Origin of the sequence: Halobellus sp., from assembly GCF_042218505.1 — an archaeon.
Lineage (GTDB): Archaea > Halobacteriota > Halobacteria > Halobacteriales > Haloferacaceae > Haloquadratum.
In genome coordinates this window covers 37,209-94,879 of sequence record NZ_JBDGQZ010000050.1, presented here as the reverse complement: position 1 = coordinate 94,879, position 57,671 = coordinate 37,209, and the positions used below count along the sequence as shown (strand labels likewise).

General features: G+C 65.1%; 44 protein-coding genes, 2 tRNA genes and 1 pseudogene (1 of these 47 only partly in view). 24 read left to right on the top strand and 23 right to left on the bottom strand.

The window, feature by feature from the left end; genetic code table 11:
* Positions 1-424, bottom strand: the 5' portion of a protein-coding gene (locus ABEI27_RS13435) for a dihydrofolate reductase (RefSeq protein ID WP_375799911.1). 77 nt of this gene lie to the left of the window's left edge; the window shows 424 of its 501 coding nt (coding positions 1-424); its start codon is at positions 422-424; its stop codon lies beyond the left edge, outside the window.
* Positions 425-578: 154 nt separating this feature from the next.
* On the opposite strand from ABEI27_RS13435, the gene ABEI27_RS13430 reads away from it, so the two are divergent.
* The gene (locus tag ABEI27_RS13430; protein ID WP_375799910.1) at positions 579-1,595 is read left to right on the top strand and encodes a Gfo/Idh/MocA family oxidoreductase; all 1,017 of its coding nucleotides are present in this window, start codon (positions 579-581) and stop codon (positions 1,593-1,595) included.
* 81 nt (positions 1,596-1,676) lie between these two features.
* Here the strand turns inward: ABEI27_RS13430 and ABEI27_RS13425 are convergent, their stop codons facing one another.
* From ABEI27_RS13425 to ABEI27_RS13405, 5 genes are all read right to left on the bottom strand, one after another.
* The gene (locus ABEI27_RS13425; protein WP_375799909.1) at positions 1,677-4,010 is read right to left on the bottom strand and encodes an alpha-xylosidase; all 2,334 of its coding nucleotides are present in this window, start codon (positions 4,008-4,010) and stop codon (positions 1,677-1,679) included.
* A 65-nt stretch (positions 4,011-4,075) separates the two neighbouring features.
* Positions 4,076-6,133 carry a pentapeptide repeat-containing protein gene (locus ABEI27_RS13420; RefSeq protein WP_375799908.1) on the bottom strand — a complete coding sequence of 686 codons (2,058 nt, stop codon included), beginning with the start codon at positions 6,131-6,133 and terminating at the stop codon, positions 4,076-4,078.
* A 404-nt stretch (positions 6,134-6,537) separates the two neighbouring features.
* A tRNA-Met gene (locus tag ABEI27_RS13415) sits at positions 6,538-6,612 on the bottom strand.
* Between the two features lie 80 nt (positions 6,613-6,692).
* Positions 6,693-7,142 (bottom strand): GtrA family protein, encoded by a 450-nt coding sequence (locus ABEI27_RS13410; RefSeq protein WP_375799907.1) that lies wholly within the window; start codon positions 7,140-7,142, stop codon positions 6,693-6,695.
* Positions 7,143-7,949 (bottom strand): glycosyltransferase, encoded by an 807-nt coding sequence (locus tag ABEI27_RS13405; protein ID WP_375799906.1) that lies wholly within the window; start codon positions 7,947-7,949, stop codon positions 7,143-7,145.
* A gap of 119 nt (positions 7,950-8,068) precedes the next feature.
* Here ABEI27_RS13405 and ABEI27_RS13400 point away from each other — a divergent pair, with 119 nt between their 5' ends.
* Positions 8,069-10,492 carry a DUF2298 domain-containing protein gene (locus tag ABEI27_RS13400; protein ID WP_375799905.1) on the top strand — a complete coding sequence of 808 codons (2,424 nt, stop codon included), beginning with the start codon at positions 8,069-8,071 and terminating at the stop codon, positions 10,490-10,492.
* A gap of 36 nt (positions 10,493-10,528) precedes the next feature.
* On the opposite strand, the gene ABEI27_RS13395 is transcribed toward ABEI27_RS13400, so the two are convergent.
* Both ABEI27_RS13395 and ABEI27_RS13390 read right to left on the bottom strand, forming a co-directional pair.
* Positions 10,529-10,786, bottom strand: coding sequence for an HAH_0734 family protein (locus ABEI27_RS13395; RefSeq protein WP_375799904.1), 258 nt, complete (start codon positions 10,784-10,786; stop codon positions 10,529-10,531).
* Between the two features lie 111 nt (positions 10,787-10,897).
* Positions 10,898-11,605, bottom strand: coding sequence for a hypothetical protein (locus ABEI27_RS13390; protein WP_375799903.1), 708 nt, complete (start codon positions 11,603-11,605; stop codon positions 10,898-10,900).
* Positions 11,606-11,764: 159 nt separating this feature from the next.
* Between ABEI27_RS13390 and ABEI27_RS13385 the strand changes: the two genes are divergently transcribed.
* The 5 genes from ABEI27_RS13385 to ABEI27_RS13365 are packed head-to-tail and all read left to right on the top strand — an operon-like array spanning position 11,765 to position 14,024.
* Positions 11,765-12,046, top strand: coding sequence for a 50S ribosomal protein L44e (locus ABEI27_RS13385; RefSeq protein ID WP_089764417.1), 282 nt, complete (start codon positions 11,765-11,767; stop codon positions 12,044-12,046).
* A 2-nt stretch (positions 12,047-12,048) separates the two neighbouring features.
* A complete protein-coding gene (locus ABEI27_RS13380) occupies positions 12,049-12,234 on the top strand; it encodes a 30S ribosomal protein S27e (RefSeq protein WP_375799902.1) in 186 nt (61 codons plus the stop codon).
* A gap of 24 nt (positions 12,235-12,258) precedes the next feature.
* Positions 12,259-13,056 (top strand): translation initiation factor IF-2 subunit alpha, encoded by a 798-nt coding sequence (locus ABEI27_RS13375; protein ID WP_375799901.1) that lies wholly within the window; start codon positions 12,259-12,261, stop codon positions 13,054-13,056.
* Between the two features lie 22 nt (positions 13,057-13,078).
* On the top strand, positions 13,079-13,261 hold the full coding sequence (locus tag ABEI27_RS13370) for an RNA-protein complex protein Nop10 (protein ID WP_375799900.1): 183 nt from the start codon (positions 13,079-13,081) through the stop codon (positions 13,259-13,261).
* A gap of 4 nt (positions 13,262-13,265) precedes the next feature.
* On the top strand, positions 13,266-14,024 hold the full coding sequence (locus ABEI27_RS13365) for a proteasome assembly chaperone family protein (RefSeq protein ID WP_375799899.1): 759 nt from the start codon (positions 13,266-13,268) through the stop codon (positions 14,022-14,024).
* Between the two features lie 640 nt (positions 14,025-14,664).
* Here ABEI27_RS13365 and ABEI27_RS13360 read toward each other — a convergent pair.
* A complete protein-coding gene (locus tag ABEI27_RS13360; RefSeq protein ID WP_375799898.1) occupies positions 14,665-15,564 on the bottom strand; it encodes a PhzF family phenazine biosynthesis protein in 900 nt (299 codons plus the stop codon).
* 114 nt (positions 15,565-15,678) lie between these two features.
* On the opposite strand from ABEI27_RS13360, the gene ABEI27_RS13355 reads away from it, so the two are divergent.
* From ABEI27_RS13355 to mtnP, 3 genes are all read left to right on the top strand, one after another.
* Positions 15,679-16,386: a phosphoribosyltransferase gene (locus ABEI27_RS13355; protein ID WP_375799897.1), complete on the top strand. Its 708-nt coding sequence runs from the start codon at positions 15,679-15,681 to the stop codon at positions 16,384-16,386.
* Between the two features lie 83 nt (positions 16,387-16,469).
* Complete coding sequence (locus tag ABEI27_RS13350) at positions 16,470-17,426, top strand: AEC family transporter (RefSeq protein WP_375799896.1); 957 nt, start codon at positions 16,470-16,472, stop codon at positions 17,424-17,426.
* 250 nt (positions 17,427-17,676) lie between these two features.
* Positions 17,677-18,537: an S-methyl-5'-thioadenosine phosphorylase gene (mtnP, locus tag ABEI27_RS13345; RefSeq protein WP_375799895.1), complete on the top strand. Its 861-nt coding sequence runs from the start codon at positions 17,677-17,679 to the stop codon at positions 18,535-18,537.
* A 132-nt stretch (positions 18,538-18,669) separates the two neighbouring features.
* Here mtnP and ABEI27_RS13340 read toward each other — a convergent pair whose 3' ends face one another.
* The 5 genes and pseudogenes from ABEI27_RS13340 to ABEI27_RS13320 form a co-directional block, all read right to left on the bottom strand.
* Positions 18,670-19,650 (bottom strand): segregation/condensation protein A, encoded by a 981-nt coding sequence (locus ABEI27_RS13340; protein WP_375799894.1) that lies wholly within the window; start codon positions 19,648-19,650, stop codon positions 18,670-18,672.
* A 28-nt stretch (positions 19,651-19,678) separates the two neighbouring features.
* Positions 19,679-23,242, bottom strand: a pseudogene (gene smc, locus ABEI27_RS13335) (chromosome segregation protein SMC); the annotation flags it as partial.
* A gap of 29 nt (positions 23,243-23,271) precedes the next feature.
* A complete protein-coding gene (locus ABEI27_RS13330; protein ID WP_375799892.1) occupies positions 23,272-23,751 on the bottom strand; it encodes a hypothetical protein in 480 nt (159 codons plus the stop codon).
* 246 nt (positions 23,752-23,997) lie between these two features.
* Positions 23,998-24,510, bottom strand: a complete 513-nt coding sequence (locus tag ABEI27_RS13325; protein ID WP_375799930.1) for a hypothetical protein — start codon at positions 24,508-24,510, stop codon at positions 23,998-24,000.
* A gap of 9 nt (positions 24,511-24,519) precedes the next feature.
* Entirely contained in the window at positions 24,520-24,789 is a 270-nt protein-coding gene (locus ABEI27_RS13320) for a hypothetical protein (RefSeq protein ID WP_375799891.1), read from the bottom strand.
* 134 nt (positions 24,790-24,923) lie between these two features.
* On the opposite strand from ABEI27_RS13320, the gene ABEI27_RS13315 reads away from it, so the two are divergent.
* The 7 genes from ABEI27_RS13315 (at position 24,924) to ABEI27_RS13285 (ending at position 33,756) form a co-directional block, all read left to right on the top strand.
* A complete protein-coding gene (locus ABEI27_RS13315; protein WP_375799890.1) occupies positions 24,924-25,694 on the top strand; it encodes a hypothetical protein in 771 nt (256 codons plus the stop codon).
* A gap of 170 nt (positions 25,695-25,864) precedes the next feature.
* Positions 25,865-27,355: an Asp-tRNA(Asn)/Glu-tRNA(Gln) amidotransferase subunit GatB gene (gatB, locus tag ABEI27_RS13310; RefSeq protein WP_375799889.1), complete on the top strand. Its 1,491-nt coding sequence runs from the start codon at positions 25,865-25,867 to the stop codon at positions 27,353-27,355.
* A 122-nt stretch (positions 27,356-27,477) separates the two neighbouring features.
* Positions 27,478-27,720 carry a sulfurtransferase TusA family protein gene (locus ABEI27_RS13305; protein ID WP_375799888.1) on the top strand — a complete coding sequence of 81 codons (243 nt, stop codon included), beginning with the start codon at positions 27,478-27,480 and terminating at the stop codon, positions 27,718-27,720.
* A 6-nt stretch (positions 27,721-27,726) separates the two neighbouring features.
* Positions 27,727-28,869 carry an NAD(P)/FAD-dependent oxidoreductase gene (locus ABEI27_RS13300; RefSeq protein WP_375799887.1) on the top strand — a complete coding sequence of 381 codons (1,143 nt, stop codon included), beginning with the start codon at positions 27,727-27,729 and terminating at the stop codon, positions 28,867-28,869.
* Positions 28,870-29,529: a DUF1641 domain-containing protein gene (locus ABEI27_RS13295; RefSeq protein WP_375799886.1), complete on the top strand. Its 660-nt coding sequence runs from the start codon at positions 28,870-28,872 to the stop codon at positions 29,527-29,529.
* A 109-nt stretch (positions 29,530-29,638) separates the two neighbouring features.
* On the top strand, positions 29,639-32,161 hold the full coding sequence (locus ABEI27_RS13290; RefSeq protein ID WP_375799885.1) for a DNA topoisomerase I: 2,523 nt from the start codon (positions 29,639-29,641) through the stop codon (positions 32,159-32,161).
* 299 nt (positions 32,162-32,460) lie between these two features.
* The gene (locus ABEI27_RS13285; protein ID WP_375799884.1) at positions 32,461-33,756 is read left to right on the top strand and encodes an MFS transporter; all 1,296 of its coding nucleotides are present in this window, start codon (positions 32,461-32,463) and stop codon (positions 33,754-33,756) included.
* 6 nt (positions 33,757-33,762) lie between these two features.
* Here the strand turns inward: ABEI27_RS13285 and ABEI27_RS13280 are convergent, their stop codons facing one another.
* Both ABEI27_RS13280 and ABEI27_RS13275 read right to left on the bottom strand, forming a co-directional pair.
* Positions 33,763-34,671 carry a hypothetical protein gene (locus ABEI27_RS13280; protein ID WP_375799883.1) on the bottom strand — a complete coding sequence of 303 codons (909 nt, stop codon included), beginning with the start codon at positions 34,669-34,671 and terminating at the stop codon, positions 33,763-33,765.
* A gap of 79 nt (positions 34,672-34,750) precedes the next feature.
* Entirely contained in the window at positions 34,751-36,769 is a 2,019-nt protein-coding gene (locus tag ABEI27_RS13275; protein WP_375799882.1) for a hypothetical protein, read from the bottom strand.
* 102 nt (positions 36,770-36,871) lie between these two features.
* On the opposite strand from ABEI27_RS13275, the gene ABEI27_RS13270 reads away from it, so the two are divergent.
* The 7 genes from ABEI27_RS13270 to ABEI27_RS13240 are packed head-to-tail and all read left to right on the top strand — an operon-like array spanning position 36,872 to position 46,903.
* Positions 36,872-40,765, top strand: a complete 3,894-nt coding sequence (locus ABEI27_RS13270) for an ATPase, T2SS/T4P/T4SS family (protein ID WP_375799881.1) — start codon at positions 36,872-36,874, stop codon at positions 40,763-40,765.
* Positions 40,762-42,807 (top strand): type II secretion system F family protein, encoded by a 2,046-nt coding sequence (locus ABEI27_RS13265; protein ID WP_375799880.1) that lies wholly within the window; start codon positions 40,762-40,764, stop codon positions 42,805-42,807. The genes ABEI27_RS13270 and ABEI27_RS13265 overlap by 4 nt, the downstream gene beginning before the upstream one ends.
* Positions 42,808-42,812: 5 nt before the next feature.
* Complete coding sequence (locus ABEI27_RS13260; RefSeq protein WP_375799879.1) at positions 42,813-43,331, top strand: hypothetical protein; 519 nt, start codon at positions 42,813-42,815, stop codon at positions 43,329-43,331.
* Complete coding sequence (locus tag ABEI27_RS13255; protein ID WP_375799878.1) at positions 43,331-43,915, top strand: hypothetical protein; 585 nt, start codon at positions 43,331-43,333, stop codon at positions 43,913-43,915. Before ABEI27_RS13260 ends, ABEI27_RS13255 begins: the two co-directional genes overlap by 1 nt.
* On the top strand, positions 43,903-44,853 hold the full coding sequence (locus ABEI27_RS13250) for a hypothetical protein (protein WP_375799877.1): 951 nt from the start codon (positions 43,903-43,905) through the stop codon (positions 44,851-44,853). The genes ABEI27_RS13255 and ABEI27_RS13250 overlap by 13 nt, the downstream gene beginning before the upstream one ends.
* Positions 44,853-45,383 carry a hypothetical protein gene (locus tag ABEI27_RS13245; RefSeq protein ID WP_375799876.1) on the top strand — a complete coding sequence of 177 codons (531 nt, stop codon included), beginning with the start codon at positions 44,853-44,855 and terminating at the stop codon, positions 45,381-45,383. Before ABEI27_RS13250 ends, ABEI27_RS13245 begins: the two co-directional genes overlap by 1 nt.
* Complete coding sequence (locus ABEI27_RS13240) at positions 45,380-46,903, top strand: hypothetical protein (RefSeq protein WP_375799875.1); 1,524 nt, start codon at positions 45,380-45,382, stop codon at positions 46,901-46,903. Before ABEI27_RS13245 ends, ABEI27_RS13240 begins: the two co-directional genes overlap by 4 nt.
* A 25-nt stretch (positions 46,904-46,928) precedes the next feature.
* On the opposite strand, the gene ABEI27_RS13235 is transcribed toward ABEI27_RS13240, so the two are convergent.
* The 7 genes from ABEI27_RS13235 to ABEI27_RS13205 form a co-directional block, all read right to left on the bottom strand.
* A complete protein-coding gene (locus ABEI27_RS13235) occupies positions 46,929-47,315 on the bottom strand; it encodes a hypothetical protein (protein ID WP_375799874.1) in 387 nt (128 codons plus the stop codon).
* A gap of 82 nt (positions 47,316-47,397) precedes the next feature.
* Positions 47,398-48,165 carry a hypothetical protein gene (locus tag ABEI27_RS13230; protein ID WP_375799873.1) on the bottom strand — a complete coding sequence of 256 codons (768 nt, stop codon included), beginning with the start codon at positions 48,163-48,165 and terminating at the stop codon, positions 47,398-47,400.
* Between the two features lie 346 nt (positions 48,166-48,511).
* Complete coding sequence (gltB, locus tag ABEI27_RS13225; RefSeq protein WP_375799872.1) at positions 48,512-53,053, bottom strand: glutamate synthase large subunit; 4,542 nt, start codon at positions 53,051-53,053, stop codon at positions 48,512-48,514.
* 170 nt (positions 53,054-53,223) lie between these two features.
* Positions 53,224-54,990, bottom strand: coding sequence for a PAS domain S-box protein (locus ABEI27_RS13220; RefSeq protein WP_375799871.1), 1,767 nt, complete (start codon positions 54,988-54,990; stop codon positions 53,224-53,226).
* Between the two features lie 410 nt (positions 54,991-55,400).
* Positions 55,401-55,471, bottom strand: a tRNA-Gly gene (locus ABEI27_RS13215).
* 94 nt (positions 55,472-55,565) lie between these two features.
* Positions 55,566-56,648, bottom strand: coding sequence for an NAD(P)/FAD-dependent oxidoreductase (locus tag ABEI27_RS13210; protein WP_375799870.1), 1,083 nt, complete (start codon positions 56,646-56,648; stop codon positions 55,566-55,568).
* A gap of 87 nt (positions 56,649-56,735) precedes the next feature.
* Entirely contained in the window at positions 56,736-57,512 is a 777-nt protein-coding gene (locus ABEI27_RS13205; RefSeq protein ID WP_375799869.1) for a class I SAM-dependent methyltransferase, read from the bottom strand.
* Positions 57,513-57,671 lie beyond the last annotated feature (159 nt).

Below are 57,671 nucleotides of genomic sequence, written 5' to 3'. Positions count from 1 at the left end.
CAGTGTCGTCCCACTCCGGGAAGCGCACGATCCGACGACACGATTCGTGGTCGATCAGATAGTCGACGACGCTGATCACCATCCGGTCGTACTCGGGCAGGAAGGCATCGTAGATCTCGCCGCCGCCGAGCACGTACACCGTCTCTGCATCCATCTCCGCAGCCATCGTTAGCGCCTCCGCAGGTGACCTGGCGATGGTTGCAGTCGCCGGCCCAGCCGTTTCGAGCGATCGGCTCAGAACGATGTGCCTGCGACCCGGCGGGTCGGGCAGCATCGATTCGTAGGTTTGCCGTCCGAGAATGACCGGACTCTCAGAGACTCGATCCTTATATTGTTTCACGTCTGCCGGATAGTTCCAGGGGACATCATTTTCGGTCGCGATGACTCGATCCTCTGTCATAGCGACAACCGCTACCAGTTCCATCGAACCACGTTACGTGCCAGAGACGGATAGACTCATCTGTGTGTCACTGCGGCACAAACAGGGTGACGGATCGGCGATGAGCGGATCGTTTCTGCGAGTGATTGAGCCTCGACCGCGGCAGACCTAAATCCGCAGGGACACCGAGTACGGACGAATGAACGAGCCGATCGAACCGCGGCCGTGGGAGCGAACGGTGACTGCGGGCCCTCTCAGCGTCGCGATTGTCGGCGTGGGAGCGTTCGCCAGAGAGTACGTGCTTCCGGGGATCGAGGCGTCGAGGCACTGTGAGACGACGGTACTGGTCTCTCCGGACGTCGAAACGGTCGAGACTGCGAAATCCGTCGAACGGCTCGCTCCCGAGTCGTTCCACGATGGCGCCGCCGCGGAGGCGTACGACGCCGTCTACATCGCCACCCCGAACCACCTCCACAGACGGGTCGTCCAGACCGCGGCGTCGATGGGAAAACCGATTCTCTGTGAGAAGCCGGTCGCACCGACGGCAGACGGGGCGCGAGCGATCCGTGCCCTGATCGACGACGCAGGGGTGCCGTGTCTGATCGGCTACCGAGTGCAGTTCAAACCCGTGATGCGGTCGCTCCGGGACGCGATTCGGGAGGGGCTGATCGGGACGCCCGTGTCCGCACACTCTGACGTGGCATTCCGCGTCGACACTCAGGAGACCGAGGGCTGGCGACTCGATCCCGACAGCGGCGGAGGCGCACTTCGAGACATCGGGATCTACCCGATAAACACGCTGCAGTTCCTGCTCGATCGACCGCTCGAAGCGTCGTGGGGCGACCTCCGTCAGGACCCCGAGCTGGGAGGCGTCGACGCGCACGCCGCGTTCGCACTCGCTGATGGCGATGACTTCCGCGCGCTGTGTTCGGCGAGTTTCGCCGCGGAGCCGACGAGCCATCTGCGGATCAACGGGACCGAGGGACTGGTGGCGATCGAGGAGCCCTATCATCCGTCGGCACAACCGGTGGTGACCATCGTCGAGCACGGAACGCGGCGGACGGTCGGTCCCGACCCGTTCGACGAGTACGCCGCCCAGGTCGATTATTTCGCGCAGTGCATCTTTCGGGACGAGTCGCCGACGCCCGACGCAGGTGAGGGGGTGAGAGATCTCGAGCGCATCGAGGCGATCGAGGAGGCCAGCGCGAAGTCATAACGGGCCGACACGGACAGGAGAGATGGCCGGGTGACACGAGAGAGAGCCCCTCAGAGGACTGGACAGACACCGGTGAGCGACTCAGCGATCGATATCGAACCGGAGGGTCTGTTCGGTGGCGTCGTGTTCCACGGCGGAGTCTGCGAGGTCCGTCCCATCGACGGTGACACGGTCCGGTGGCGAGAGCGCGTTCTCGACCACCACCGTACCGGACGGTAACGCGCCCGACGTCGTGACCGCCACCGCGTCCCACGAGTCGTCGATCGTCACGTCAATCGAACCAGCGTCCGGGGCCTCGGGGTGTCGGACGGTGAACTTGGCGGTCGTCTCCCGCTCTCGGTGGGGATACACTCGGTACCGGAGTCCTGACGGTGGCCTCTCCGAACGGGACGACGACGGACGCTCCGGGACGACGCTCCCTGCCCGGACGAACAGGGGGAGTTCGTCGATGTCGGCAGTGACCGTTCGGCGCTCCGGTCCGGTGCGATACTCGCCGCTCCAGTAGTCGATCCACTCTCCAGGCGGGAGAGTGACGCTCACCGACCCGTCGTCGGACAGAACCGGGGCGATGAGGAACTCCTCGCCCACCATATGCTGCGTCGCAGACGACGACGTCGGGTGATCTTCGAATTCGAGCGCCATCGGACGCATCACTGGAACGCCGGTGGCGGCCGCTTCGCAACCGTAACTGAGGTAGTACGGGAGGAGGCGGTAGCGGAGTCGTGCGAACTCGCCGACGACCTCGGCCGCCCGGTCGCCGACCGCCCACGGTTCACGGGGCGTCTTGCCGTGAAACCGCGGGTGCGACAGCGCGAGCAGTCCCCACTGGGCCCACCGGATGTAGAGCGTCTCCGAGGGAGCGGGCTTGTACCCGCCGATGTCGCAACTCCAGAATTGGAAACCGGAGGCGAGCAGACTCAGGCCGCCGCGGACGCTCGCCCGGAATCCGTCGAAAGTCGACTTCGTGTCGCCGCCCCAGTGAACCGGGTACTGCTGGGCGCTTGCCCACGCGGAGCGCGACCAGAGGACGGCCGGCTTGTCGGTCCCCTCGAACGCGCCTGCGACGGCGCGCTGGTACTCGACCGGATACGCGTTCTTCGCAGCCGTGCCGGTCCGCCGATCGGCCGTCGTGGTCTGCGGGGGAAGGTACTCGCCGAAGTCGGTCTTGAACACGTCGGCACCGACGTCGATCAACTCCCGGTGGATCTCCCGCCACCACTCGACTGCCTCGGGGTTGGAAAAGTCGACGATGCCGGCGCGGGCGGTCGGGTAACTCGGTCGCCTGAAAATGTACGTCCGACCTTCGTGATCGTGGACCAGATACCCGTTCTGTACGGCCGTTCGAAACAGATCTGTCCCCGTTTTGACGTACGGGTACTCCCACAGCGAGAGTTTGAATCCGCCCTCGGCGAGACGCGAAGCCATCCCTTCGGGATCCGGAAACGAGTCGGGGTCGAAAGCCATCTCCGGGGCCTCCATATCCATCCACTGCGGGTCGACGTGGATGACGTCACACGGCATCGAGCGATCCCGTATCTCACCGGCGACGTCGAGCACCTCCTCCTGGGATTCATACGAGTTCCGGGACATCCAGACGCCGTACGTCCACGCGGGGAGTTCGGGCGCTCGACCCGTCAGTCCGGTGTACGAGGAGATGACCTCCTTCAGCGAGTCGCCGGCGAAGACGACGACCGAGAGGACCGGCGCGGCTACGTCGATCGCGGTCACGTCCGGCGTCTCGTGGCCGAAGTCGAACGTGACGTCCGCCGTTGTCTCGACGAGGACGCCGTACCCCCGGTCGGACAGAAAGAACGGAACTGGAGCGTAGGTCTCGTCGGAGTTCGTACCGTGTGCCTGGGCGACCGAGGTTTCCACGCGCTGGCCGCTCTTTTCGAACGCGGTGAACTGCTCACCCAGGCCGAGGAAGGACTCGGCGGGGTCCGACCTGGTCGAGAACCCCGTCCGGGTCACCTCCAGCGGGTAGTTGTCGACGACGGTCTCCTCGTATCCCATCGGAGGGACGCGGAACTCGCCACGGTTGTTCGCGACCTCGATGCCAGTGTCGAGCAGCCGATCGCCGTCGCGAGAGACAGTGAACGCGGCCGTGCCGCGGTCGATCTCGAAGGAGAGGCCGTCGGTCGAAAGTTCGACGGCGTCGTCGCTCGAATCGACGGCGACGGGCGGGTCCCGTGCGTACTCGTCGTACGGAAGATCGAGCGGGGAGCAGTCCGTCGAAGAGGCTTCCGGGTTCGGACGGAAGAGCAGTCTGACCGCGTCTTCCCGGAGGAACTGGACGGAAAGCGGGAATCCGCGGTCGGGAGACGGATGCTCCGCGGAGGGGGCGGAGACGCCACAGTCGAATGTGAACGCCTCGTCGAACTCCGTCGCCAGGACCGCAGAGAGTGCCAGCCACATTACCAGCACACACTCGCATATCGAGTAAATAGGTACTGGTGTCCGCGGGCGCTTTATGTGAGGGGTCACCGGTGGACCTGGCGGGTCAAGACGAATACGAACAACCCGACGATGAACGCCCCGACGAATCCCTCGAACGCGCTCAGCAGCCGGATCATTAGGGCGTCTGTCCCGGACGGCGAGCCGACGACGAAAGCGATGAAACTCTGGAAACTAAACAGGAAGTACGCGAGAATCGAAGGGTTCTCAACGCCCGCTAACGGCTCGCCGCTACCGGCGTAAGCGAGCGTGAAGAGGATCACCATCCCGATGGAGAAGCCGAACACCCGGAGCGGTCGTTCACCGTATCCGGCACTCACCGCGAACAGCCAGTTTCTGACCCACTGGGTTCCCCGATAAAACTTCGCTGTCAGCGACTCGGCCCGGATCATATTGTCCCAGTGGCGTTTTCGGCGAAAGGTCCGCTCTTTCTCGAAGAACCGGCCGGCGGTCACGCTGTCGCCGACGTTCGAAGCCCCGTTCTTTGCTCTGAGATACGTGGTTTCCAGCGCGCCCAGGGTCGTCTCCAGTGCCGTCTCGTCTCCGGTTGCGGAATCGACTTGCGCTTCAGCGCGCTCCAGCGCCCGCTCTCGAGTGTTCCGTTCGATCCCGCGTTCCTCAACAAACGCGAAATCGACGGTGTTGTACTTGCCACTGGAACCGAGCGGGTCGGCGTCGCCGAACGCAGGATGTAGGTCCAGAGCGATCTCGTTCAATCGCGTGGCGAGCTGAATGTCCCGCGTGTATTCGTCCATCACCGTGTGGATGGTGTACTGCAGATCGTCGAAACTGACCTCGGCCAGTTTGCCGAATTTGAACCCGTCGAACTCCGTCCGGTAGAATCTGATGTAGTTGAGGAGGCTCTCCTCGAAGTCGCCGTGCAGGTCGACGTCGCCGACGACAGCGTCGGTGAAGTCGTAGATCACGTCTCCCTCCTGCGGCTGGATATACTCGCCCGACGCGATCGTCGCGTCCCGATGTGACAGGACCCCGACGCCGACGTCGTCGGCGGGTTCGACGACCGCCTCCTCCCGAACGACCGTGTCGGCCAGATCGATGATATAGTGGAAGGAAACGTCGCGCAACACGAACGTGCCGAACTCTGCACCCACGAAGGAGGCGATGCCGAGATCCGACTCCGAGACGTACACCGTGTCAATCTCGGCCTCGTCGAAGACGGTCCAGTCGAACGCCGCGCCCTCGGAATCACGCTTGATCGTGAGTTTGTCGAGCGTCACCCCCTCGAACGTCGCTGCGTCGGCGGAGACACCCGCGAAGTGCGCGACCCGACCGTCGACGCCCCTGAATGCCAGATACGAGAAGGAGGCATCGTTGAAGTAGCCGCCCTCGATATCCGCGTTGATGAACGTGGCGACGTGGAACTCGGAGTTGAAGAATCCGGACTCGCCCAACTGCGCGTACAGGAAATTCGCCCACTTAATATCACATCGATGGTAATTAACGTAGTCGATGTCGGTCCAATAGAAGCGAACGCGTCTGATCTCGGTGTCCTGAAAGTACGCACGCTGAAGATTCGCCTGGTCGAATTCGACCAGGTCCGCGGTGAGTTCTTGAGCGTAGAGTTGGTGCCAGTCCGATTCGGTCGCATTGAGACGGGTGACGTTGCTCCCCCTGATGTCGACGGGGTTCGTGAACTCGACTGATTCGAGGTGCAGCGCCGCCGCATCACAACACCGGAGGTCGAGTATCAGATTGTCCGACGTGCTCAGGTGCTCGAAGTTCAGGTCCATCTCGCCGAACTCCGCGCCGATGAACTGCTTCAGTTTCCGCCGCTGGTCGCGATCAGCCCCGGAGAGGTCCATCGTGACGAGCGAGGCGAAGTGCTCGCCGAGGTCGAGATCCGCGGGCCGGTCGTCGGGATCGGTGTGGAAGACGCAGGTGTCGTGGTCGGCGTACCGGGCGTGTGAGCAGTGCCAGTATCCCTCGTCGTCGAGGACGATCCCGCCAACCTGTTCGGACATCGTCTCTTCACGCGGTCCGGTCGGGATCTCTTCCACGTGCTTGGTGTACGTACACCCGGGTCCTCGTTCGAAGTACGTCGCAACGTCCTCCGGGGGTCGCATACGGAGTATATACGACGAGACCATCATAGTAATTGTCCAACAGTCAGGCTTCGCAGGGTCGACTCCGACGCGTCTGACGGCGGTTTCACCCTCGAGGAACCGCAGCGGTACCCGCGCGATACGGAACAGTCGGGAGGACAGTGACGAAGCGGAGTGTGAGCGGTGCGGCTTTCGCTGTCGCTCTCTCGTTCAAATCTCTCTCGTGACTACTGCACTGAACTCACAGGGGGGTTCGGCGATGAACCGCCTCGCAACGTGAGTTCGTAAACCAGTAGCGGGAGGTAGATTTGAACTACACGAACCGCGCTCCCGCTCGGTTCTCTCGTTCAAATCTACTGTGGCTATGAAACCGAACCCGCGGAGTACTCGGCGATAGAACGCCTCGCAGTGAGGTCGGAAAATCATAGCGGGAGGTAGATTTGAACTACCGATCTCCGGGTTATGAGCCCGGCGGAATCTCCTGGCTATCCCATCCCGCTACTGGAACGAAACCGTGGGCTACGGTTAAGGGTTGTGTTTCACCCGCAGTGTGGCAGTTTCCCTCGAAGTAACACGGCTCTCACGCACTAGTCACACGCCACGTGAGCAGGCTTTCGGCGACGTAGTTCAGGAGTACCGACGCCCCAATCGCGATGGGGATCGGGATCAACTGCCAGAGATCGATACCGAGAAACGGCAGGGTGAGTTCGACCTGTCTGAACGCGCGGACGATCAGAAACTGCACAGCGAGGCCGCCACTTCGGACGACGTTCGATCGGACGAACCGACCGAGCGTCGGAGTCACGCCCGAATCGCCGAGTTCGGAGAAGGTCCAGCGCTCGTTGATCGCGAACATCACGATGATGGCGACCTCCGCGCCGACGAGTTTGGCGTACTCCCCGAGGACTCCGAGACCGACGATGAGCGCGGTCGTCGTGGTCACATCGAAGACCGCACCCACCGCGCCGACGGAGACGAACTTCCCGAAGCGAACGCCCGACAGGAGCGCGTCGGCGGACTCGCGGAGCATTCAGTCGGCCTCGACGGCCTCTGTCTCGCCCGCCGCCAGTCGATCGAGCAGCGACGGTTCGCTTCGGCCAGTCGCGAGTAGTTCGTGCAGTCGGTCCTCACGCAGCAGTCGCGCTCGGTGGCGAGCGGTCACGAGCGCCCGAGCGAAGCGGAGGGTCGTGCCGACCGTCGAGACGGTCGATCCCGGCTGGTCCTCCCAGCGAACGGGGACCTCGACGATCTGATGCTCCAGTGCGTTCGTGATGGCGACGAGTTCGATATCCCAAGCGAATCCCGGTTCGTAGAGGTGCTCGCGGACATCACGCCACGTGTCGGCGGTGAGCGCTTTCGCACCGCACTGGTAGTCGTAGAGGCTCTCGTCGAGCATCCGCCGCGCGAGCCACGCGAATCCGTCACCGAGTCGCCGCCGAGCCAGCGTCTGATGTGTCGCGACGTCGGCGTCCGGGTGTCGTCGAGACCCGACCGCGAGGTCGGCGTCGCCGTCGGTGACGGTGGAGACGATACTTGCGAACGATTCCGACGGAGTGCTGCCGTCGGCGTCAGCGAACGCCAACACGTCGACGTCGGCAACGAGCGCCTCGAAGCCCGCGGTGATCGCCGTGCCCTTTCCACGCCGGCGGTCGGCAGTCGCAACTTCGACGCAGTCGGGGAGGGGACCGAGTTGCTCGTAGATGTCGGACCGCGGGGCGTCGAGTTCGACCCGGACGACCGACAGGTCGAGTCGCGCCGTAAGCGCGTCGAGATAGGCGGTGAGACGCTCGGGATCCGGGCGATATGCGGGGACCACGATCCCGACGGAGCGAGTCATTACCTCCCGGTACCGGCTTTTGCGGTAAAAACCAACCGCTACGCGTCGCGGGAGCGGTGTTCCGCAGAGCGCCATCACAAAGCGTATGTTCCGCCGTCTCGCTCCCTGAGACACGGAGAATGGAGTACGCTCTCGTTGTCCTGTGGGTGGCCCTCTACGCTGCGCTCTTCGCGCTCGGCCTGCCGCTCGCCGCGCGATTACTCCCGGGAGCACGGGGTCGCGGAGCTGGGTTCGCAGTACCGATTGCGCTCGTCGTCCTTAGCGTCCCCGCCTACTGGATCGGCCACCTGTCGTGGGGACCGCTCGCGCTCACTGGCGGCGTCCTCGCGCTCCTCGTCGCAAGCGCGCTCGCAGGCATCAATATCGACGCACTTCGGGACGGGACGCTCAGACTCGGCGTGGATATCGACCGCGACGCCGCGACCGACGCGGCTGTCGTCTTCCTCCTCGGGTTCGCGTTCATCGTCGCGATCCGGGCGCTCGATCCGGCGGTCCATCCCGGCGGAGGCGAGAAGTTCCTCGACTTCGGCCTCCTGAAGACGCTCGCGCGCTCACCGACGCTCCCACCGGAGGACTTCTGGTTCGCAAACGAACCGATAAAGTACTACTACGGTGGCCATCTGACGGCGACGCTGCTGTCGTGGCTCACGGGCGCGCCGCCGCGGTTCGCGTACAACCTCGCGCTCGCGGGGTTCTACGCCGCGCTCGTGAGCGCCGCCTTCGAACTGGCAGGAGCGATCGGGGCCGACCGACTGCCCGGCGTCCCGGACTCGCTATCGCCCCGACGCGCACGCCGACTGGCAGGGGTCGTCGCTGTCTTCTTTGTCGGCGTTGCGAGCAACGTCGTCACTGCCGGCCGATTCGCGCTCCTTGCGCTCCCCGAATCGCTACAACGGCCCGCAGCGGCGGCCGTCGCGGCACGGAGCCGATACACCGTCGAGGACATCCTCGCGGGCGTGGACTCGTTCAGTTACTGGCGCGCCTCCCGGGTCATTCCCGGGACAATCAACGAGTTCCCGCTGTTCGCGTGGATGAACGGCGACCTCCACGCGCATATGATGGGGACGTCGACGCTGCTGCTGGCCGGGGCCGTCGGCTACGCCTACTACCGGACACCGCAGTCGAACCGTCGGCGGCGACAAGCGCTCGTCTTCGGCGTCCTGCCGATCCTCGCGGCCTGGCAGGCGGTGCAGAACACCTGGAGTTTCCCCAGCGTACTCGCGCTCGGATGGCTGGCAGCGATGTTTGCCCCGGCCGATCCAGCGACGCTGTTCCCTGATCCGATCGCTGTGCGACTCCGTTCGGGTGTCAGAGGAGACGGCGATACCGAGACGTCGGTGTCGGCGCCGTCGCGGCTCGACGGTGAACTCCGACGTCTCGGCGGTGCGACGCTCGCGGTGCCGGTCGCTGCGACAATCGCCGTCCTGCTGGCGCTCCCGTTCCTGCTCGGTGCGGCGACGGGTGGCGGCGGGCGGTCGGTCGAGTTCCTCGAGCGCTCGATGCGCAGCGGCTTCGGCGGCCTGCTCCTGGTCCACGGGGCGTTCGTCGTCGGCTTCGGGGCGTATCTGCTCTCAGGGGTCCACCTCGAACGGCGCTGGCCGCTCGTTCTCGCGGTCCTGTTGGCCGGGGTCGTCGGCCAGCAGATCGGCCTCGCGGCGCTCGGGGTGTCGGTGCCGCTGCTCGTGCTCGCGTGGGTCGGACTCCGAACGTCGCGGTCGCTCGGCTACGAGACGGTCCTGATCGTCGCGGGCGCAGGACTCGTCACGCTCGTCGAACTCGTCTACGTGAACGAGCAGGCGGGCCCCGGGCGGATGAACACGGTGTTCAAAGCGTATATGCAGGTGTGGGTGTTTTGGGGGACGGCAATGGGGGTGGCAGTTCCCGGATTCGTCCTCGCAACCTTCGATCGCGACGCGGCTGGGGCGGCCGGGGCGGCGCGACGCTCCGTCGGCAATATCCCGTGGCGACGCGTCGGAGCCGTCGCGCTCGCGGTCGTCCTGATCACTTCGACGAGCGTCTACGGCGTCCTCGCGCTCGGGTCACACGCGGAAACCACGCCGGCCGGCGGGCCGACGCTGGACGCGACGCAGTTCGTCGAGACGCAGCATCGGGGTTACGATCGGGCAATCGCGTGGGTCGACGATCTGGAGGGGCAACCGACGGTGCTGGAAGCGCCGGGCACTGGGTGGTATCCCGGCGGCACCGACGGGCGCGGACGGGTGATGTACACGTGGCAGGCGAACCCGATTTCGAGTCTGACCGGGGTACCGACCGTCGCGGGCTGGCAACACGAGGTGGGCTACCGCGGACGAGAAGCGTACCGCCAGCGCGTCCGCGATGTGGACGCGATCTACACCGGTAGCGCGGCGGTCAGGGCCGACCGCCTCAAGCGGTACAACGTCGAATACGTCGTCGTGGGGCCAAATGAGCGGGCTCGCTACGGTTCGATCGAATTCGAAAGCGACGCGTTCAGGCTCGTCCACCAGTCCGGTGACGTCCGGATCTACGCTGTCGCTCACGACGCCCTGCCGGTCGGTTCCTAGCGGGTCCGCACCGCCCGTTCGAGAAGACAGACTGCGTTACGTACCGCGCTCGACGATCACGTCGATCGCCTCGGCGTCGACCGCAACGACATCGAGAAAGTGCGGGACGAACTCCCGCTTCTCGAACGCCTCACGTTCCGCTTCGCTGCCGACGGTGCACCACAGTTGCGGCCGCTCCGCGCCGTGGTAGTCGCTCTGTCGATCGATCGAGAAGCAGACGACCTCCTCACCGTCGAGTTCGATGGTCGCGCCGCGGCCGATGCCGGGATCCCCACGAATGATGACTTTCTTCATACGACGACGTTGGCTCAGTCGGGGCTTAATCGCTTCGGAGACGGTTCGCCGGGGCAGTCACCCACCTTCGAGACGGGAGACAACGAGGCGGCGTTCGCCGCCGTCAATCTATCAAGCGTTGTCCACTGTCGAAGGTGGACCAGCGCGCCCGACGAGCACGCGCGCAACGCGGCGGAGCCCGCACCCTATGACGAATCCGACGAGAGCGATCGGCGCGCCGAACGCGAACGCGACGACGAGCGCCGTCCCGACCGCGTCGGGGAGCGAGACGGCATACTGCCCCCAGGAGTAGGTGACGGTGGTGGCGTATCGCGTCACCGCCGCGCCGAAGACGGGCGCGCTCACCAGCACGCCGGTGGGAAGCAGTCCCGAGTTGACGCCTGCGCTGATCGCGCCGAGCGCGATCAACCCGGCGACGGCGAGAAAGATGGCCAGCGAGGGATCGGTGCCGTACCACGTTCCGCGAACCCAGGCGGTCAGCGTCTCGTATCCGACCGTCGAACCGACCCACCAGGCGGTGCCGAGCGCCAGGGCCGGCGATAGCAGTCCCACGAGCAGCGAGACGTCCCGGCGGATCCCGAAGACGGCAACGCGGAGCGGCCCGTAGACGAACGCCGTCACGGGACCCGAAAGCACCACTCTGGCGCGTCTGGAGGCAGTTGCCCACATCGATTGGAGGGGTCGAAAGAGCCGGCGAAGCGCGTGCCACGCAATCTGAGACAGCGAGCGAACTGCTCCGGTCATTCGTCGGGCGATACGAATCACGAACGCGGCCACGACGCTGGCGGCCGAGCGGAGGGAGGACCAATCCGGGCGCATATCCTGTTGTCCCGGTGGATTCCACTTAACGATTGGTGCGACAGATCGACACAGCCGCGTGTGCAGGGTTGGAACCGTCGCGCGTCGGGAGAACGGCTGTCGCTCCGAACCAAACGGGTTTTAACTGACGCTGTCAAAACAACGCCAAGGTCGATATCTATGGAAATGCCACGCCGATTCAATACGTACTGCCCGAACTGTGACGGGCACCACGAGCACGAGGTTGAGAAGGTCCGGACGGGCCGCTCAACCGGGATGAAGTGGAACGCGCGACAGACTCGCCGCGGCAAGGCGGTCATCGGGAACGCCGGGAAGTTCTCGAAGGTTCCCGGTGGCGACAAGCCGACGAAGAAGACCCACCTGAAGTACATCTGCGCGGACTGCGGCAAGGCCCATATGCGCGAGGGCTGGCGCGCCGGGCGACTCACGTTCCAGGAGTAACGATGGCCGGGAACTTCTACCGCGTCCGGTGCCCGGACTGCGACAACGAACAGGTCATCTTCGGCAAAGCGTCGACCGCCGTCAACTGTGCCGTCTGCGGCACGACGCTCGCGACGCCGACTGGCGGCGACGCAACGCTCCACGGCGAAGTCGTCGAAACAGTCGAACGCCGCGCCACCGAGGCGTAACACTCCCGTCAGAGGCTTCAATATATGCAGTACAGCGGCTGGCCCGACGCAGGCGAGCTCATCGTCGGCGAAGTCGACGAAATAACGGACTTCGGCGTCTTTGTCGACCTCGACGAGTACGAGAACAAGCGCGGCCTCTGCCACATCAGCGAGGTCGCGAGCGGTTGGATCAAGAACGTCCGCGATCACGTCCGTCAGGGACAGACAGTCGTTGCGAAAGTGCTGGAGGTCGACGAGGGGTCCCAGCAGATCGACCTCTCGATCAAGGACGTCAACGAACACCAGCGCAAAGAGAAGATCCAGGAGTGGAAGAACCAGCAGAAGGCCGACAACTGGATGGAGGTCGCCTTCGGCGACGACATCGACGACGAACGCTACAGCGCCGTTGCGAACGCCATCCTCGCGGAGTTCGAGTCCCTCTACGACGGCTTCGAGTCCGCGGCGATTCACGGTACCGACGCGCTCGACGAAGTCGATCTCGACGACGAGGAGATCGAAGCCATCGTGGACACGGCCCGGCAGAACGTCTCGGTCCCCTACGTGAACGTCACCGGCTACGTCGATCTCCGCTGTCCCGTTGGTGACGGCGTCGACCGCATCAAGGAGGCGCTCCAGGCCGCCGAGGGCGACGGCGTCCCCGAGGAGATCGACCTGGAGGTCACCTACGTCGGCGCGCCCGAGTACCGGATCCGGGTGCAGGCGCCCGACTACAAGACCGCCGAGGACGCGCTCGAATCCGCTGCTGACCGCGCCAGCGAGTCGATCGCCGCCGACGGTGGTATCGCGGAGTACCACCGCGAGCGAAACGAGGACGAAGAGTAACCACGCGCTGTTTTTTCGAGAGATGAAATCCGACATCCGGGTTTGTGCGGTCTGGCGCGACGCCCACGACCGCCCAGTGTACACGCTCTCAGACACCTGTCCGGAGTGCGGGGCCGACGCGGAGAACTCCGCACCCGCCCCGTTCGACCCAGAAGACGCCTACGGAGAGTACCGACGCGCTCTTAAACGCCGCGGCCGCGAATGAGGGTATGGACGACATCGAGGTCGAGACGCTCGAAGAGCCCACGCTCCGGAATCCAGTCCTGATCGAGGGACTGCCGGGAGTCGGGCACGTCGGGAAGTTGGCCGCAGAGCATCTGTTGGAGGAGTTCGACTCCGAGATGGTCGCCCGGGTCTACTCGGACGAGTTCCCGCCGCAGGTCGGTGTCGATGACGACGGCGTCACCTCGCTGGCCTGCGCTGAGTTTCACGCCGTCGAGACCGACGGACGAGACCTTCTCGTCCTCACGGGCGACCACCAGGCGCAGTCACACTCGGGTCACTACCACCTCACGGACGCCTTTCTCGATCTCGCCGCGTCGTTCGACGTGAGCAGCATTTACGCGCTCGGTGGCGTGCCGACGGGCGAACTCGTCGAGGAGCCGGATGTACTGGGCGCGGTCAACGACGCCGAGACGGTCGATGAACTGACCGACGCCGGCGTGAAGTTCCGCGACGGCGAACCAGCCGGCGGGATCGTCGGCGTCAGCGGTCTGCTGTTAGGCCTCGGTGAGCGCCGAGCGCTCTCGGGAGCGTGTCTGATGGGCGAGACCAGCGGCTACCTCGTCGACCCCACAAGCGCGCAAGCCGTACTTGAGGTCCTGGAGACGGTGCTCGGCTTCGAGGTCGGCTACGACTCTCTCGAGGAGCGCGCCGAGGAAATGAAGGAAGTCGCCGAGAAAATCCAGGAGATGCAGAGCCAACAGCAGGGGATGCCGACCGACGACGACCTGCGGTACATCGGCTGACGCCTGCCATCCCTGTCACCGAGACGGCCGATCCTAGTTTCTCTACTCACGAAGGAGACCCGCCCGACAGCTTGTCGAGGGCGCTGCCGGCCGCGTGCGGCGTACACGAGGCACAGTCCACCGACGAGTTTGGCGAGCCAAAACGAGTCGTACAGCCACTGCTCGAGCACCGGCGCGTGGGTCAACGTCGTGACACGCAGCCGATACACGGTGTCGTTTTGTGGGACGCACGGGTGTTCGGCGGGTCGGTCCCAGTCGCCTCCCCACGTTCGGTAGGTGGCGCTCGCACACCTGTGGTCGACGGCCCGTTGCGCCACCGTCGGTGTTATAGTAGCGGTTGCGACTGATTGCACAGCCGATCGCACGCAGTCGTGCGATCGAGTGGCCGAAGACTTGCAACCGCTACGATACCTCGGCCGGCACGGAAGCGTTCCGAAAGATCTGTGCTGCGGGGACCGGTTGGAATATGACAGCGAGCGTCCCGTTGTCGACGGTCCCCCGACGCCCGGACGTACCGCTGTCCAAAACGAGGGAGGTGTCGGGGTCAGAGAGGTCCACTTCCTGCGGTTCCACGTCTGTCCCGTTCGATGATCGCGACGCTGGTAGAGCGAGTAGGCGACGGCCACCGGAACAGCAGGATTCAGGCCTCCAGGATGTCGTCGTCCTCGTCGTCGGGGACCGTGAACGTGCCGTCGAGGGAGGTCACACCACGGCCGCCGATGCGGACCTCGGTCGTCGCCTTGACGCGGATCCGACCCGGACGGTCGAGGAAGTGGCCCTGCTCGAAGACCATCTCCGCCGGGAAGTCGTCGAACGCGCCGACCTCGCGGAGGTACGCACCGCAGGCTCCCGCTGCGGTCCCAGTGACCGGATCCTCGGCGATCCCGAGCGACGGCGCGAACGCCCGTGCGTGGAGCGTGGCGTCGCCTTCGAGCGTATCGAAGGTGAACGCGTAGACACCGGCAGCGCCGTACTCGCCCGCGAGTTCTTCGATCGCGCCAGCGGCCGGTGACGCCTGGCTCAGGTTCTCGAGGAAGTTCACGGGGACGAGCAGGAAGGGGAGCCCGGTCGAGGCGACCGCGATTGGCGCGTCAGCGCCGACATCCCGGAGCGCCGCCGGGTCGATACCCAGCGCTGCCCCGAGGCGGTTGTAGTCGGGAGAGATTCGCTCGATAGTCGGTCGGTCCTGGCTCATCCAGATGGTGCCGTCCGCCTCGATCTCCACGTCGAGCACCCCGACGTTCGTCCCGACGGTCCCCTCGCCAGGGTCGATCGCTCCGGAGTCGTGCAGGTGTGCGTGCGCCGCAATCGTCGCGTGGCCGCAGAGATCCACTTCCTGTGTCGGCGAAAAGTATCGCAGTCGGCGGTCGGCGGTCGCCGACGAGCGCACGAATGCGGTCTCGCTCACGGCGAGTTCGCGGGCGATCGCCTGCATCTGTGCGTCCGAAAGGTCGTCGGCCTCGGGCACGACGCCAGCGGCGTTCCCGGCCAGCGGTTCGGTGGCGAAGGCGTCGACGAGCAGCGCGCGACGGGTGTCCATACCCGTTCGAGGCGGTGTCGGGTGAAAAATCCTACCGGGTGACCCGACGGGGCCGCCTGAGACGAACAGATTAAATCGTCGGCCGGCCCGTACTCCGAACGGTGACAGCACGCTATGGGTGACCTGCCCGATCACTTCAATTGCACGATCACTAACTGGGAGTACATCTACGGGCTCTGCCGCGACGTCAGCGACCAGGTCAGAGCGGCCGATTTCGAACCGGATGTCGTCGTCGCCCTGGCCCGTGGTGGCTGGTTCGCAGGGCGGTGTACCTGCGACTTCCTCGGCCTCGACGACCTCACGAGTCTGAAGATGGAACACTACGTCGGCACCGCCGAGAAGTCCGACGAACCGGAGGTTCGCTATCCAATGCCCGAAGGAAGCGTCAAAGACAAAGACGTCCTCATCATCGACGACATCGCCGACACCGGGGGGTCGATCGAACGAGCCTACGAGTACGTAACCGACCGCGACGCGGGCGAGGTCCGAACGGCGACGCTCCAGTTGCTTCAGACGAGCGTGTTCGAGCCGGACTTCGTCGGCGAACGGCTGACGGAATGGACCTGGGTCGTCTACCCCTGGAACTTCATCGAAGATATGATCGACCTGATCTCCGGCGTAATGGCCGAGGCTGACGAGGAGACCTTCGCGACCGAGGACATCCGGCACTTCCTCTCGGAGTTCCACTCGGTGGACCGGATCGAGATGGAGATCGCGCAACCCGGTCGGATGGACGAGGTGATGGCCGAGATGGAGCGCCGCGGCGTCGCCGAGGCGGTCAGCACGGAGCAGTGGCGACTCACCGACGGCAGCGAGTCGTAGCGGCGTCCGCCGCCACGCATCGCTGGGCAGCTCAGTTACCTGCGGATCGAAGCGTTTGAGTAGCGACTGTCGGTTTCTCCGCTGTGGTCTCTCTTGTCTCCGTCTTCGCGACAGCCATTCTCCCTATCCTCGTCGTCGGTGGCGTCGGTTATCTGCTCGGCCGATTTCGGACCGTGGATACGGATGCGATCAACACGCTTCTGATCTACGTGTTCGTTCCGGCACTGATCTTTCACAGCCTCACGACGACGACGCTGGCGCAGTCGACACTCGCGCGGATCACCGTCGCAATCCTGCTTTTTCACGCCCTTGCGATCGCTGTCGCGGAGGCCGCCGGCCGCCTCTTCGGCGCGTCGAAGGCGGCGCTCGCGGCCATCGTCATAGTCACGGCGTTCCCCAACACGGGCAACTACGGCGTCCCCGTCTCGAACTTCGCGTTCGGCGCGATGGGGCGGGCGACGGCTGTGGTCTACCTATCGGTACAGTCCGTGCTCATCTGGACTGTCGGCGTCTACATCGCATCGCGCGGGAACGCCGAAAGTCGCCTCGACGGCGTCAAGCGCGTCTTCAGCGTCCCGCTGGTGTACGCGGTTGTGGCTGCACTCCTCGCCCGCGGCCTCGGCGTGGTGCCGCCAGCCGGTTCGACCGCGATGTCGACGGTCCAACTCGTCGGCGACGCGTCGATTCCGGTGATGTTGCTCCTGTTGGGGATTCAACTCGCCCGAACCGACGTCGGTTCGACGCTCTCGGCAGTCGGCGGCGTCGTGGCCCTGAAGATGGTCGTCGCGCCGCTGCTCGGTATCGGCGTCGCGCTCGCCGTGGGGTTCACCGAACCGGCCGTCGCGCGGACGTTCGTAATCGAATCCGCGATGCCTTCGGCAGTGACGACCGTTATCCTCGCCGCGGAGTTCTCCGAGGGGGAGGTGGCCGGCGTCGCGGTCACGGAGTTCGTCTCGACGGCCATCTTTGCAACCACGCTCGTCTCTGTGGTCACACTGACGGCGCTCATCGCGCTCCTGCAGAGCGGCGTCGTGGTGTGAGTGTCGTCCCCAGTCCGTGATTCGACCCGAGGCGGACTGCGCGACGACGATAAATCGAGTAGGTGGCGAACAGTCGGCACCATCGGGTCGTGAGCCGTCCCGCGTCGAGGTGCCGAACAACCGCGTTCGACGCGGGGCTGTTGTCAGCGCATAGCGCCTCTGGCCGCGTGATCGCTTATAAACGTTCGTCCGGGCGTCCGCCGCGAGCCAGGACCCACGGATTTTAGCGCTCGCGGCCGAACTGTCGCCTATGGCTATCGGATTCATCGGCGGGAGCGGAATCTACGACGCCCTCCCCCTACAGGACACGCGCGATGTCGATATCGACACGCCGTTCGGGAAGCCCTCGGCCCCGCTGACGGTCGGGGAGTTCGGCGACACCGGTCGCGAAGTCGCGTTCGTTCCCCGACACGGTGCCGATCACGAGTACTCGCCCACGACCCTGCCTTACCGGGCAAACGTGTTCGCGCTGAAGAAACTCGGCGTCACCCACATCATCGCCTCGAACGCCGTCGGGAGCCTTCGGGAGGACCTCCCGCCGCAGACGCTCGTGCTCCCGGATCAGGTCTACGACCGGACCAAGCACCGGGATCTGACGTTCTTCGACAGGGACGTCGTCGTCCACCAGCAGTTCGCCGAACCGTACTGCGCCGAACTGAACGGAATCCTCGCCGACGCCGCCGAATCGGCGAGCGACCCCGACGTCGTCCGCGGCGGCACGTACGTCTGCATCGAGGGGCCGCAGTTCTCCACGCGCGCCGAGAGCGAATTCTACCGCTCGCAGGGCTGGGACATCATCGGGATGACCACCATTCCGGAGGCGAAACTGGCCCGCGAGGCCGAGATGGCGTACGCGACGATCACCGGCGTCACCGACTACGACGTCTGGAAGAAAGACAGCGAGGTCTCTCTGGAGGAGGTTCTGGAGAACGCCGCCGCGAACGAGACCGCGATCAAAGAGGCCGTCGAGGCCGCAATCGGATCGATCCCCGAAGATCACGAGTGCGACTGTCACACGGCGCTCGCGGGCACGATCAACACGCCAGACGAGGCCATCCCCGAGCCGACGAAGGCCGACTTGGAGCCGCTGCTCGGCGCGTACGTGGAGTAGATCAGCCGGCTGAACGTCGCTCTGAGAGTCTGGATTCGGTCCGCCGATCTCAGTCGGCGGCGGCTGGAATGTGAGGCCTCCCCTGTGGTTTCAGTCGGCGGCGGCCGGAGCGGAAGGCCTTTTCTGCCGATTTCAGTCGTCGTCGGCGGCCGGAACGGGAGCCTCTCTGTTCGCCTCCGCGTCGCCGCCCGTCGCCGCCGCTGCGACGGCGTCAGGGTCGCGGATCCAGAGGTCGCCGAAGAGGTCGTCCTGCTGCAGGTGGAGTTCGCCGCGATGGGAGAGAAAGAGCAGGGCGAGATACGTCGTCACCGGGGTCGCCGCGGCGTCAGCGACCTCCGCGAAGAGGACCTCCTCGCGGCCGTTCTCGTAGCGGGCCGAGACAGCCTCGTGCACCGAGGCGATCGACGTCTCGATGTCCTCGTTGTGCGCCGTGTCGGTCACGTCGGCCGCTGTCGGTTCGTCCGCTCCACGGAACTCGTCGGCAGAGCGGTAATCCAGCGTCTGGGTGCCGCGCTGACCGCCCCGCGGCGACTCGGAGGTGTCGTACTCGCGGCGGCGCTTCCACCACGACTCCCGTTCTGCCTCGCGGAGTTCCCGGACCAGTTCGTCCAGCGTCTCCGGCGACCCGCGGGCCTGTTTCCGGTCGAGGCGGCGGTCTATCTCGGCTTCGAGCGCGTCGACGGGGTCGAACCCCGGAGCGGCAGCCCCGTCGTCGCCGCCGGCGATGGGGCCGCTCCCGCCGCGTTCGAGTGCCTCCTCCCACGGCTCGAGTTCGTCCTCTTCGTCGTCGGGTTCGAGCAGCGCGTCGCTCTTCATCCGCAGGAGAACCGCGGCGTAGAAGAGCGCCCGCCCCGACGTGCGGAGATCGGTCTCGTCCAACCGGTCGAGGAACGCGTCGGTCGCTTCGACGAGGTCGACGTCCCAGGGGTCGATCTCGCCCTCCTCGGCCAACTGGACGAGCAGTTCGACGGGTTCGACCTCGTCCCCGTCGACGTCGTCGCTCCCGACGGGAGGATCGCCCGGTCCGCCGGGGTCGGTATCGCCACTGAGTCCGCGAGTGAGTCCGTTCGTTCCGGGCGTCGCAGAGCCAGTTGAACCGGCGGGATCAGTCATCGGCGGGCACCTCCGGCTCCTCGCGGTCACCCAGTTGGATCCCGGTGACGGCGCTGACGTTGTCGCCCTGCATCGTCACGCCGATCGCGCGCTCGGAGCGCTCTAGGAGCGCCGAACGGTGCGAGACGACGACGAACTGCGCGTCCGCCGAGAGGTCGTCGACCATCTGCCCAACACGCTCGGCGTTGGCGGCGTCGAGGAACGCGTCGATCTCGTCGAGCGCGTAGAACGGCGCGGGGTTGTGCCGCTGGATCGCGAAGATGAACGCCAGGGCAGTGAGGGACTTCTCTCCGCCGGACATCGCGTTCAGCCGCTGGATCGGCTTGTCGCCGGGTTGGGCTTTCATCGTCAGTCCGCCCTCGAAGGGATCATCGGGGTCCTCGAGGTGGAGTTCGCCCGTGCCGTCAGAGAGGCGCTCGAAGATGTCCGTGAAGTTCTCATTGATCGCGTCGAAGGCGGTCATAAACGTCTGTTTCTTCTGCGCCTCGAAGCGGTCGATTCGGTCTTCGATCGCCTCCCGCTCTTCGACGAGGATGTCGCGGCGCTCCTGGAGGTCGTCTAAGTCCGCTTTCACGTCGTCGTACTCGTCGATTGCGAGCATATTCACCGGTTCGAGCGCCTCCATCTCCTCGGTCAGCCGCTCGATCTCGGCTTCGACCTCGTCGTGGTCGGGAATCTCCTCGGGGTCGTACTCGCCGACTTCGGCTTCGAGTTCAGCGATCTCCCAGGAGAGTCGCTCGGCGGTGTCTTCGAGCGAGTCGAGGTTCGACTCAATGCGGTCGACGGTGTCGCGCTTCTCGTCGCGATCGGTCTTGGCCTCGCGCAGTGTCGCCTGCAGATCCGACCGTTCGGCCTTGAGATCTTCGAGTTCAGCCTCCAGTTCTTTGACGGCTTCGCGCTTCGCCTCGAGTTCCGCCTCGTGCGCTTCGATCTCGGCTTCCTTCTCGCGGATGGCGTCGCGGGCGTCGGCCTTCCGCTCTTGGGCGCTCTCGATTGCCTCTTCGAGGTCCTCGATTGCGTCCTCGGCGTACTCCTTCTCCAGTCCGAGTTCGTTGAGTCGCCCGTCGAGGTCGTCCATCCGGTCTTCCTTCTCGCCGATCTCCGCGCGGATCTCGTCGGCACGGCCCGTGAGTTCGGGGATCTTCGAGTCGGCGAGTTCGTCCCCCAGGTCGTCGATGTCGGCTTCGACGGCGTCGATGTCGGCCTCATAGTCGTCGATCTCCGCGTCCACTCCCCGCATCTCCGCATCCACCTCTGCCCGCTCTTCGCGGAGGTCTTCGATCTCCGCCGACAGTTCCTCGATCGTCCGCTCCGCGTCCGTGACGGCCGACTCGGCGTCCTCGATGTCGGCCTGGACCTCGCGGACGCGCTCGCGGGCATCGGCAGCGCGCCCACGGGCGTCCTCGATGTCCTCGTCGAGTTCCCGGATCTCCGCCTGAAGCCCCCGTCGTTCGTCTTCGAGGGTCTCGATCTCCTCGGCGAGCCGTTCGAGGCGGCCGTTGCCGGACTTCGAGAACGAGTATCGCGACCCGCCGCCGGACCCGCCGGTCATCGCGCCCGAGCGCTCGACGAGGTCGCCGTCGAGCGTCACCATCCGGTAGTCGCCCATCAGGTCCCGCGCGGTCTGCATATCTTCGACGACGAGCGTGGACCCGAGCACGTATGAAAAAACCGAGTCGTACTCGCTGTCGTAGTCGACGAGGTTCCGCGCGAAGTCGACGACGCCAGGGTGTGGCGGCATCGACGGGAGCCCACGATCGTCCATCTTCGTGATCGGGAGGAACGTCGCCCGGCCGGCGTTCCGCGATTTCAGGTAGTCGATGCAGTCGGAGCCGACGCCGTCATTATCGACAACGACGTGTGCGAGTCGGCCGCCGGCGGCCGTCTCACAGGCGGTCGCGTACTCGCCACCGACCGCGCCCAACTGACCGACTGTGCCGTGGACGCCCCCTTTCGAGGCGTTGAGGATCGTCGTCACCGCCCGCGGCCAGGAGTTGTCGCCGTCGTCGCCCGCACGGGCCTCCAGCGTCGCGTACTCGGACTGTTTGGATTGGATCTCCTCGACGACATCGTCGAGAGCGGATTTCAGGTCGGCCTTCTCCTCTTGCAGGTCGTCGACGACGCCCTCGATCTTCGATTCGTTCTTTTCGGCCTTGTCCAGTTCTGAGTGGAGGTCCGAGACCTCCGCTTTCAGGTCCGGGAGCCGCTTGCGCAGGTCGTCGATCTCCGATTCGAGGTCGTCGACCTCGCTGGCGCGGCGACGCGTCTCGTCGAGGAGTCGATCTTTCTTCCGCTGGCTCTCGTTTCGCTCGGTCTTCAACTCCTCGAGCCGTTCTTTCTTCGATTCCAGTTCGGATTTCAGTTCGTCGTACTCGGTGTCGACGTTCTCGATCTCGGCTTTCACCTCCGCGAGATCGGTCTCCAGCGATCCGATGTCGGATTTGACCGACGCCTTTTCGACTTTGACCGAGCGGATCGCCTCGTCGAGTTCCTCGATTGTCTCCTGCTTGCGGTCGAGTTGGACGAACGCCTCCCGCCGGTCGCTCTCGGCGTCGTCGATCCGCTCCTCGGCGGCCTCGATCTCGTTTTCGACCCGGCTGATCTCCCCTTTGATCTCCTCGATCTCGGCTTTGATGCGGAGTTGCTCGTCTTCGCCCTTCCGCTCGATCTCTTTCGTCAGATCGTCGAGTTCGTCTTCTAAACGGGTGACGCGGCCCTCGCGACGGTCCAGTTCCGCGCGCTCGTCAGCCAGATCGTCCTCCGCCGATTCGACCTTCGCTTCGGCTGCAGCGAGGTCGTCGCGTTTGTCTTCGAGTTCGGCCGCTTTCTTGTAACTCTCGTACGCCTCGCGCTCCTCGCGGAGCGACTGGTATTCCAGCGCGGTCTCCCGTTCGTCCGCCAACTGATCGAGCCGCGTCTCCTTCTCCTCGATCCGGAGGTCCGCCTCCTCGATCCGATCTTCGACCGCTTCGAGTTCCTCGAAGGCGTCCGCCTTTTTCGCGTCGAACTCCGCGACGCCGGCGATCTCGTCGATGATGCCCCGGCGCTGGTACGGCGTCATATTGATGATCTCGGTCACGTCACCCTGCATCACGACGTTGTACCCTTCAGGAGTGATGCCGGCCTGCGCGAGGAGATCCTGGATGTCAGAGAGGTTACACGCCCGGCCATTGAGATAGTAGTAGGAGTAGTAGTTTTCCTCAGTCTCCTTGACGCGCCGTCTGACGCTGATCTCGGAGACGTCGCCCACGTCCTCGCTACCGGCCGCGTTGACGACTTGCGAGCGGTCCAGCGTCTGGTCCCCGTTGTCGAGGATCACCGTGACGGTGGCCTCTTTGGGCCCGGACTGCGATCCGGTTCCTCCGCCGTCGCTGCCGTCGGCGTGACCGGGATTGTAGATCAGATCTGTGAGTTTCTCCGCGCGGATGCCGCGCGTCCGCGCGAGGCCCAGGGCGAAGAGCACGCCGTCGATGATGTTCGACTTCCCGGAGCCGTTCGGCCCGGTAACGACGGTGAAGTCCTCGTAAAACGGAATCTCGGTGGTCCGCCCGAAGCTCTTGAAACCGTCGAGGACGAGCTTTTTGATATGCATAGATTGCTCGTAGCGGGCGGAAAGCCCGATTATGCGACGATGATGTCGTCGTCTTCGGCCGCCGCCTCGTCTGCCTCCTCGTCGCCGTCGGCCTTATTACCGTCGCCGCCGGGTTCGGCGGTCGCCGATGCCTCACTGGGGATCGGATCGGCGGAATCGGCGTCGATGAAGTCCGCGTCGTCGGCCGTCTGCGCGGAGGTCTCGCGGCGAGACTTCTTTTGCGCCTGCGACTCGCTGAGCGGCCCTCTCGCCTCCGTCGACACCGGTTCGTTCGCTTCTGCCGGCTGGCTGGCCGACGCGGACTGGTCGTTCGTCGCTGCGGACGATGCGGCGTCGTCGTCCGCCGGCTCGTGACCGACCGGACGGGTCCCGGTTGCGAGGTCGACCTCGACTTCCTCTTCGAGGAGGCGGACTCGCTCTTTCGTCTCGACGAGCTCTTCTGTCAGACCGTTGACTGCAGCCTGCAACTCGGCGACCTTGGACTCGAGTTCCTCCACGCGGTTGCTCATAGGGTAGATAGGCCATCTCCGCCCACATAAACGTACGTCAGACATCTACCTAAAAAATGATAGCTCTTTTGAATGTGTGAATCCGGCTCACAGAGCGGGACCGGCGCCGACGTGGCTACCGAAGCTGTCGGTCGAAGAAGCCGCTCGTCCACTGGCGGACGAACGCTCGCTGCGTCGCGTGGACGTTGTGGCCGGCGTCCGGGCAACGACGCACTCCGCCTGAACGTCGTGGGCCTCAAGCAGGTCCTATGAGAGTTCTGACGCCATCGGCGGTACGACGGCGTCCTCCTCGCCGTGGCGTAAGAGCATCCGTGGGTGGCTGTCGCGGCCGTCGCCGCGCTGTGCGCCATCGGCGCCTGCGTCGGCGGCGTCACCGCTCTGAGCGTGGCCCGCACCGTCGTCCGAGGGGGTCGCCGATCCGCCGGATCCGAGGTAGGTTGACGGCGACGCTCGCGTCCACACGTCGGGGACGGCCTCTCGGTCCCCGACGAGTCCGTCGATCTCTGACTGATGTTCGAGCGCGTCGGTGCCCGCCACGTCTGCGATGGCCGCGAGTGCGTCGCTCACGGTGGTGGGGTCGGTGAGGGTGTCGATCCCCTCGAACTCGGTCTGCCGCAGCGCAAGCGACGCGTCGTCGTGGGTCAGCGCCGCCAGAACGGACAAGTGCGCGCCCGCAGCGTGGCCGAGCGCGCCGGTCAGTGCAGAATCGACGCCGATTTCGTCGGCGAACGCCCGCAGCCACCGGATCGACGCCTCCAGATCGCGGATCTACGCGTGAAAGGTGGCCGCGTCGCTGCCGCGGTACTCGGGGACGGCACAGACGTGGCCGAGCGTCTGTCGTGCGAGGTCGTCTCGGTCGGGCGCTCGCCAGTCGCGGGCCGGGACGAGGACGACCGTAGCACGGCGGGCGGCCGACGGGGCCGCGTGCGCTGGATCCCAGGTCCCCGGTCGGTAGAGGCCGAGGCGAAGCGACCGCTCGCTCGGCATCGCAAACGGGAGCCCGCGGTCGACGCGCGGTGCGTCGCCGAAGACGTTCATCGCTCATCCCGTCGCTGCGGGCCGTAGAATAGGTTTCGCTTCGGGGCCTTCGACGCCGCCTCAGTACGGAAATGCCGCACTGACCGCAGAACGCACGTGGGAGATTTTATGTGTTATGTCGTGATTTTTGCATTATGTCGATCAGTATCGGCGAGATCGTCCGAACCGGATACGACCGAACCGTCACCCGAAACGGACTGCTGTTCGCCGCGATCCTGTTCGTGATCGCCGTGCTCGACGCGGTGTTCTCAGTGGGAGCGGCACAGCGCACGGTGCCGTTCAACGAGATGGGACCGGCAGGGACAGCGCCCGTTTCGGATTTCGCTGGAGGCGTCCCCCCGGTATCGCTGGGGCTCCCACCAGCGATCGCGAACCCGGTATCGTGGCTGCTCGGACTCGTTTCGATCGTGGTCACGATCGCCGCGATTCGGACGTTCGTGACCGACGAGACCGAGGCACTGCCACGGGAGTATTTCACTGAAGACCTCCTGTGGCCGGTGATAAACCTGATCGTCGGGAGCATCGTCTTCGGGATCGCTGTCTCCGTCGGATTCTTTCTGCTGGTCGTCCCGGGGCTGTTTCTCCTCGTGAGCCTCTTTTTATGGGGGGTGCTTGTCGCCGTCGAGGGCGACAACTTCGTCGAGGGGTTCAGACGCAGCTGGGGGCTGACGGGGGGCCGACGACTGCGGTTGCTCGCGCTGGGGGTCGTCGTCATTGCTGTCGCCCTGGCTGTGAGCATCGCGTTCGCGATTCCGGGTTCCGTGCTGCCGGGTGCTGTCGGATTCCTATTCGAGGAGGTCGGTTCGGCGCTCGTCAGCGTCTTCGTCCTGGCCGTCGTTGCGGAGACGTACAATCAACTCTCAGCGGCGGCTGAGGGACCAGCGACGAAGGCAGTCATCGAGTAGTCGTACCCGACACGAGCCAGTAGAGACACCTAATCGGCCCGATATCCGGTTGCCGATTGGCCGAACACCTCGCGAAGACATCGGAGTCGGTGTCCGCGTGGTATTTTACTCCATCGTGCCGCCCCCTCGTCCCGTTAGCCTTTAGCCGCGCTGCGTCGAACCACGCGGTAATGACCGCGAAGGCGCTCTCGAAGGGCGATCTCGCCACCGTCATCGGGCTGGAGGTCCACGTCCAACTCGAGACGGACACGAAGATCTTCTGTGGGTGTTCGACCGAATCGGCCGACGACGAGGACCCGAACAGCCGGACCTGTCCGGTCTGTCTGGGGTTACCGGGCGCGCTCCCCGTCCTGAACGAGGGGGCCGTCGAGGCCGCCGTGAAGGTGGGTAAGGCGCTCGACGCCGACGTGGCCGAGCACACCCGGTTCCACCGGAAGAACTACTACTACCCCGACCTGCCCAAGAATTTCCAGATCACGCAGTACGACGCCCCGATCTGTGCGGACGGCAGCCTCGAAGTCGCCGTCGAGGGCGAGCGCCGCGAGATCGGCATCGAGCGCGCACACTTGGAGGAGGACCCCGGCAGCCTCCAGCACAAGGGCGGGAGCATCGACACCGCCGACTACACGCTCGTCGACTACAATCGGGCGGGGACGCCGCTGATGGAGATCGTCACGAGGCCGGACTTCCGCAGTCCGCAAGAGACGCGAGCCTTCCTGGCGAAACTGGAGGAAGTGCTGGAGTATCTGGCTGTCTTCGATTCGACGCGCGACGGATCGCTCCGCGTCGACGCCAACATCTCACTCGTGCCCGAAGAGGCGGTCGAAGACGACGGCTCGATCGCCGTCGAGTCGCTCGAAGCGGCCAACCGGACCGAAGTGAAGAACATCTCCAGTCACAAGGGCGCAGAGCAGGCGCTCGCCTATGAGGTGACGCGACAAAAAAACGCGGTCCAGCGCGGACGCGCGGTCGAACAGGAGACGCGGCACTGGGACGAAGCGCGGGGGATCACGGTCTCGATGCGCTCGAAGGAAGAAGAGAAGGACTACCGGTACTTCCGCGAGGCCGACCTGCCGCCGCTCGAGGTGTCCGACTGGAAGGCGAAGATCGACATCCCGGAACTCCCCGATGCCCGTCGGGAACGCTTCCGCGAGGAGTACGGCCTCGACGCCGAGTCGGCCGCGAAACTGACCTCGACGAAGGAGGTCGCAGACTTCTTCGAGGACGTCGCCGAGGCGTTCGATCCCGACCTGGCAGCGACGTGGGTCGCGGACAATCTGTTGGGCGAACTGAACTACCGCGATATGGCGATCACCGACGTCGACCACCGTCTCGATGAGTTCACACGGCTGGTCGAACTCGTCGACGCCGGCGAGATCACGACGAAGAACGCCGAGGAAATCGTCCTCAGGCGGATGCTCGATGACGGCACCGACCCCGACGCGATTATCGACGCCGAGGGACTCGGGACGGCCGACGACGACGAGGTCGCGGTCGCTGTCACGGAGGCAATCGAAGAGAATCCCGACGCCGTCGGGGACTACCACGCCGGCGAGGGCGGCGCGATCAACTTCCTCGTCGGCCAGGTTATGCAAAAAACCGGCGGAAGTGCCGATCCGGGCGACGTGAACCAGTTGCTCCGCGACGAACTCGACGAGTAGGCGTTCGACCCACGGTGTCTTCGTTCGCTCATCCACCTGTGGCCGTTTCGCGTTCCGTTCGTTCTTATTATATTGGAATTGTTGTACAATACTAATAGGGAGGCGTCACAACAACCACCTGTATGAGCGACACGATCCTCGAAGCCGACGAGACAGTCGACGCGCGAGGCGCGACCTGTCCCGGCCCGCTGATGGACCTCATCGGCGCCATCCGCGGGGCGGAGACGGGGGCCCTAATCCGACTGTTGAGCGACAACGACCAGTCGCTCACCGACGTCCCGGAGTGGGCCGACGAGTCCGGAAACGACGTCCTCGCCACCCAAGAGACCGACGACTACTACGAGATCTACGTGGAGAAGGCGTGATGCACGATGACTGAACACATCGCCATCGTCGGAGGCGGAACCGGCGGGACCGTGCTCGCCAACGACCTCGCCGACCGTCTCCGCGCCGAACTCGATGCGGGCGACGTGCGCGTCACGCTGGTCAACGACGGCCCGGACCACGTCTACAAGCCGGTGTGGCTGTACGTCCCGTTCGGACAGCGTGAACCTGCCGACGGGCGGCGGCCGCTCGCGGCGTTGGTCGACGACGCTATCGACCTCCGGATCGACCGCGTGACCGACATCGACACCGACGCACAGGCACTCCAGTTTCGCGAGGGCGACAGCGAGATTTACGACCACCTCGTCCTCGCGACGGGATCGACGCTCGCGCCCGATGAGATCCCCGGGCTCAACGACGCTGGTCACGACTACTACAGCGAGTCGGGCGCGACGGCGCTCCGGGAGGAACTGCTCTCGTTCACCGAGGGGCGGATCGTCCTGAGCGTCATCGGGACGCCGCATATGTGCCCGGCCGCGCCGCTGGAGTTCGTGTTTATGCTCGACGGCTGGTTCCGCGAGCGGGGCTGCCGCGAGGACGTCGAGATCACCTACACCTATCCGATCCAGCGCGTCCACGGCAACCCCCACATCGCGGAGTGGGCGCGGCCGCTGCTGGACGAGCGCGACATCGAGGTGGAGACGTTCTTCAACGCCAACGCGGTCGATCCCGACGCGCAGGCCCTCTCGTCGATGGAGGGGACCGAACTCGACTACGACCTCCTCGTGTCGATCCCGCCGCATCGCGGCGTCGAGTTGATCGCCGAGGCCGGACTGGGCGACGACGGGTGGGTCGACGTCGACAGACACACGCTCGAAGCGACCGGCACACAGAACGTCTACGCGCTCGGCGACACCGCCGACACGGGCGTTCCCAACGCGGGGAGCGTCGCGCACTACCAGGCCGGGATCGTCGGCCGGCGCCTCGCCAGCGAGGTCCACGACCGTCCGGCGACGGCGACGTACGACGGCAAGACGCTCTGCTTCATCGAGACGGGGATGGACAGCGCCTCGTTCGTGGAGTTCGACTACGAGAACCCGCCGTCGCCGGCCCCACCGTCCCAGAAGCTCCACTGGTCGAAACTCGGCTACAACGAGGCCTACTGGCTCACCGCACGGGGGTTGCTGTAGATGGCCGACGCCGAACCTGACAGCGCCGGCGAAGCGCCCCTCGAACTCGACCACGACGACCTCGAAGCCGCAATCGAGGAGAACCCCGAGGCGGTCGCCGCGTTCGTCCGGCGACTCGACGCGGTGAACGAACTGCTGGATGTCCTCGCGCTCGGCGAGCGCGCGCTCTCCGACGAGATGGCGCGCGAACTCGCATCCACGGGGGCGACCCTGGCTGAATCGGCCGACGGCCTCGCGACCGACGGGACTGTCGCCCTGGCCGAGACGGTCGGCGAAAACGGGGCGGAACTCGGCGACGCGCTAGAGACCGTGTTCGAACTGCAACAGAGCGGCACGCTCGACGACCTGGCCGAACTCGCGTCCGTCCTCTCGCTGCTATCGAGCGCCCTCGACGACGAGATGGTCCGCTCGCTGGCCGGGACGGGCGCAGCCCTGGGTGAGGTGGCGCAGACGGCGAGCGACGACGACGTCCGGAACGGACTCGAAACCGTGCTGGGCAGCGTCGCAGAGGCCGGGCGAGAACCGACCGAGCAGGTCGGCGCGGTCGGCCTGCTGAAGGCGACGCGCGATTCCGACGTCCGGTATGGACTGGGCTACGTCCTCGCGCTGGCCGGAGCCATCGGCCGGGCGCAGTCCAACGACGCGTCCGGGTCCCAGTGAACGGGTTGCCCACGCCACGGGCTGTTCCGCGCGCACGAGCGCGCTGTCCGGCGGTTTGCTCGTCCGCGCCACGAAAGGTTTAGGCCTACCCCTCGCATATCGCTGCCCAATGAGCCAGGGGCCGGAGCTGATCATCACCGAGAAGGACAACGCCGCTCGGCGGATCGCTGACATCCTGAGTGGCGGGTCCGCCGAGGCCGACCGTCGAAGCGGTGTGAACGTCTACAAGTGGGGTGGCAAGCGCTGTATCGGTCTCTCGGGGCACGTCGTCGGCGTCGACTTCCCGCCGGAGTACAACGACTGGCGCGACGTCGAACCCGTCGAACTGATCAACGCGCCGATCGACAAGCACCCGACCCAGGAGGACATCGTCTCGACGCTCCGGCTGCTCGCGCGGAAAGCGGGGCGCGTCGTCATCGCGACAGACTACGACCGCGAGGGCGAACTCATCGGCAAGGAGGCCTACGAACTGGTCAGAGAAGTCAACAAGGCGGTTCCTGTCGATCGGGTCCGCTTCTCGTCGATCACCGAAAACGAGGTCACAGAGGCGTTCGCCAACCCCGACGAACTCGATTTCGACCTCGCGGCCGCCGGCGAGGCGCGCCAGATCGTCGATCTCGTGTGGGGGGCGGCGTTGACGCGGTTCCTCTCGCTATCGGCCCGCCAACTGGGCGACGACTTCATCTCCGTCGGGCGGGTCCAAGGTCCGACGCTGAAACTCATCGTCGACCGCGAGCGTGAGATCGAAGCGTTCGATCCCGAGAACTACTGGGAACTGTTTGCCGACCTCGAAAAGCGCAATGAGGACGCGGATGGCTCGTTCGAGGCGCAGTACTTCTACCTCGACGACAACAGCAACGAAGCCGAGCGCGTCTGGGCGGAAGACGCCGCCGAGAGCGCGTACGAGACCCTGGTGGCAGCGTCGTCGGCGACCGTCGACTCAGTCCGCCGTCGGACCCGGACCGACGAGCCCCCAGCGCCGTTCAATACGACCCAGTTTATCCGTGCAGCGGGGTCGCTCGGCTACTCCGCGCAGCGGGCGATGAGCATCGCCGAGGACCTCTACACTGCCGGCTACCTCACATATCCTCGAACCGACAACACGGTCTACCCGGACGACCTCGACCCCCGAGAACTGCTGGACTCATTCACCGGGACCCGGTCGTTCGGCGACGACGCGCAGTCGCTGTTGGAGCAGGAGTCGATCGAACCCACGGCGGGCGACGAGGAGACCACCGATCACCCGCCGATTCACCCCACCGGGGAACTCCCGGGCCGCACGGACCTCAGCGAAGACGAGTGGGAGGTCTACGAACTCGTCGTACGGCGCTTCTTCGCGACGGTTGCCGAGTCGGCCACCTGGGAACACCTGCGCGTGGTGGCGACCGTCGCAGACGACCTCTCGCTAAAGGCGAACGGCAAGCGCCTGCTCGAACCGGGCTATCACGCGGTCTATCCGTACTCCAACGCCAGTGAGTCGTTCGTGCCTGACGTCGTCGAGGGCGAAGAACTGGCCGTCACCGACACCAACTTCGAGGCGAAACAGACCCAGCCACCGCGGCGCTACGGCCAGTCGCGGCTCATCGAGACGATGGAGGAGATGGGCATCGGAACCAAGGCGACCCGCCACGACGTCATTCAGAAGCTCTACGACCGCGGATACATCGAGAGCGACCCGCCGCAGCCGACCCGACTAGCCCGCGCCGTCGTCGAGGCGTCCGAGGAGTTCGCCGACCGGATCGTGAGCGAGGAGATGACCGCGCAACTGGAGGCGGATATGCAGGCCATCTCCCGCGGCGAGTCCACCTTAGAGGAGGTCACCGAGGCGTCCCGCGAGATCCTCGAGTCGGTCTTCGAGGGGCTGATGGAGTCCGGCGACGAGGTCGGCGAGCACCTCCAGAAGTCGCTGAAGGCCGACAAGACGGTCGGAGAGTGTCCCGAGTGCGGCAGCGACCTCGTGATCAGAAAGAGCCGGCAAGGGTCGTACTTCATCGGCTGTGACGCCTACCCGGACTGCGAGCATACCCTTCCGCTGCCGTCGACCGGCAAACCGCTGCTTTTGGAGGAGACCTGCGAGGATCACGGTCTCCACCACATCAAGATGCTGGCCGGGCGCAAGACCTTCGTCCACGGTTGTCCGCTGTGCAAGGCCGAGGCGGCCGACGAACAGGAAGACGAGGTGATCGGGCCGTGTCCGAACTGCCACGCGGAGCACGGGGGCGAACTGGCGATCAAGCGCCTTCGATCGGGGTCGAGACTGGTCGGGTGTACGCGGTACCCGGACTGCGACTACTCGCTGCCGCTGCCCCGCCGCGGTGACGTCGAGGTGACAGACGAGATCTGCGAGGACCACGACCTCCCGGAGGTTCGGATCACCTACGAGGACGACGACGACCCCTGGGAGCTCGGCTGTCCCATCTGCAACTACCGCGAGTACCAGGCCGAACAGAGCGAGAGCGGAACCGGCCTGGAGAGCGTCAACGGCATCGGCGCGAAGACCGCAGAGAAACTGAAAGACGCCGGAGTCGAAGACGTCGATTCGCTGAAGTCCGCCGAACCCGACTCGATAGCCGAACAGGTCGACGGTGTGGGCCCCGACACCGTGCGGGAGTGGCAGACAGAGGCCGACTGAGGCGATCCAGGTCGCGACGCAGGCGGTCGATCAGCGTCCGAAAGTCGGCTCTGTCGCTGAGCGACGATGATGACACATCTCTCATTTCCGTAGTGAGTCGATAACGGTTCTGTAGCGGCGTCACAGGGTCGACATATTGACGAGTTGCCGCCGCATCGAGTGCACGCAGTCACCGAAGTCGCGGCTGCCGCTTTTGAAACGCACTTCCGTCCGGACGGCCTTGTCGGACGTATGTGGCTATCGTTGCGATCGACGGCATTTTCGGAAGGTCGCCCCCGGAGCGGGAGTGAGGGGGGCGAATGATCCAGAACACCGACAGTCGCGTGATCGCGCTCGGCCTCGCACGGATGGCCGACGCGCTCGGGAACTCGTTTCTCATCATCGTCCTACCGCTCTACATCGCCAGCGGACAGGTGTCGATCGACGCCCTCGTCGGCGGTCAGGTCCTCGGATTCGTCGTCGGCGAGGAGTTCCTGATCGGTCTCGTCCTCTCGCTGTTCGGCTTTCTCAACAGTTTCGGCCAGCCCTTCACCGGACGGGTCTCGGATCGGCTGGGTCGGCGCAAGGCGTTCGTCCTCTTCGGCCTGGTGCTGTTCGCAATCGGTAGCGTCGCATACCCCTTCTTGAGCAACTACTGGTCGGTCGTCGTCGCTCGGGGGTTCCAAGGCGTTGGGGCTGCGTTCAGTGTTCCGGCGACAGTGGCACTCGTCAACGACTACGCGCGCTCGGACAGCGAGCGCGGCGGCAACTTCGGCGTGTTCAACACCTTCCGGCTGATCGGCTTCGGCTTCGGGCCGATCGTCGCCGGGATCGTCATCCGGTTCGGCCCCTACGCCACGCCGCTCGGCACGCTCTCGGGGTTCAACGCGGCGTTCGGCATCGCCGTGCTCGGGGCGCTGGTGAGTTTCGCGCTCGTCTACGCGCTGGTGAACGATCCCCCGTCGATCGACGCCGAGGCGGGCGACGATCTCTCGGTCCGGATTCTCGAAGGCGAGGGCCCGGGTGCGCTTGATTCGGTCTTCGTCCTCGGCCTCGGGACGTTCTTTATGGCGACGACAATTGCGCTGTTCGCACCGCTCGAGGCCCCCATCCGCGCCCGGTTGGGCGAGGGGACCTTCCTGTTCAGCGTTCAGTTCGCCGCCGTGGTCATCGCGAACGTCCTGTTGCAGATCCCGATCGGGAACGCCAGCGACACCTACGGTCGTCGCCCCTTCCTGCTGGCGGGGTTCGTCATCCTGATTCCGTCGGTGCTCGCGCAGGGGTACGTCTCGACGCCACTGACGATGCTGGCGTCGCGGTTGCTCCAGGGCGTCGCGGTTGCACTCGTGTTTGCACCCTCGCTAGCGCTCGCAGGCGATCTCGCGCGGAAGGGACGGTCAGGGACCACGCTCTCGATACTGACGATGGCGTTCAGCCTCGGCATCGCCGTCGGCCCGCTCGCGTCCGGGTTCCTGTACAATGTCGGCAGCCTGGAGACGCCGTTCACCGTCGGGGCGGCCGCGGCGGTGCTGGCGCTGTTGCTCGTGTACACGCAGGTCCGCGAATCGCTGTCGGACGAACCGGGCGGGCCCGCGACGCCGACACCAGAAGACTGATCGCGATCAGACGGGGATCTCGGTCTCGTGAGCGTCAGCCGAAAGCGCCTCGCGAACCTCGGCGGCGGCGGCGAGATCGCGCGCCTCGATGACGTTCTCCATCAGAACGGTCTCGGAGGGAAAGAGGTGTTCACCCAGAATCAGGCCGTGGTTCCGCGCGGTCGACCCGGTCATCGTCAGGTAGACGCCGAGTCCAACATCGGCGATTGCGGCTTCCTCCTCTCTATCGTCGTCGGGGTACGCGAAGGTGATGTTCTCCAGAGGGCGCGTCCCGAGGACGGCCTCGACGAGGCGCTCGTACCGGGGCGAGATGCAGAGCCGACCTTCGTAGTCGGCGACGAACCCGCGATCCAGTTCCGCACCCGGTGGCAGGACTTCCGGGCGGGCCATCAGCGTGTGATACACCGTGTCACCGAGTCCCGAGACGACGCGGACGTCGGTGTCCATCGGATCGATCCGGGCGTTGACATCACTGATCGACGCGACGCCCTCTGGTTCGAGTTCGACGACCTCCTCTAAGACGAGATCGGCGCTGTCGAAGCCGAGCGCGAACTCGTGTGTCCGCAGCGCGCGAAACGGCTCCTCGCGGCCGACGAACTGCACCGGAATGCCGGCGACGTCGACCGTGAGGCTGTCGAAGACGATTCGCCGAGGCATCCCGTCCCGTTGATCGCGGAGGAGCGTGTACTCCGGAGCGTAGGCGTCTTCGAGGTCGGAGTACGTCGCGAGCCGCTGGTAGACGTCCGCCGCGGGTTCCGTGTTACCCTTCGTGATCGCCTTCTCGTGGCGCAGCGTCGAGATGATCTCGTCGGCCTGCTCCGACCGATCGCTGACGTCTGCGACGCGCTCGAGGACGGCTTCGAGGGGACGACCCTTGCGTGGGACGGCGACGCGAATCGCCTCCGTCTGACTCATTATCGGTGTCACGCGACGGCGCGCTAAACCGATTGCGCTTCGACGGAGCGCAGGAGAACCGAGCCGACCGCGGGCGGGATCATTCGTCGTCGCTCGGGCCGGGACCGAACGCGCTGTTGAGCCGTTCGCGGAACTCCATCAGCACCTCGATGTCGGACTCGACGGACTCGAGGCGGTCGAGTTCCGCCGAGAGTGAATCGATCTCCGCGCGGAGGTCGGCGACGTCGGCATCGATCGACTCGCGGGTATCGACGATGTCGGCGTCGAGGGCGGCGATGTCCTCGCGTACGTCACCGACCTCCTCGTCGAGGGTGGCAACCCGGTCGTCCGTCGCCGCGAGTCCGCCGGCCACCTCGTCCACGTCGGAAGCCACGTCGTCGACGTCGTCCGCGAGCGCGTCTACATCCGCGGCGACATCGGAGACGTCCCGGTCGACGTCGTCGAGACGGCCCTCGATCGCGTCGGCTTGCTCCCGGAGATCAGCGACCCCGGCCGCGGCGGCAGTAGCAGTCTCGTCGACGTCTGTGAGTTCCGACTCGGTCTCGTCGATGCGGCTGTCTACCTCGTCGACGTCCCTGCGGACCGCAGAGATGTCGTCGCGGATCGACGCTCGGTCAGCTTCGGCCGCGCTGATCTCCGCACGGAGGTCGTCGAGTTCGTCCGCAACATCTGAGAGTTCGGTGTCGACGCGCTCGACGAGTTCCGCACCGGTTCCTTCCTCGTCGATGAACTCCGCAATCGCGTCGGCGTAGGCGTTGAGGTCCTCCATCTGCGCCTGGATGCGGCGGATCCGCACGTCGGCGCTGCGCGGGAGTCCGGCGTCGGTCTCGCGACGGAGCGTCTCGAGGTCGCTGTCGTCGACTTCGCCGGCCCTGATCTCTGCGGCGAGCGTCGCGGCGAGTCCACGCTCGGACGCCACAACGTCGGTGTCGGCTTCGGACTCCGCAGCGGTTCCGGCGACGGTGGTCGCTGCGGCCGCGTCTGCCTCGACGTCGGTCTCGGCTTCTATGTCGACGTAGTCGTCTTCGACCGTCGGTTCGCCTGCGTCCGATTCTACCGCGTCTGCGTCCGCGTTGGCCTCGGTCGGTTCGGCCTCCGATCCCTCCGCCGCGCTGGGTTCAGATTCGGTGGCTTCCGCCGCCGCGCTGGATGCTGTCTCGTGGGCTTCCTCTACCGTACTAGGTTCAGGCTCGGCCGCCCCAGCAGCGGCCGCGGATTCGGCGTCTGCCGGAGCGTCGGCGTCGGTCGCCGCTTCGTCCACAGTGATCGGTCGCACTGTCGGCTCCTCCGTCGGCCTGACCGCGGGCGTCACGTCGGAGGTGACAGACCGGGGCATCGGAGTCGATGTGTCGCTGGGCTCGACGGCGGGAGCTGGTTCGCTGCCGTCGGTCTCGGCCGCTGAGTCGGCCTCGACAGCCGAGTCTGCGTCGGACCCCTCCTCTTCGGAGGCGGCGTCGTGCGCTTCGGGTGATACGTCTGCTGGTTCAGCGTCGGGAGCGTCGTCGAGATCGCTCTCGGGCGCTGGTGTGTCTTCGACGACCGGCTCGTCGGCGGCGTCCACGTCGACAGCGGGATCGTCCGCTACTGTGGGTTCGGCTGGCTCGCCACCCGCCGGTTCGGCGTCGCCAGCGAGTTGACCGCGGCCCTGTAGCGCGTCGCGGACGAGTTGGCTCCGATCCGAACCCAGGATGTCTTCGACGTTCGAGCCGCGCTCCTCGGGCGTCTCGTCCGGGTGTGGGGGTCGTTCGAGAATCGGCTCGCCGAGGAACCGTTCGACATCGCTCGAACCCTCCAGGCGGATCCCGTACACTGTGGTGACGCGCTCTGTCGGTTCGAGCGTCCGCTCGTACTCGACGCGGTGGTCCTTGTACGCGGTCCAGTTCTCACTCTCGTAGTCGGGGTGGAACCCGACTCCCTCCATCGGGAACTCTTCGGGGATGGTGTCGATGATGCGGATGTGAACGGGGTCGTCGCTCTCGGATACCAATCGGAACTTGATCGCTGGAACGGGAAAATCCTCGCCGGCGAACGTTTTCTCGACGCGTACCTCCTCGTCGGAGACGGAAACCGTCCGGTTGGCGTCGGGGTCGTGGCTCATACGGCTTCGTACCCGAACAGTTCACATAAAACAACCGGGGAAAATACCGCGTTTGAGAACTCGGAGCAAGTCTTTTTCTGTTATCCACTCGAGCGACGAATGATGGCAACCGACGACGACGCGTCGGGAGCCGATCCTGAGGGGGATGGCACAGACGCGTCGGGGGGCGACGGGGAAAAGTCGCTGTCGACCCTCCAAGGGAGCGCCGTCGATCGGGACACCGAGAACGAGGAGGTAGGGGAACTCCCGGCGACCGACGGCGACCGCCGCGCGATCGATTCGACCGCGCAGCCGCCGGCTCAGCCCGACGAGCGTTCGGACTCGGACAAAGACGGCGATGCGACCGACGAAGCGACGACCCCAACCGACGAGGAGACGACCGAGACAGACGAAGCGGAGTCGAGTTCCGGCCCAGCAGTCGTCCGCGGCGAGTACACCTGGGCCGACTTCCTCGACGAGTACGGCGTCGACGGCGACGTAGAAACGCTCTACCGTGGGCTCGACCCGCGCGAAGTCGACACCGCCGACGACGAAAGGGAACCGAGCGGGCGCTGGGACGACGGCGAGCCAGTGGAAGTGCCGACGCCGACGCGCGAGGACTGGGACGAGGTGAGCCTCGATCCCGAGTCGTATCTCGCCTTTCATCCCGTCGAGGCCGACGACGAGGTCAGTGAGGCCCTCGACGAAGCGGTTCGAGTCCACCGCGAGTTCGAGGCGTTCTGCGATCCCGAGACGACGCCGGTCGTCAAGGACGTCTGGCTCTGGGAGCACTACAAGCGCGAGTATTACTACGAGGACGACGGCTCGCGACCGCGCGACCGGGACGGCGAGATCGAGTGCTTCGACGCGACTGAGGCGCTCGGCTTCGATCCCGACGACATCGAGAGCGTCCTCGGTCACGGCAATCAGCGGGCGACCGAACTGCAGGAGCTCGTCGACGAGCGGACCGTGGACGTCGATCCCGAGTTCGACGAGGGCGCGTTCTTCACCGACGGGCGGGGCGCGACGACGGTCGTCAACCGCTACGACCTCGAGAAGACCGTCCCGATGGAGAAGAAGGGACACTTCCGGGAGGTCGAGCGCTACTGGGTCAACGAGCCCCACTCGTTCGTGATCATCTTTCACTCCCGGAAGGAGAACGAGAAGAAGTACTACGTGATCGAACCCCACCAGAACCGGATCGAGGCGGATCTCACGGAGTTCCTCACCGGCAAACTGCGCACGGCGATCAAGTACGACGACGAGAGCGTAGACGACGACACGCCCAACACGCGACGGCAGGTGATCGAACAGCAAGCGCTCGAACTGCTCGAGCGGTACAATCTGTACAAGACGCCTGACCGACCGCACCAGGCGGGGCTGTCGACCCTCGCGTCGGGACCGACAAGCGAGACTGACGAGGGCGATAGCTTGCTGTCGGGCTTCGACGTCGGCATCGGGAGGGGCGGTGAGGACACGACCGGGAACACGAGCGGCAACGACACGCAGCGAAAGCGACGACTCGCGTCGGTCGCGCGGGCGCTGGGCCTCCGCGAAGGGTCGCTCGGCGGACGGTTCGACGATCTGTTCGATTCGTCGCCGTCGACCGGCGAGAGCGACCCCTCGCTCGAAGGGATCGCGGCCCGACCCGAACCGGCCGTGCTGGCGGAGGATTCGACCGACCTGACGGACTACCAGGTCGAGAAGTTGCTGTATGCGCTCCGCCGGGACTTCATCGGCTACGAGCGGATCGACGGCATCAAACACGACGTGAACGTCGAGGACATCTCCTGCGACGGCTACAACTCGCCGGTGTTCGTCTATCACTCCGACTACGAGCAGATCATCACCAACGTCTATCACGGCGAGGAGGAACTCGACGACTTCGTAGTCAAACTCGCCCAGCGTTCGGGGAAGGGGATCTCGAAGCGCCGCCCGCAGGTCGACGCGACGCTCCCGGACGGGTCGCGGGCGCAACTGACGCTCGGGCGTGAGGTCTCCGACCACGGGACGAACTACACGATCCGGCAGTTCAAGGACGTCCCGTACACGCCGATCGACCTGGTGAACTGGAAGACGTTCTCCTTAGAGGAGATGGCGTTCCTCTGGCTCTGCATCGAGAACGACAAGAGCCTGATCTTCGCCGGCGGGACCGCGTCGGGGAAGACGACGTCGCTGAACGCGGTCTCGCTCTTCATCCCCTCGAACTCGAAGATCGTCTCCATCGAGGACACCCGAGAGGTCGAACTGCCCCAGCGGAACTGGGTCGCCTCCGTCACCCGGCCGTCGTTCAGCGACGACGACCGCGGCGACGTCGACGAGTTCGACCTCCTCGAAGCGGCGCTGCGGCAGCGCCCAGACTACATCGTGATGGGCGAGATCCGCGGCGAGGAGGGGCGGACCCTCTTTCAGGTGATGTCGACGGGGCACACCACCTACACCACGTTTCACGCCGACAGCGTCGGCGAGGTGCTCAAGCGGTTCACCACCGACCCGATCAACGTCTCGAAGACGATGTTCACCGCGCTGGATCTCGTCTCAGTACAGACCTCGACCCGGGTGCAGGGCGACAAGGTCCGGCGGAACAAGGCCCTGACCGAGATCAACCACTACGACGCCGAGAACGACGAGATCAACGTCCAGGACGTCTACCAATGGCAGGCCGAGGGCGACGAGTTCCTGAAGATGGGCTCGTCGAACACCTTAGAGGACATCCGGTTCGACCGCGGGTGGACCCGCGAGACGCTCGACGACGAACTGTTCAAGCGCCACGTCGTCATCGCGTACCTAATCGATCGCGGTCTCAACACCTACACCGAGGTCGCGGCGACGCTGCAGGCGTTCATCAACGATCAGAAGACGATTCTCGCGCTGATGGCGCGGGACGAACTCGAACGGAGTCTCGAAGACCTCCGGGAGATGGAGTCGGTCCAGATCGACGTCGACCCCGAGAAGGAGGAGATGGTTCCGCGGCCGAACCCGGGCGAGGACGTCCGAGACCTCTGTCAGGAGATCCTCGAACGCGCCGAATCGGAACTGTGGCCGGAGTACCGCGACCTCGAGGACGTCGACGTCGCAGACGCGCTCCTCGACGTCGATACCGCGCCCGACGTCACCGCCGCGATGGGTGACCACCCGCAACTCGACGCGCTCGAAGAGCGGACCGAGACGCCGGAACTCGACGCCGATCCGGACGGCGAGGAGATGAACGCGCTCGAATCTGACGACGACGGGCCGCCGGCGCTCGACGCACCGAGAGACGATGGGACGGCTGGTGACGACGGTGGGGCACGAGATGTTGTCTCCAGTAGAGACGACGATGTGGCACAGGAGGGCGACGACACAGTGGCCGCATCCGGCGACATTCTGACATCCGAATCCGAAGACGATGCACTGACCGCCACCAGCGACGAGAGGGCGAAAGCATCCGGAGACGAACCTATCGACACAGTGGAAGCATCCGGAGATACGGCGAAAACGCCTGGAAGCGAACCGGGAGAGGTGGCGGATTCGCCCGGTGATGAGTCCGGCGAGACGGCGCAAGCGTCCGGAGGCGAACGCAGCGACATAGTCGAAGGGTCCGATGGTGAACGCGACGAAGTGGCCGGAGCATCCAGTAACGGGCCGTCTGAGGACACGGGCGCTGACGAACCATCACCGGACGACGAGCACGCGGAGCAACCGGCCGGCGGCGAGTCCGACGAGGGACGCTCGTTTCAGGAACTGCTGTCCGAAGGGGCTGCGGCCGCCGAATCGGACGACGAGTCGAGCAGCAGCGTCAACGACGAGGGGGCCTGGGACTTCGGCAAAGTGGAGCGTCCCGACTCGGAGACCGACTCCTGGGACGACGAGACCAGCGCGGACGGCGGCCACCTCGATCGAAGCGGTGACGACGTCGCGGGCGGGACCCACGAGAGCGGATCCAACGGGGACGACACCGACCACGATGCAGACGAGGACGAATCGACCGGAGAGCAGTCCGAGGGCGTCGAGAACGCGGAGGACGAGTCGCAATGAGTCTCGACGTCGACGACGGCGAGGAGTACGACCGGAGCACCGACCCGCTCGGCGACGCCTTCTACCCGGTCTTTCAGTTTCTCTTCGACGAGGACGGCGACTTCGTCGCGGACGTCGGGACGAAACTCGAACAGGCCCGGATGGCCGCGACGGTGGAGTTGTATCTGTCTCGCGCGCTGGCGATCGGCGTACTGGTCGGCGGGGTGCTCTGGGTGGTCGGGTCGCTCGTGAGTTGGGGGCTCTTCGAGTTCGGACTGGTGGACCCGAACGTGTTCAGTATCGGGCTCCCGACCGGGGACGCGGCGACCGCCGAAGCGCTCAACGCGCTCACAGCCCCGGCGGTCACGGTCGTCTCGGGAATCGTCTTCGGGGCGATCGGGTTCGCGATGGGGTTCGGAACGCTCATCGCAGTCCCGTACTCGAGAGCCTCGAGCCGACAGCGGGAGATCAATATGCTGCTGCCCGACGCCATCTCGTTTATGTACGCGCTGTCAGTCGGCGGCCTGAACCAACTCGAAATTCTGGAGGCGATGGCGCGCGCCGACGACACCTACGGGGAGGTCGCAAAGGAGTTCCAGAGCATCGTCCGCGAGACGGAGTACTTCGGGACTGACTACCGGAACGCCATCCGGGATCAGGCGATGACGACGCCCTCGGAGGAACTCTCGCAGTTCCTGACCGATATGCTATCGATCGTCAACTCGGGCGGCAATATGGAGCAGTTCCTCGACGACAAGAAGGAAAAGCACCTCCGCACGGCGAAGCAGGAGCAGGAGACGATCCTCGAGACGCTGGAACTCTTCGGCGAGATGTATATGACGCTGTCGCTGTTTCCGCTGCTTCTCATCATCATCCTCGTCATTATGAGTATGCTCGGCAACGGTCAGGAACGGCTGCTGTATGCGACCGTCTACGCGCTGATCCCGCTCACGGGCGTAGGCTTTCTCGTGCTCGTCTCGACGGTGAAACAGGACGAGCCCGGCGACGGATACCTCCAGCCCGCAAACAGATCTGACCGGCTCGAACAGGTGAACCGGGAGGGGCTCATCCATATGGGGCTGATCGAGAGTTTCGTCGGCGAGTTCCGACTGTTCGATCGGATCCGCAGCCGGGAGGGGACCCACAAGACCCGCGAACTGCTGCGGCGGCCGCACGTCTTCTTCAGGGACCACCCGATGTACACGCTCGTGGTGACCGTGCCCGCGGCGGTGTCGCTGCTCGCGGTGGCAGCCCTCAACGGAGCGGCACCGCTCACCTGGCAGGGGATGCTGGACAGGCCCATCTGGGGGACCTTCGTCTGGTGGTACGTCCCGACGTACGTCGTCGGCGTGCCGCTGGCACTGTTTCACACCTGGAACGTCCGCTCGCGGAACGCGATCACGGGGAAACTCTCAGACGACCTCCGGAAGTTGTCGAGCGCGAACGACACCGGACAGACGCTCCTGGAATCGGTCGAGACCGTCGCTGACACCTCCTCGGGAAAACTCGCTGACGAGTTCGAGGTGATGCACACGAAGGTGAACTACGGGATGAGCCTGCGCGGCGCACTGGTGGAGTTCAACAACAAGTACCACATTCCGCGGCTGGCCCGGACGGTCAAACTCATCTCGAAGGCGCAGGAGGCCTCAAGTCAGATCACCGAGGTCCTGACGACTGCGGCACAGGCCTCAGAGACCCAAGACGACATCGAGCGCGAGCGGAAGTCGCGGACCAGGATGCAGGTAGCGATCATCCTGATGACGTATCTCACGCTGCTGGGTGTGATGGCGATCCTCAAGACGCAGTTCCTCGACGTGATGGCGGGTCTGGCGTCGCAGGCCTCTTCGGCGGGTGGAGGCGGGCTCTCCGGACAGGGGCTGAGTTTCGGCCAGGGCGTCGACACCGCCGTGCTGTCGGTGCTCTTCTTCCACGCCGTCACGCTCCAGGCGGGGCTCTCGGGGTTCATCAGCGGGTACATCCGCGACGCCGACATCGTGAGCGGCGTGAAGTTCCTCGTGGTGCTGCAGACGATTGCGCTCGCCGTGTGGATGGTGGTAGGATGAGTGCGATGCATCAGCGTACCGACCGCAAGCAGCGCACGGAGTCCGGACGCGCACAGACGACAATCGACTTCGCAATCGGCATCAGCCTCTTTCTGGTCGTCGTCGCCGCCGTCGTCGCGTTCGTCCCGGCTATTTTCGCTCCGTTCGAGAGCACCGACGGCCCGCAGACGGCCGATCGGATCGCGACCTCCCTCTCGACGGATCGGCTCGGTGATCCCGCGGAACCGTACGCGCTGAACGAGACCTGCACGAACGCCTTTTTTATCCAGTTGGACAACGGGACGAACGCGCCAGCGACGTGTCAGTTCGACGTAACGGCGGACGCGACGACGGCGTTGTTCGGGCTTCCGGGGACGCGCGACGTGAACGTCTCGATCCGGACGCTCGACGGCGCGCCCGCGAACCGCCCGGGCGGCGAGTACGTCGCCGGCCCGCCGGTCTCGGAAGCGAACGCCGTGAACGCCGCACAGCGGATCGTCAGGTTCGACGGTGAGACCTACCGACTACTCGTGAGGGTGTGGTGATGGACCGCGCACAGGCCCACACGCTGGAAGCGATCACCGCCGCGATGATTCTCGTCTCGAGCCTCGTCTTCGCGCTGCAAGTGACGGCCGTGACGCCCCTCACCGGGAGTACGTCGAGCCAGCACATCGAGAATCAGCAGGGCGCTGTCGCCGAGGGACTGCTCACCACCGCCGAGGAGAACGGTACGCTGACGTCGACGCTCCTGTACTGGAACGACTCTGAGGAGTCCTGGCACGGTGCGACCGGGGACGGGTACGTGGGGGGTGCACCGCCGACAGCGTTCGGTGCAGCCCTCGACGACGCGCTTTCTGAACGTGGCGTCGCTTTCGATCTGACGATGCACTACGTCGATGCGTCCGGAACCCGCCGGAGTCAGGCGATCGTTGATCTCGGTGAACCGAGCGACCACGCCTCGTCGGCGACGCGGCTGGTCACGCTCGAAGACGACGACCGACTCCGGGCGCAGGACGGATCGGTCTCGGGAACGACGCTCGAGAACGCCTCCTACGTCGTCGGCGACACGGTGCCCGAGCAGAATCTGTACGCAGTCGTGGAAGTGGAGTTGGTGGTATGGCGGATCTGAACGGCGTCCGCCGGGGCGGTGCCGGCACCGACCGGGGCCAGCTGCTGCTCGTCGGCGCGCTCTCGCTAGCGGTGCTCTTCGTCGCGCTCGCACTGCTTCTGAACACCGCCATCTACACGGGGAACCTGGCGACGCGAGAGGCCGGCATCGGGGGGACGGAAGCGGTCGAGTACGTGTCGGCGTCGCAGGATGGCGGGATCGCCGCAATCGAGTCAGTGAACCGCCGCAACGCCAGTTCGCACGCGACGCTGTACACCGCGCTCCGCGAGACGATGGCGGCCTGGGACGACACCGCCGCGCATCACCGGGCGGTGAACGGCGACGCGGCCGACGTCGACGTCGTCGGCACGACGAACGGGACGCGAATCCGACAGCGCGATGCGAACCGGAACTTCTCCAGCGTCGGCGGCGCGCCGGACTGGACAGTCGTCGACGGCGCGATGGGGATCCGGTCGATCCGGTTCGAGGTCGACGCCGCACGGCTCAAAACCGGCCCGACCAACAGTTTCCGGATGGACGTCTCCTCGGCGGATGGGACGCGGAGCCTCTCTCTTTACAACAATTCCACGGACGATCCGCGGGCCCTGATCGACGGACCCGCAGGGACGGCGACCTGCCCTGCCGGATCGGCACCGGGTGGGACGTTCGTCGTGGACGTCGCGAACGGTTCCGTCGGCGGCGCGTCGTGTCCGGCGCTGACCCGACTGGACGACACCAGCGGCACCGTGACCGTCGAGTACGCCGATGGCGACGTCGCCGGTGGAAGGTACTCGATTGTCGTCAACGGGACGAGTTCGTCGCTGTCGCTGCCGGGACTCGCGTCACCGGGAACGGGCGATCCCGACTGGACGGACGCGGTTTACGCCGCGTCGATCCGGGTCTCCTACCGGACCCCACAGATGGAGTACACGACGACGGTGGAGGTGGTGCCCGCGTGATGCGGAATCGCGCGGTCTCGATCACGGTCAACTACGTGATCGCGCTGGCGATCACCGCGGTGCTCATTTCGGGGCTCCTCATCGGCGCTGGCGGCTACGTCCAGGATCAGCGCGAGGCAGTCGTGCGCGAAGAACTGCGCGTCGTCGCCGAGCAACTCGTCGCCGGAATCGACGACGCGGATCGATTGGCGCGAGTCGGTGACGCCGGCACCGCTCGCGTCGGCGTCGATCTCCCCGAGCGGGTCGCCGGCGAGACGTATCTGATCGAGGTGACCGAAGTGCGAGCACCCGGAGCGAACCCGTCGCGGCACGATCTGAGACTCCGCTCCTCGCAGACCGACGTGACCGTCACGCTTACGACTTCGACCGTTGTGGATCTCACCGAAACCACGGCCACCGGGGGATGGACCGTGGTCAGACTCGATACCGAGGGAGGGAGTCAGGCGCTCGTACTCGCCGAGGGCAATGCGTCGTCGACGTTAGCGCTGACGGCACCCGAGGCGAATCCGGGGCAGGGGGCACTCGTATGACACACCGCGCACAGTCGTCAAACATCGGACTCGTGCTGCTGCTGGCACTGACGATCACGAGCGCCGGCGTCGTTGTCGCCGTCGGCGGTACAGCCCTCGGAGACGTCCAGGAGGAGGCCTCGAACGATCGTGCTGCTCACGCGATGACCCTCCTCGACGCGCGGACGGCCGTGGTCGGACTGGGAGAGGGGTCCGTCCAGACGGTCCGACTCGGGCGGTCGAGCGACGGTCGGTACACTGCCGAGGCCGAGAGCGGGTGGCTGCGGATCAGACATACGAACTACACGGGCACGTCGACTGAGGAGGTCTACAACGCCTCACTGGGATCCGTGTCGTACCGGAGCGGCGATACGACGATCGCGTACCAGGGCGGTGGTGTCTGGCGACACCGCAACGGGGGGACGACGATGGTGTCGCCGCCGGAGTTCCACTACCGGGGCACTACTCTGACGCTCCCAGTTCTCCGGATCCGATCTGACGACGCGGCGAGCGGCGGGGCCACGGCGACGATCCGACGCACCGAGGAGACGACCCGGATCTTCCCGAACGAGACCGCCGCGGTCGGCACCGGCGACGGTGCTCCGTACGACGTCGATAACCCGGACGGATCGACTCGGCAGTACAGGAACCCCGTCCGCAACGGTACCGTCTCCGTGACGGTCCACAGCCAGTTCTACCAGGGGTGGGCTGACTACTTCCGCACGCGGACGACCGGGAGCGTCACCGTCGACGACGGTAACCGCACTGCGACGGTGGTGCTCGAGACGACGCGCGGTATCGGACAGTTCGACCTCCCGGCGAAGGGCGAGAGCCTCTCCGTTCGCGGGATCGCCAAGCAACACGCCGTTACCGACTTCCAGGTCAACGTCAAGAAGGGGAGTGGGACCTTCAACAACCTCGACTTCTCGTTCTACATCCAGGACGGCTCGAAGTCCTGGGAGACGCTCGTCGAGGTCCCGAACGGGATCGGGAACAGTTACTGTCCGAGCGAATCGCCCGCCGTCCAGTTCCCGGTGCGGATCTACTACTACGATTCGTCGACGCCGGAAGGCGTGCACCTGTGGGAAAACGAAACAGTCAGTTCGAACAGTGGGCCGGTGCAACTCGGCTGCGACGGTAACGATATGATCATCGAGGTCGATTTCACCGCAACGAGCCAGACGTTCACGTACAAGGACGGGGAGTTCAATGAGGACACAGCACTTGACTGGGAGGCGTACAACGACTCGGCCACACAGGCACCGAGTCCGACTTCGTTCAACCACACCGGTGACGATGGCGAGAACACGACGTACCAGTTCGGGGATACGCAGAACTTCCGGATCCTCACCCGGCACTACTTCGCTACGTTCGACTCCGACTTCGAACTCACGGTCTCTCACGGGCCGGGGAACCGCGGGACAACCCAGATCGACACCAGCGCATCGGGTGGAGAACTCCGCTACGATGCCGTCGCTGGGGGCTCGTACATCACGTATCTGCACGTGACCGAGAACAACGTGAGCGTCGCGCTCGATTGAGTCGGCAGGGAGTCTGAATCGTCCGCTACCGCGGGAAGCGCTCGGTGACGCTGACGACGCCGTTGCCGACCTCGATTACGGCCGTCCGGTCGGGCGCGTCGCCGATACGACACCGGCGGCGAGTCTCCCGCGCGTCGTCGAGCGACGCTCGAATCTCGTAGACGCCGGGCGGAAGCGTGTTGATCTCGCTCTTCACCGCGCCCGCTTCGAGCCTGTACTGCGCCTCGAAGACCGTCTCGCCGTCAGGCGCGTACACGCCCACGTCGAGGTCGTGTGCCATCTGATGTTCGTAACTCCGGACGTGAAGATCCTCGCTGTTCAGCGCCAACCGGTCGGTCATAGAATCGTCCTGCGGGGTCGCGGTCGCGTCGGTCCGCGCGGAGGGGGATCGCATCGTCTGTTGGGGGGCCATATCACCGTAATGGAGTGCAATTCACATATACCCATCTGAGGCTCAAACCGTCGTTTGAGTCTCAGTCACCGCGGAACGCCCGCTACTCGAACGACGTCGTGATGCGGGTCCACACGATAGTGACTCGCTCGACCCCGGAGATGGTACACGAGGTCGTCCCGGGCGTGCCGGCGGTCGGGGGAGTCACCTCGGTACACGTGAAGCCGAGCGACTCGTAGTGACGGGCCCACGCGTCCGTATACGGGCTGGTCACGTTCACCCGGACGGAGTGGTTATCCGGGTTCGCCTCGTCGTAAAACACCCGGGACCCGGTAGTCGCCATCCGGACCCGGACCGTTCCGGAGCCACCGACGGCACCCGAACCGACGTGCTCCTGCTTGACGAGTCGCAGCAGGAGTCGATTGTCGTCGACGACAATGGGTGCATCCCGGACGACCGTCGCGCCGCCGCGTGCGCTGTCGCGGAGCACCGCGCCGTTGCTGAGTCGGATCTCGCCGCCGGATTCGACGTCGTAGACGATCGGACTCAGTCGGTAGTCCCACGACTGCGGAGTACCACCGCCGCCGGGATCGACAGTTACGTTCATTTCGGCGTCGCTCGCAGCCCTGATCGTCGCGCCGGCAATCTTGACCTCAGTCCCGCGGCTCGGCGCGCCCTCGAACAGATCTCGGACGTTGTCCGCCAGAACGTCGAACGCCCGCTGTGCGTTATCGACCTGCTCGGCGTCGCGGGTGGCTTCGAGTTCGGAGACGCCGACGGCGTAGACCGTCCCGACGCTGGCGACCACGAGCGAGAAGACGAGGACAAAGCTGACAGTCTCGCTCACGCCACGGTCGCCGTCGCAGCGCATACCTGCAGTTTCGCGCTGACGAGGTTAAGTGTGCTGTCGTTTCGACCCGCACCGACCCGATCGTTTATGTTCGATGACGCGACCACACCCGCAGTGACCTAGCGTTCGTCTCACGTCGTATCGCGGGTGTTCGGCACAGCGGCGTGAGGGCGTCGGTATGTGCGGCCGGCGAGCGAGTGCCGACTGTTCGCCACGGGGCCTCGATAGCGGCGGAACTGTTGAGGCGTGACAATCGGACGAGGGCGTCGCCAGTCGACAGCGACACATCGGTCAGTAACTCGTCATCGGCCTAGAACGTCGGTCAGTGGTCTCGAACGGGGTGACAAAACGAACCGGGGGCGCTCGATCAGTCGTCGCTGGTCTGTGCAGCGGTCGGGCTGTCTTCACCAGCGACGGCGTTCGCCGCGGGCGGGAGTTCCTTCCGGACGTCGTCGCGGGCGCGCTCTTTGATGACCTCGGCGTAGGCGTCGGGCATCACCTTCACGAAGTCGCCCACGACCTCGCTCCAGTCGTCGAGCATCCACTGCGCGCGGTCGCTGTTGGTGTAACTCGCGTGGTTCTCGATCAGCCGACGGAGCATCTGGAGGTCCGAGTCGTCCAGTTTCGTCGAGAGCGACACCATCCCCGTGTTGGTCTTCGACTCGAACTCGTCGTCGGGGTCATAGACGTACGCGATGCCGCCGGACATCCCGGCCGCGAAGTTGCGGCCAGTGTCGCCGAGCACCGCAACGACGCCACCGGTCATATACTCACAGCCGTGATCGCCAACGCCTTCGACGACTGCCTTCACACCGGAGTTGCGGACGGCGAAGCGCTCGCCGGCAACCCCGTTGACGTAGAGTTCACCCTGGGTCGCACCGTAGAGTGCCACGTTGCCGATGAGGACGTTCTCGTCGGCCTCGTATGCCGCGTTCTCCGGCGTCTCAACGACGATACGGCCGCCGGAGAGGCCCTTCCCAAGGTAGTCGTTGGCCGCACCAGTGAGATCCATCGTTACGCCGCTCGCGAGGAACGCACCGAACGACTGCCCGGCAATGCCGTCGAAGGTGCAGTGGATCGTATCGTCCGGAAGCCCGTCGTTGCCGTGGGCTCTGGAGATCCGGTTCGAGAGCATCGCTCCGACCGCGCGGTCGACGTTCGAGATGTCCGAGTCGATTGCGACGGGGTCGCCGGATTCAAGCGCCGATTCGGCGCGCTCGATGAGTTCGTGATCGAGTTGGGCCTCCACGCCGGCGTGAATCTGCTCTTCAGTCTTCCGGCGCGAGTCGCCGGACGGTTCGGCGATGACGTCCGAAAGGTCGAGATGCCGGGCCTTCTCGTGGTCGGTCTCGCGCTGGGTCAACAGCGACGGCCGGCCGATCATCTCGTCAAGCGAGGTGAAGCCGAGGTCGGCCATAATCTCGCGCACTTCCTGCGCGATGAACGTCATATAGTTGATGACGTGATCCGGCTGCCCCGGGAAGCGGTTCCGGAGTTTCTCACGCTGAGTGGCGACGCCGACGGGACAGGTGTTTTCGTGGCACTGTCGGGCCATCACACAACCCGAGGTGACGAGCGAGGCCGTCCCGAAGACGTACTCTTCGGCACCGAGCAGGGCGCCGACGGCGACGTCGCGGCCGGTCTTCATCCCGCCGTCGACGGTGACACGGATACGGGATCTGAGATCCGTGGCCCGCAGCATCTGGTTCGCCTCTGCGAGGCCCAGTTCCCACGGCAGGCCGGCGTTCTTGATCGACGTCTTCGGCGACGCGCCGGTCCCGCCGTCGTGGCCCGAGATGTGGACCACGTCGGCGTTGGCCTTCGCGACGCCGGCAGCGATCGTGCCGATTCCGGCCTCCGAAACCAACTTCACGTTGATGTCGGCTTCAGGGTTCGCCGCCTTGAGATCGTGGATGAGTTGCTTGAGATCCTCGATCGAGTAGATGTCGTGTAACGGCGGCGGCGAGATGAGGCCGACGCCCGGCGTCGCGAAGCGGACGTGCGCGATCATCTCGTTGACCTTCTTGCCGGGGAGGTGGCCACCTTCGCCGGGCTTCGAGCCCTGGGCCATCTTGATCTGTATCTCCTCGGCGTTGGTGAGGTACTCGGAGGTGACGCCGAAGCGGCCGGACGCGACCTGCTTGACGTAGCACTCTTTCTCGGTGCCGAAGCGTTCTGGCGGTTCGCCGCCCTCACCGGTGTTAGACTTGGCCCCGAGGCGATTCATCGCGATCGAGTTGTTCTCGTGGGCCTCCGGGGAGAGGCTCCCGAGCGACATCGCCGCTGTGGAGAACCGTTCGACGATGTCTGCGACGGGTTCGACCTCTTCGACCGGGACGGGGTCTCGATCGGAATCGAACTCGAGCAGGCCGCGGAGCGTCTGTAACTCCTCGCTCTGGTCGTTGATGAGTTCGGCGAACTCCTGGTACTTCTCGTAGTCGCCCGACCGGACCGCCTGCTGGAGTGTGCCGACCGTCTGGGGGTTCCACTGGTGGTGGATCCCGTCGGAGCGGTGCTCGTACTCGCCCTGCCGATCGAGTTGCGGATCGTCGCCGTAGGCGACGGTGTGACGAGTCAGGACGTCTTCCTCGATCACGTCGATGCCGATACCTTCGGTCCGGATCTCCGTGCCCTCGAAGTACTCGGCGACGAAGTCGGAGTCGAGGCCGACGGCCTCGAAGATCTGTGCGCCCTGGTAGGACTCGACCGTCGAGATGCCCATCTTGGCCATCGTTTTCAATAGGCCGTCCTCCAGCGCTTTCTTGTACGCCGCGATTGCGTCGCTCTTGTCGGCGCCGTCGGGACCGGCCACCATATCTTCGATCGTCTGGTAGGCCAGGTAGGGGTTCACCGCGTCCGCGCCATACCCGACGAGCGTCGCGAGATGGTGTACCTCGCGGGGGTCGCCCGACTCGATCACGAGTCCGGCGTGGTTGCGGTACCCGTTCCGGACGAGACTGTGGTGGACAGCGCCCGTGACCAGGAGGCTCGGGATGGCCACTCGGTCGGGGCCGACGTTCCGATCCGACAGCACGAGGATGTCCGCGCCGTCTTCGATGGCGGTCGCAGCATCGTCGCGGACGCGTTCGACTGCGGCTTCGAGGTCGGTCCCGCGCTCGTAAGTGATATCGACGATCGTCGATTCCATCTGATCGTCGTCGTCGCCGAGCGATCTGATCCCGTCTGTTTGTGCGTCTGTCAGGACAGGCGAGTCGAGAACGAGTTGTCGGGCGTGTTCGGGCGACTCGCTGAGGAGATTCTTCTGGGCTCCGAGTCGGGATTCCATCGACGTGACTAACTCCTCGCGGATGTAGTCCAGCGGCGGGTTGGTGACCTGTGCGAATAGTTGCTTGAAGTACGTGAACAGCGGGCGGTTGAAGTCCGACAGCACCGACAGCGGCGTATCATCACCCATCGAGCCGACGGGGTCTTTCCCGTCTTTCGCCATCGGCTCGATCAGGTGACTCAACTGGTCGTGTGTGTAGCCGAACGCGGCCTGCGCCGCGCGGAGGTGCTCAACTTCGTTTTGGGGGCCATACTCGTCGCTGTCTGCCAGTTCGTCGAGTCGGCGCTGTTCGGCTTCAACCCACTCGCCGTACTTGTCGTCGGTCAGCGACTCGAAGACCTCGTCGTCGGGGATCACTCGCCCCTCTTCGGGGTCGGCGACGAACAACTGGCCGGGCTGGAGTCGGCCGCGCGTCTCGATCTCACTCGGGTCCGTGTCGAGCGCGCCTACTTCGCTGGCCATCACGAGCGAGTTGTCCGTCGTGACGTCGTAGCGGCAGGGCCGCAGTCCGTTGCGATCCAGCACGGCCGCGACGCGGTCGCCGTCGGTCGCAGCAACGAGCGCGGGGCCGTCCCACGGTTCGAGCAGCGAGGCGTGGTAGTCGTACCAGTCGCGCCGGTCCTCGTCCATCCGCTCGTCGCCGCGGTACGCTTCGGGGATGAGCATCCGGAGGACGTGCGGAAGGTCTCGACCGCCCTGTAGGAGCAGTTCGACGGCGTTGTCGACGGAGGCAGTGTCGGACTGATCCGGGTCGTTGATCACCGGCTTCAGCGTCTCCAGGTCGTCGCCGAAGTCGGGGTGTTCGAGGTTCGTCTCCCGGCTCCGCATCCAGTTGATGTTGCCCTGGATGGTGTTGATCTCGCCGTTGTGGATGGTGTGTCGGTACGGGTGCGCGAGGTGCCACGCGCCGAGCGTATTTGTCGAGAACCGTGCGTGGACGAGCGTGAGGGTCGTCTCGAGTCGTTCGTCGCCGAGGTCGAGGTAGTAATCGGCGAGTTGATCGCCCTTCAGGAGGCCCTTGTACACGAGCGTCTTCCGGGAGAGCGAGCAGATGTAGAACCGTGCTGCACCCGCCGAGTCGAGTTCGTCGACTTCGTTTTCGACCGCGCGGCGCGCAACGTACAGCGCTCTGTCGAACTCGTCGGTGGTGAGTTCAGCGTTCGGAACAACAAAAGCCTGCCAGACATCGGGTTCGGATTCGAGAGCGGTAGCCCCGAGATCGGAGTTGTCCGTCGGTACGGTACGCCAGTGGCGTACGTTCAGCCCGTGCTCCGAGAGAACGCGCTCGAAGATGGAGATAAGTCCCTCACGGGCGGCGTCGTCCTGCGGCATAAAGATTGAGCCGACGGCGTACTCGTCGGGAAGTTCGGCATCGACGACGGCGTCGAAGAACTCGTCGGGGCGCTGTATCATAATCCCGGCCCCGTCACCGGTATTTTCTTCAGCACCGGTGGTACCGCGATGTTCCAGATTCTCCAGGAGTTCTAGGCCGTCTACTACAGTTTCGTGCGATTTGCCACCGTCGAGGTCGATGACGGCCCCGACGCCGCAGTTAGACCGCTCGTCTGTCGGGTCCGCGAGTCCAACGGACTCGCCAGTCTTGTGTTTGTGTGGCTTGGTCATAGATACGCTTGTCACTGCCCCGTAAAGGACCTTCTCCTGTAAGCATAATGGTTCACTAACCACATATAAGGTCATTATTGGGATATGTATTTCGCCGGTACGGGAACGACGTTCAACGAACCGAGCCGCGACTGTCAGAGTATCGTACAGAACGGGCGTGTGCAAGGCCGTTACCTCGGAGTCGCCGGCGACGAGGCCTCGACGACGTCGGTGAACTCGAAGCGCGCGCCGCCGTCCCGGCTGTCGGTGATACGAACGTTCCACTCGTGTGCGTCGGCAATCTCCCGTACGACCGCCAGGCCGATTCCGGTCCCGTCTTCGGTTGTCGAGTATCCGCGGTCGAACACGCGTTCGCGGTTCGTCTCGGCCACCCCCGGCCCGTCGTCAGCGATCGCGAAGCCGTCCGAGAGCACGATAGCTCGGACCGTGGTCCCGCCGTGTTCGATTGCGTTCGAGAGGAGGTTCTCGAGCAGTTGTCGGAACCGATCGGGGTCGGCATCGATCGAACCCAGTTCGTCGTCGATTTCGAGCGACATCGGGTGTTCTGCGCCGCCGGCAATCTCCCAGGCGGCGTCGATCGCTTCCGGAAGTTCGATCGGTTCGACGCTACCGATCGCGTGTCCCTCCCGAGCGAGCCAGAGAACGTCCCCGATGATCCGCTCCATCCGTTCGTGACTCCGTTCGATCCGATCGAAGTACTCCAAGGAGTCGTTCTCGCGCGAAAGTTCGAGGTACCCCTGTGCCGTCGCGAGGGGCGTCTTGAGATCGTGACTGACGGTGCTCGCGAACGCCTCCAGTTGTTCGTTCTGCCGCTTGATTTCACGCTTTTGTGCCTCGTGCTCGCTGACATCGCGTGTGATGACGAGGAACCGATTCCCCTTCTTGAGGTCGAGTCGCCTGACGTGGACCTCGGCGGGAAACGTCGAACCGTCGGCTCTTCGGAAAGTGGTGCTGGCGTGGAGCATCTCGGCGGTGTCGAGCCCTGAGAGAAGTTCTGCCAGTCCCTCGCGGTCGAAGTTCGTATCGACGTCCCAAACTTTCTTGCCGACGAGTTCGTTCTTGGTCGCTCCCATCGACTCGCAGAACCGCTGATTCACATCGAGGATCGTGCCCTCGTCGTCGTGGACGTTGATCATATCCGGGGACTGCTCGAAGAGCGCCTCCAGTCGAGCGGTCTTTCGTTCCAGTTGCCGCTCGCGTTCCCTGCGGTCGCTGATATCGCGGATCGTGCACACGATGTCGCCCTGTTCGGTCTTCGAGAGCGTGTGTGCCTCGGTGAACGTGCTTCCGTCGGCCCTGAGTCCGACAGTTTCACCCTCCCAGAATCCTTGGTTCTCCACCAACGGGAGGATCTCCGATTCGATCCGGTCGACGTCCTCGTCGCGGTAGAGCAGCGACCAGTGTTCGCCCTCCAACTCGGCTGGGTCGTAGCCGTAGATGTCGCCGTACGCGTCGTTCAGGTAAACGAACTGTTCGTCGTCGTTGAGGATGCTGATACCCTCTCTGGCGGTCTCGATGGCGTTGAGATGCCGTTGCTCCTCCCGCTTGGCTCGGGTGCGTTCGACGTTGTTTCGGATCCGGTTCGCCAGCAGTTCGTACTGCTCGCTTCCCGGGTTCTTCTGGAGGTAGTCGGAGACGCCAGCGGAGATGGCTTCGCTCGCGACCTCCTCGGATCCCTTGCCGGTGAACAGGATGAACGGCAGTTTCTCGTCGCGTTTGCGGACCCGTTTGAGGAACTCGATGCCGTCGAGCGTGGGCATATCGTAGTCGCTGACGACGCAATCGACATCGGTCTCCGAGAGGCGTTCGAGTCCCTCGTCGGCCGACGTTGCGGTCTCGACCTGAAATCGGGCATCGATCCGTTCAAGGAAATCCGCGGTCAGGTCGCCGATGCTCGGGTCGTCATCGACGTGGAGCACGCGGATCGAGTCGGTCATCGGCTATCCCCACTGAACGAACAATTATAACAGTTGGGTCTCAGTAGTCTGCAGATGGTTTATATGTTGTCTCTCTGAAATATCGGGCCAACTGCACGGAGTGGCTGCGCCGGCCGGGGGCCCCACGAGCGAACGGCGCGAGTGAGTAAGACATCGGCCGACAAACAACCGAAGGGAGTGCGCCGGCCGGGATTTGAACCACGCCGAGACGGTCCTGCTCGCTTCGCTGCGCGGGCTGCGACTCGTCTAATTCAAATTCCATCAATAATGACTTTCGCTCCGCTCGGCAGAAAGTGCGCCGGCCGGGATTTGAACCACGCCGAGACGGTCCTGCTCGCTTCGCTGCGCGGGCTGCGACTCGTCTAATTCAAATTCCATCAATAATGACTTTCGCTCCGCTCGGCAGAAAGTGCGCCGGCCGGGATTTGAACCCGGGCCATGAGCTTGGAAGGCTCAGGTCCTACCACTAGACCACCGGCGCTCATACGCGATTGCGCTCCGTAACGCGACCAACACGCGTTCATTTCCGGTCCCCGGATAAGGATGTTACTCTTTGGGGCCGGCTGCGGGTCGGTCTAGTCGTCGTCAGCCAGTTCGGGCTGCGGCGACTCGATCGGCGGGGCGCGAGCCTCCGGGAACGCTTCGGCCGCGTCGCGGATCTGGCTGCTGATATCCGGCGTCTCCGCCGCATCGACCGGGCCGTTCTCCCGAATCTCCTCGAGGTCCCGAGGGAATTCCCGCAGGCCGTAGTGGATGTCGATGCCTGCCTGCGCGCCCTTGCCCATCGCGACCGGGATCTGATTGTGTCCGGCCGTGATGTCGCCGACGGCGTAGACTCCGTCGACGCTCGTCTCCATACTCTCGTCGACGGCGACTGTGCCGTCGTCGTTCAGTTCGCAGCCCAGTTGGTCGGGGAGCGCGGCGTTGTAGTTCGAACCGTACATCGGGAACCCGCCGCGATACTCCCGGACGGAGCCGTCTTCGAACTCGTACGCTTCGAGCCAACCGTCGTCGCTCTTGCGCATCCCAGTGATCTCGGCCTCGACGATGTCAATCGGGTGTGCGCGGAGTTGCTCGTCGGTCTCTTCGCTCCACTCGGGCGACTCGCCGCGGAGCAGGACGTCCACGTCGTCGGTGAAATTGAGCATAATCATTGCGACGTGGGCGGCCGCCTCGCCGGACCCCATCACGTAGACCGGACGGTCGATGAACATATACGCGTCACAGTGGAGGCAGTAGTGGAGCCCTTTGCCGGTCCGCGGGACCGGCGGGTCCGGGTGTTCGTCGCTGAAGCCCACGCCGAGGACGACCCGGTCGGCGAGGAACTCGGCGTTGTTTCCGTGGAGGCGGAAGCGGCCGTCGTCGGTTCGCTCAGCATCCACGATGAGGTCGCGGACCACGTCAGCGCCGTAAGATTTCACCTGCTCTTGAGCGGTCTGGAGAAACTCGTTGCCCGACGTCTCCTCGGTGACGCCGATGACGTTGTGCGTATCGAGCATCATCGCCGCTCGCCCGCCGCCGCGGTCGACGACCGCCGTATCGTGTCCCAGTCGCGTTGTGTACAGTGCCGCCTGCAATCCCGCAGGACCGCCGCCGACGACGATGACCTCGTAGTCGCGCACCGTCGGCGTCTCGCTGTCGGCCTCGTTGTCGTTCATTCAAGTACAGGTAGGGGTTCCGCTGACTTAAACGCAGAGTTCCCGTGCGCCGGTATCGACCAGCCGTGAAGCGAACAGACCGATCGACTACGCGGCATCGATCCCGGCTTCCGGTTCGACGACCGCGTAACAGTTTCCGCTCGACACGGTCCGCTCGACCGTCCGAAGGTTACTCGCGTCGAGGTCGGCGGCGAACTCCGACGGGTCGTAGATGTGGTAGAATCGGGGGACTGACTCCCCGCCGGGAAGCGTCCAGGCGACGGTCGTATCGAAGCCCGAGTCGGCGTCGAAGCGGTCGTGGGCGGTCGACCAGACGCCGACGAGGGCCCGGCCACCGGGCGCGAGCACTCGCGCTAACTCGGAGAGGCTGGCGACCCGGCGCTCCCGCGAGCGAAGGTGGTGCAGCGTCGCCACGTAGACCGCGACGTCGACGCTATCGTCGCGCAGCGGCACCGATCCGGCGTCCCCCTCGAGCAGCGTCAGCGAGTCAGCGAATCCGCGCTCGTCCGCACGCTCGCTGGCGGTCGCTATGAGCCCTCCACTGACGTCAATGCCGACGACGCGCGCTGTCACGTCGGCCAGCACTTCGGCGTGCCGACCGTTTCCACAACCGAGGTCGAGGCCGACGGCCGCCCGGTTGGCGCGTTTGGCGGCGTCCACTCCCGCGCCGATGGACGGTGCGGCCCCGTCGCCGAGCGCGTGCAGAGCGTCGTCGTCGAGTCGATCCGCGGTGTCGCGGCCGAGGAACGCAGCCACCTCTGGCCACGGGTACTCGCGCGTCGACGCGAAATGTTCAGCGATTCGGTCGTATGTCGCAGCGACCGGTGCGGGCCCGGGAGCCTCCCCCTCGCCGTCCTCCTCCATACGCGGGGGTGTCGCCGGCGGTACAAAGCCGCGACGGTCGTCAGTCGCCTCGTCGGTTCGGAGGAGATCAACGGCACGAAGCCGAGAAGGCTCACGACGGCGCGAGGCCGAGAAAACTCACAACAGCGCGAAGTCAGGAAAGTTCACAACAGCGCGAAG

What these genes read in the sequence shown, in the direction of transcription:
- ABEI27_RS13315 (WP_375799890.1), top strand. Translation starts at nt 24,924, where the DNA reads ATGTCGATCAGTATCGGCGAGATCGTCCGAACCGGATACGACCGAACC.
- ABEI27_RS13410 (WP_375799907.1), bottom strand. Translation starts at nt 7,142, where the DNA reads ATGCTCCGCGAGTCCGCCGACGCGCTCCTGTCGGGCGTTCGCTTCGGG.
- ABEI27_RS13305 (WP_375799888.1), top strand. Translation starts at nt 27,478, where the DNA reads ATGAGCGACACGATCCTCGAAGCCGACGAGACAGTCGACGCGCGAGGC.
- ABEI27_RS13230 (WP_375799873.1), bottom strand. Translation starts at nt 48,165, where the DNA reads ATGCGCTGCGACGGCGACCGTGGCGTGAGCGAGACTGTCAGCTTTGTC.
- ABEI27_RS13255 (WP_375799878.1), top strand. Translation starts at nt 43,331, where the DNA reads ATGGACCGCGCACAGGCCCACACGCTGGAAGCGATCACCGCCGCGATG.
- gatB (WP_375799889.1), top strand. Translation starts at nt 25,865, where the DNA reads ATGACCGCGAAGGCGCTCTCGAAGGGCGATCTCGCCACCGTCATCGGG.
- ABEI27_RS13300 (WP_375799887.1), top strand. Translation starts at nt 27,727, where the DNA reads ATGACTGAACACATCGCCATCGTCGGAGGCGGAACCGGCGGGACCGTG.
- ABEI27_RS13260 (WP_375799879.1), top strand. Translation starts at nt 42,813, where the DNA reads ATGCATCAGCGTACCGACCGCAAGCAGCGCACGGAGTCCGGACGCGCA.
- ABEI27_RS13425 (WP_375799909.1), bottom strand. Translation starts at nt 4,010, where the DNA reads ATGTGGCTGGCACTCTCTGCGGTCCTGGCGACGGAGTTCGACGAGGCG.
- ABEI27_RS13420 (WP_375799908.1), bottom strand. Translation starts at nt 6,133, where the DNA reads ATGCGACCCCCGGAGGACGTTGCGACGTACTTCGAACGAGGACCCGGG.
- ABEI27_RS13220 (WP_375799871.1), bottom strand. Translation starts at nt 54,990, where the DNA reads ATGACCGACTCGATCCGCGTGCTCCACGTCGATGACGACCCGAGCATC.
- ABEI27_RS13330 (WP_375799892.1), bottom strand. Translation starts at nt 23,751, where the DNA reads ATGAGCAACCGCGTGGAGGAACTCGAGTCCAAGGTCGCCGAGTTGCAG.
- ABEI27_RS13340 (WP_375799894.1), bottom strand. Translation starts at nt 19,650, where the DNA reads ATGACTGATCCCGCCGGTTCAACTGGCTCTGCGACGCCCGGAACGAAC.
- ABEI27_RS13365 (WP_375799899.1), top strand. Translation starts at nt 13,266, where the DNA reads ATGGACGACATCGAGGTCGAGACGCTCGAAGAGCCCACGCTCCGGAAT.
- ABEI27_RS13430 (WP_375799910.1), top strand. Translation starts at nt 579, where the DNA reads ATGAACGAGCCGATCGAACCGCGGCCGTGGGAGCGAACGGTGACTGCG.
- ABEI27_RS13385 (WP_089764417.1), top strand. Translation starts at nt 11,765, where the DNA reads ATGGAAATGCCACGCCGATTCAATACGTACTGCCCGAACTGTGACGGG.
- ABEI27_RS13245 (WP_375799876.1), top strand. Translation starts at nt 44,853, where the DNA reads ATGCGGAATCGCGCGGTCTCGATCACGGTCAACTACGTGATCGCGCTG.
- ABEI27_RS13280 (WP_375799883.1), bottom strand. Translation starts at nt 34,671, where the DNA reads ATGAGTCAGACGGAGGCGATTCGCGTCGCCGTCCCACGCAAGGGTCGT.
- ABEI27_RS13390 (WP_375799903.1), bottom strand. Translation starts at nt 11,605, where the DNA reads ATGCGCCCGGATTGGTCCTCCCTCCGCTCGGCCGCCAGCGTCGTGGCC.
- ABEI27_RS13405 (WP_375799906.1), bottom strand. Translation starts at nt 7,949, where the DNA reads ATGACTCGCTCCGTCGGGATCGTGGTCCCCGCATATCGCCCGGATCCC.
- gltB (WP_375799872.1), bottom strand. Translation starts at nt 53,053, where the DNA reads ATGACCAAGCCACACAAACACAAGACTGGCGAGTCCGTTGGACTCGCG.
- ABEI27_RS13235 (WP_375799874.1), bottom strand. Translation starts at nt 47,315, where the DNA reads ATGGCCCCCCAACAGACGATGCGATCCCCCTCCGCGCGGACCGACGCG.
- ABEI27_RS13265 (WP_375799880.1), top strand. Translation starts at nt 40,762, where the DNA reads ATGAGTCTCGACGTCGACGACGGCGAGGAGTACGACCGGAGCACCGAC.
- ABEI27_RS13375 (WP_375799901.1), top strand. Translation starts at nt 12,259, where the DNA reads ATGCAGTACAGCGGCTGGCCCGACGCAGGCGAGCTCATCGTCGGCGAA.
- ABEI27_RS13285 (WP_375799884.1), top strand. Translation starts at nt 32,461, where the DNA reads ATGATCCAGAACACCGACAGTCGCGTGATCGCGCTCGGCCTCGCACGG.
- mtnP (WP_375799895.1), top strand. Translation starts at nt 17,677, where the DNA reads ATGGCTATCGGATTCATCGGCGGGAGCGGAATCTACGACGCCCTCCCC.
- ABEI27_RS13355 (WP_375799897.1), top strand. Translation starts at nt 15,679, where the DNA reads ATGGGTGACCTGCCCGATCACTTCAATTGCACGATCACTAACTGGGAG.
- ABEI27_RS13320 (WP_375799891.1), bottom strand. Translation starts at nt 24,789, where the DNA reads ATGAACGTCTTCGGCGACGCACCGCGCGTCGACCGCGGGCTCCCGTTT.
- ABEI27_RS13270 (WP_375799881.1), top strand. Translation starts at nt 36,872, where the DNA reads ATGGCAACCGACGACGACGCGTCGGGAGCCGATCCTGAGGGGGATGGC.
- ABEI27_RS13395 (WP_375799904.1), bottom strand. Translation starts at nt 10,786, where the DNA reads ATGAAGAAAGTCATCATTCGTGGGGATCCCGGCATCGGCCGCGGCGCG.
- ABEI27_RS13370 (WP_375799900.1), top strand. Translation starts at nt 13,079, where the DNA reads ATGAAATCCGACATCCGGGTTTGTGCGGTCTGGCGCGACGCCCACGAC.
- ABEI27_RS13240 (WP_375799875.1), top strand. Translation starts at nt 45,380, where the DNA reads ATGACACACCGCGCACAGTCGTCAAACATCGGACTCGTGCTGCTGCTG.
- ABEI27_RS13250 (WP_375799877.1), top strand. Translation starts at nt 43,903, where the DNA reads ATGGCGGATCTGAACGGCGTCCGCCGGGGCGGTGCCGGCACCGACCGG.
- ABEI27_RS13205 (WP_375799869.1), bottom strand. Translation starts at nt 57,512, where the DNA reads ATGGAGGAGGACGGCGAGGGGGAGGCTCCCGGGCCCGCACCGGTCGCT.
- ABEI27_RS13360 (WP_375799898.1), bottom strand. Translation starts at nt 15,564, where the DNA reads ATGGACACCCGTCGCGCGCTGCTCGTCGACGCCTTCGCCACCGAACCG.
- ABEI27_RS13275 (WP_375799882.1), bottom strand. Translation starts at nt 36,769, where the DNA reads ATGAGCCACGACCCCGACGCCAACCGGACGGTTTCCGTCTCCGACGAG.
- ABEI27_RS13380 (WP_375799902.1), top strand. Translation starts at nt 12,049, where the DNA reads ATGGCCGGGAACTTCTACCGCGTCCGGTGCCCGGACTGCGACAACGAA.
- ABEI27_RS13210 (WP_375799870.1), bottom strand. Translation starts at nt 56,648, where the DNA reads ATGAACGACAACGAGGCCGACAGCGAGACGCCGACGGTGCGCGACTAC.
- ABEI27_RS13400 (WP_375799905.1), top strand. Translation starts at nt 8,069, where the DNA reads ATGGAGTACGCTCTCGTTGTCCTGTGGGTGGCCCTCTACGCTGCGCTC.
- ABEI27_RS13290 (WP_375799885.1), top strand. Translation starts at nt 29,639, where the DNA reads ATGAGCCAGGGGCCGGAGCTGATCATCACCGAGAAGGACAACGCCGCT.
- ABEI27_RS13295 (WP_375799886.1), top strand. Translation starts at nt 28,870, where the DNA reads ATGGCCGACGCCGAACCTGACAGCGCCGGCGAAGCGCCCCTCGAACTC.